Raw genomic sequence first — 57,671 nt, forward strand, 5'->3', positions numbered from 1 at the left:
GGTGGTGGGCAGGTCCGAGGCGGTGGGGTGGACCGTGGCGCTCCAGTCGATGAGGAAGGGCACGAGGCCGGAGGGGTGTGCGTCGTCGCCGTCGGTGAGCCGCCATTCCAGCAGGGTGCCGTCGGGTCTGCGGCGGCTCATCGACTGCGCCGGGCCAGGATCGTAGCCCCGGCCCCGGGCGGCGGCGATGGCGGCGTCCAGGTCGGGCGGGCTGATCGCCCAGGTGACCGTGCGCGGGGCGGTGAGACCGTCGACCTCGAAGGGGCGGGGCCCGCCGGGCGCGGACTGCTCGGGGTCCGGCCCGATGATCTCCAGGTAGCTCGTGCCGCCCAGCGACACCAGGTAGTTGCGGGTGCCGAGCCCGACGTGCACGCCGCCCGGGGCGGGGGTCACGCCGGTGCGGCGGGCGAAGTCGGCGACCGTGGCGGACAGGTCGGGCGTCGCGAGGACGAGATGGTCAAGGAGCGCGGGAATGGCGTTCATCGCAGCCGAGGCTACGCAGAGCGGCGCGCGATAAGGAACACCTGTGCGCCAGGCGGAGGGCGAGGGTCACCGGTCATGGATGACCGTGCCGTCCTCCAGCAGGGTCGGATGGATCTTCATGGGGCCGTACTCGTCCACGTCCGACGGGCGCGGGGGCTCCGGTCCGTCGGGGCCCGTCCGGAGCGTGCGCGCGGCTCGCCGGGAATGAAGTGGCCCGTCAACCCTGGCTGTTGGGCCGCTACGCTCGACCGTATGTCCGTGCGACTGCTCGTCCACACCCGCACCACCGCCTACCGGCACGCGTCCATCCCGGCCGGCGTCGAGGCCGTACGCACTATCGGTGACTTCGAAGTCGACCACACGGAGGACCCCACGGCCTTCGAGCAATCCCTGGACGATTACGCAGCGGTCGTCTTCCTCTCCACCAGCGGCGAGGTGCTCACCCCCGCCGGCCGTGAGCGGCTCGCCGCATACGTCGATGCGGGCGGTGGCTTCGTCGGAGTGCACGCGGCGGCCTGCACCGAGTACGACTGGCCGTACTACGGCGAGCTGTTGGGCGCCCGGTTCGACCGGCACCCCGAGTACCAGCCGGGCAAGGTGGTCGTCGAGGACCCCGAGCACCCGGCCACCCGGCACCTGCCCGCCGTATGGGACTTCGTCGACGAGTGGTACGACTTCCGCACCAACCCCCGAGGCACGGTACGGGTGTTGGCCCGCGCCGACGAGTCGTCGTACGACGGAGGCGGCATGGGCGGGGACCACCCCCTGGTGTGGTGCCGTGAGCAGGGAGCCGGGCGCGTCTTCTACACGGCGCTCGGGCACGCCGCCGAGGCCTACGACGATCCCGGCTTCCGAGCCCATCTCCTCGGCGGGATCGACTGGGCGGCGAGGCCGGGCCGTGCGGGTCGTGCGGAGGGACGGTAGTCGGACGGCGGCGCGGGCCGACGGGCTCCGGCGCGTTCGTCTCGCGCCGGCGCCCGCTGTGCGCGGCCGCCGTTGACGGCGTCAGGAGGCCGGGAGCCGCCTGCTGAGTGCGTGGAACTGGGGGCCGTAGGTGCCGGGGACGTAGGGGTTGCGGGTCTCCATCAGTTCCACGGCGGGCCCCTCCAGGCCGCGCATGGCGTGGATGGCCGCGCCCAGGGTGCGGTGGCCGCCGCCGGCCCAGGCCGCGTCGAGGGTGTCCAGCACGGTGCTGTAGGTGGCGTCGAACCGGTGCAGGAGCCCGCGGACCTGGGCCGGCGGGTTGGGCCAGCCGCCGACCGGGATCGGGGCCATGGGGCGTACGTCGGGGAAGGGCACGGGCGGCCCGACGTACTGCCAGCCCTCGTCCGTCCGGCGCAGCTCCCGGCCGTGGTAGATCTCGCCGAAGGCGTAGTAGTGCGCGGGGTGGTCGTCCTCGAAGGAGGCGGACGGTGAACTGGTGGTGCCCTCGCCCTGCTCCATGATGATCCGGATGGCCTGCTCGACGTGGTCGAGGTTCTCGACCGGGGACAGGTCGTCGGAGAAGACGTACTGGGACAGCTGACCCCGCACCGACAGTTGCGGCCGCTCGGTCCGGAACGCGTTCAGCAGCCCTTCGTAGAACTCGCCGACGGTGGGTGAGGTCTGCACGCTCCGGACGAGAGATTCCTCGGGGGCCTCGATCGCCATCATCACATCGCGCACGAAGGCCTTGGTGAGGCCCGACAGGTAGACGTTCACTCCGGCACGGACACCGCCGGGCAGCGGGCCCGGGTAGACGGGCGCGGCGGCCTTGATCTGCGGTCTTCCGCCCACGGCCACGAGCAGGTTGCAGGTGATGCCGAGGTGGTACATCTCGTCGCCGACGATGCGCTGGATCAGCCGCGCGACCTCACTGCGGCGGTCCTTCACGGACCACAAGCCGCAGAAGTAGGGCGGGATGGTGGCGAGTTCCAGTTCGACGGCGACCTGAAGGGCCGACCTGATCCAGTCGACTCCGCGGCCTTCCCGGGGAACGGCCAGCAGCCGCGCCACGGACCCGAGGGCGGGCGCCGCGAGCGCACCGCCTGCCGGTAGTGCGGCACCCTGCGCGGGTCCGGCGACCGCGACCGCGGCCGGGGTGCCGCTCGCCAGCGCGGCCGACGCCAGGAAACTCCTGCGCCTGAACGGGGCAACTGTCTGCCGGTCCGACTCTTCGCTCATACCCGTCACTCTCGACCCTCGCCTCAGCTCATCGCCATGGCCCCACCTCGGCTCGATGCCCTCGGGACCCTCGGACAGCTCGCGAAGCTAGCAACGATCAACGTCACCACCAGGGCGGACGGGCCGAGCGGCGCATCAACCACCCTGTCGGTCCAACACGGCATAGCGGTGATCGGGCGGCTCTGGAACAGCCACAGCCGCCCGTCGGCGTCGAACCCGTCAAGGTCGGCACGGCACCGGAGCACCGTTCAGTGCATGTGGGCGTCGACGGTCCTGTCGCCTGCCTCGCGCACCGCGATGCGGGCGAGTTTCGTCAGCATCATGCCGTTGCGGATCCTTACGAGGTAGTCGACGGGGAGCCCGTGCATGCGCACGCCGGGGCCCCGCAGGGCATGCCAGTCGAGGATGAAGAGGGTGTTCTCGCCCCACGGGATCAACTGCATGGCGATGCGGGCCGCGCCGAAGGGGTCGGCCTTCGCCTCCAGCTCCAGACGGCGTTCCGGTTCGCAGATCCGCACGACGCACGTGTCGTCCAGGACCGCGGGGCCCACGCCGACCCGGACCTGCAGACGGGCGCCCACGGCGGGCCAGTGCGGGTCGGCGGCGCGGACCTGCTGGGTTCCCGACACCCACTCCCCGTAGCGACGGCCGTCGGACAGCAGGCTCCAGACCCTCGACGGGGAGCTCAGGATCAGACGGCGGTTCCGGGCCACACCGACCACGCTCCTTCTGGAAGATCCTGGGCTGCTCGACCTGCCCTTCGACGCTAGCGGCCCCGGGCACCCCCAGCACCCGTAGTGGGGGCCCGCTCCGGCCAACCAGGTGAAGCACTCAGCGGGACAGCCCGCGCGGCCCCGCCGAGCTCGCCCGCTCCACCAGCCGGGTCGACAACTCCGTCCGTGTGCTCTCCGGCCGCTCCCCGTCCATCATCCGCACCAGCAGGTGCAATGCCGTCGCCGCCATCTCCGACAGCGGCTGCCGAATCGTGGTGAGGGCCGGGGCGATCCAGCGGGCCTCCGGCAGATCGTCGAAGCCGACGACGCTCATGCCGTCGGGCACGCTCAACCCGCGTTCCGCCAGCGCCTCGTACACACCGAGGGTCATCCGGTCCGAGCAGACGAAGACGGCCGTCGGCGGCTCGGGCAGGTCGAGGAGCTCCAGCATCCGGCGGCGGGCGAGACTCTCGTCGAAGCCCGCGTGCCGGACGTACTCGGGACGGTGCCGCACCCCGGCCGAAGCGAGCGCCGAGCGGTAGCCGGCCACCCGGGCGGTGCTGCACATCTTGCGCTGGTGACCGGCGATCACGGCGATCCGCTCATGGCCCAGCGCCAGCAGATGCTCGGTGGCGAGGACGCCGCCGTGCCAGTTCGCCGCGCCCACCGACACCACGCCCGGCGGTGGATCCAGCACCGGGTCGATCATCACGAACGGGACGCGGTGCTGCTCCAGCCAGGCGTACTGCGACGCCGTCAGCTCGGCCAGGTTGAACAGCACCCCGGACGAGCCGCGCGCGATGAGCTTGTCCAGCCAGCCGCGCTCCGGACGGCCGCCCCGCGTCCGGGTCAGCCCGGCCGAGACCACCACCTCCAGGCCCGCGTCGTGGGCCGCCGCCTCCACCCCGTGCAGCACCGCGCCCGACCAGGAGCTGTCCAGGGAGTGCACGACGAGGTCGACCAGCCCGGGCGTCTTCGCCGCGTCGAAGCGTGGTCTGCGGACATAGCCGAGCCGGTCCAGCGCCTCGGTGACCCGGCGGCGGGTCTCGGGGGCCACGTCCTCCCTGCCGTTGACCACCTTGGACGCGGTCGGCACGGACACCCCGGCCTCACGGGCCACGACCGCCAGGGTAGGACCGGCCGCCACGCTCGCACTGCCCGTACGGACCATCGGGAACCACCTCTCCGGCCCGCCCGAGGGCCCTGAAAAGTTTCGACCAGCGCGGAAACAGTAAGCGCTTCCTACCCTAGGTTCGCCGCGATGAGTCCGGAAGAGGCCGGAGTTCCCAGGACTGCACGGACCGCGGCTTTCGAAACTTCGAACGCGTCCGGCGTCACCCAAGCAGGTGAGACGGAATCCCGTGAAGTCGGCCGTGTACGCCGAGTCGACGAGATCCACCGCCTGCGGGCCCAACGCCGGGCATGTTTCAGGTGGGTGGGCACTCGCCCAACGCCGGACAAGCGCCCACCCACCTCACCGGGCCGACGACACCGGCTGAGGCGCCCCGTAGGCGACCGAGCCAGACATTCGGCACTTCAGCTGCAGGGCCAAGGCGCCGCAGCGCCCCACTCTCAAGCCACCCGCCCCAAATCACCCTCCCGAACTTCATGCACCAGCCCCCCGCCCCCCACCACGCGCTCCAACTCCTCCACCACGATTCGCCCGAGCCGCTCCAGCTCGTTCCCGAGCGACCCGGCGATATGAGGGGTCAGGAAGACATTGGGCAGGTGGTACAGCGGCGACCCGGCAGGCAACGGCTCCGGTTCGGTCACGTCGAGCACCGCGTGCAGCCGCCCGGAGACAAGCTCGTCCGTGAGCGCCGCGGGATCGACCAACGCCCCCCGCGAGGTGTTGATCAGTACGCCCCCGTCCCGGATCAGCCCCAGCCGCTCCCCGTCGAGCATCCGGTACGTCTCGGGGATGTCCGGCGCATGCAGGCTGACGATGTCGCTGCGCCGCAGGAGGTCGTCCAGCGACAGCAGTTCGGCGCCCAGGTCGGCGGCCTCGGCGGCGCTGACGTACGGATCGTGCAGCAGCACCGTGAAGTCGAACGGCCGCAGCAGCTCCAGCAGGCGCCTGCCGACGCGCGACGCCCCGATGACGCCGACCCTGCGGCCGACGTTGCCGGTCGCGGCGGTCTCGCGATGCGTCGGGTAGGCATGGGTGCTGCGAAAACGTTCCCGGTGGCCGAAGGTGTCCTTCCCGGCGAGCAGGATCATCGCCAGCGTGTACTCCGCGACCGGCAGCGCGTTGCCGGTCACCGCGCTGGAGACGGTGACACCGGCCTTCCACAGCGCGTCGCCGACCAGCGAGCGGACCGAGCCGGCGGCGTGCAATACCGTGCGCAGTTCGGGCGCGGCGGTGAGGACGTCGGTGTCGAGGTGGGGGCAGCCCCAGCCGGTGATGAGCACCTCGGTCCGGGCGAGGACCCCGGCCGCGGCCGGGTCGGTGAAGTCCCGTACGACGAGCGTGGGGTCGAGCTCGGCCGCCTGCCGCAGTCGGGCCATGAGCGGTGGCGGGAACAGCAGGGGGAGGTACACCGGATCCATCGCGAAAACGGCCCTCAAGGGGTGCGGGCTGGGCATGACTCTCCTGAGGCGCCGAGTTGGGCAATGAGTCGAGACACTGGCGACCCTGAACGGAAAACGTTCAGAAAGCGCCTTCTACCGTAGATCTGGTCGTTGGACCGGTCAATCGGTGAGATGAGGAGCGAAGCTCTCCGCCCTGGGCCGGCAACCGGCGCCAGGGACGGCCCGTTCTGCGAGAACGTAACCCTCGATCCCCTGGGCTGCCTTGCTGATGGCCAAGTCACTGTCGCCCTTCGACCGAGTTCGACGAGGTGGGCCTCACCCACAGCTGATCCCCCTCACGGATCGGAGATGCACGATGTGCTTCTCGGTCGCCCTCGAGGGCGGCGGCGGTGACTACGGCTCCGACAGCGGCGGCTTCGACCAGCTCGGCATCGGCACGCTGATGTATGCCAAGTAGCCGTGTAAGCCGAATAGCCCTCACAACCGCTCGTGCGCCGGAATATCGGGCCACAATGAGGTGCTCTGATCTTCACGGTGCACGAGCGCGGGGAGGAGGCTGGTGGACGTATGACGGCAGTCCGGGCAGACCCCGTGGTGAGCACGCCCTACGGTGCCGTGCGGGGCCGATACGAAGAAGGCGTCGCGGTGTTCCGGGGCATTCCCTACGCGGCGCCGCCGTTCGGCCCGCACCGGTTTCGGCCGCCCGTGCCGCCCGAGCCCTGGGACGGGGTGCGCGAGGCCGCGGACTTCGGGCCGACGCCGCCCAAACCGCCTTACTCCGAGGCGTTCGCGCAGTACCTCTCCGACCCCGTCGTGCCCGGCGACGACTGTCTCAATCTCAACGTCTGGACCCCCGAGCCTGGCCCGGCCGCCCGGCTCCCCGTCATGGTGTGGCTGCACGGCGGCGCCCTGACCCGCGGCTCCTCGGGCGTGCCCGTGTACGACGGCCGGCCCTTCGCCCGTGACGGCGTCGTCCTCGTGTCCGTCAACTACCGACTGGGCGTCGAGGGCTACGGCTACTTCCCGGACGCCCCCGCCAACCCCGGCCTGCGCGACCAGCTGGCCGCCCTGGAGTGGGTGCACGCCTCGATCGAGGCGTTCGGCGGCGACCCCGGCCGCATCACCCTGTTCGGCCAGTCCGCCGGCGCGATCAGCATCGGCGCGCTGCTCGCCGCCCCGCAGGGCCAGGGCCTGGTCCGGCGGGCGATCCTGCAGAGCGGGCCGCCGGAGGCAGCCGAGCGGGACAAGGTACGGCGGATGGTGCGCCGCATGGCCACCCGGCTGAAGATCCCGGCCACCGCCGCGGCCTTCGCCGACGTCGACCGAGAGCTGCTCCTGCGCACCCAGGCCGACGTGAGCCGGCTCAGCAGCCCCGTCTTGGGCGGGCCCGCCTTCGGGATCGTCGTCGACGGCGACATCGTCCCCCGGGATCCCCTGGAGGCGCTCACGGAGGGTGACGCCGCCTCAGGCGTCGACCTGATGATGGGCTGGACCCGCGACGAGTACCGGCTGTGGCTGGTGCCCGGCGGGCTCCTTGAACGCGTCGATCGGCTAGGTGCCGTCGCCCTGGCCGGCGCCATGGCCCGGTGCCGCGTCGGCGCCGACGTGCCCCGCGGGTACCGTGCCCTGCACCCCGAGGCCGGCACCGCCGAGATAGTCGGTCAGATGGTCACCGACCACCTGCTGCGCGGGCCCCTGCAGCGCCTGGCCGACGCCCGCCCCGGATCGTCGTACGTGTACGAGTTCGCCTGGCCCTCCACCCTCCCCGCCCTCGGCTCCTGCCACGCCCTGGAGCTCGGCTTCGTCTTCGACACCGGGGACGTTCCCGAGTCCCGCAAGCTGGCCGGCGAAGGAGCGCCGCAGGAGCTGGCCGACGAGATGCACCGGGCGTGGGTGCGGTTCGCGGTGGAGGGCGATCCGGGGTGGCAGGCCTGGGACGACACGCACCCGGTGCGGATCTTCGGCGACGGCGAGACCCGCACCGCGCTCGGCCCCCGCGACCCCGAGCTCGCCCTGTGGGCCACGGCCGCCCCACCCGAGGTTGTGCCCACGTCGCCCCTTGTCGACGGTGCGCCGCCGCCGCGCGGCACGGAGATGCGATCGGTCGTACGCCGGCTTCGTCTGCCCGGCGCGGTCCGCCGCCACTGACCCGACGGCCACGCCGCCCGGCGCCGCCTTCCTCCTGCCAGCCACTCCTTCGGGGCATACGGCGTCGGGCGTTGGGGTGTCCTGCGTCAGGGCGTTGGCGTCCCCCTGTCGCCCCCCTGTCGGGCGGCGGTGCTCGGGCGCGTCGGTCGTCGGGCCGTGGGGCGTCAGGCGTCGGGCGTGCCGCGTCGGGGCTTCGGGGTGTGGCGCGTCAGGCGTCGGCGTCCCCGCCTCAAGCGTCGGGCCGTGCGTAGACGATCCGTACCCGTCGGTCGGCGCGCTTCCCCCCGACCGTGGCTGCCGCCGCGCGGGCCCGGGTCGGGCGCGCGTTCCGCTACCGCGCCGCCGACAGGGTCCGGGCGATGGAGCCGATCGACTCCGGGCCGACCCGGCAGCAGCCGCCGATCAGCCGAGCCCCTGCCGCCCGCCAGGCCTCGACCTGCGCGGAGACGAAGCCGGCCTCGCCGGACCAGGCCCGGGCCTTCGCGTCCCAGGCCTCGCCGCTGTTCGGGTAGACCACCACCGGCCTGCCCGTGACGCGGGCGGCGATCTCGACGGCGCCCTCGACGTCCTGCGGCGCGCAGCAGTTCACGCCGACCGCGATCACCTCGTCGGCGTCGGCGGCCAGGGCGAAGGCCTCCTCCAGCGGCTGCCCCGCGCGGGTGCGGTCACCGGCGACGGAGTACGACAGCCAGGCCGGCACGCCGAGCCCACGCACCGCCCGCAGCAGCGCCTCCGCCTCGTCGGCGTCCGGGACCGTCTCCAGCGCCAGTACGTCGGGCCGCGCCCCGGCAAGCACCTCGAGGCGGGGCCGGTGGAAGCGCTCCAGTTCGTCGACGCCCAGCCCGTACCGCCCCCGGTACTCGGAGCCGTCCGCCAGCATCGCCCCGTACGGCCCGACCGACGCGGCCACCCACAGTGGCCGCGTGACACCCTTGCCCCGCGCCTGTCGGGCCGCTTCCCGGGCCAACTCCACGCTGAGGGCGAGCAGTTCAGTCGCCCGGTCCTTCGAGATCCCGCGCCTCGCGAACCCCTCGAAGGTCGCCTGGTAGCTCGACGTGATCGCCACGTCCGCCCCCGCCTCGAAGTAGGCGAGATGCGCCTCGGTGATCGCCTCCGGCCGTTCCGCGAGCAGTCGCGCCGACCACAGCTCGTCGCTCAGGTCGTGCCCGGCGGCCTCGAGCTGGTTGGACATCCCGCCGTCGAGCACGACGGTCCCGGCGGCGAGGGCTTCGGCGAGGGTGATGGTGCTGGTCATGGTGACGACGGTAGTCGAGGCGGGGCGCAGGACCAGCAAGCGGGACGTGCTCGGCGCCCCCGAGCGGCCGCACCCTACGCCGCGTGCCTCCCACCCCGCCGGCGGCGGCGTCCGCGCCCGAACCTCGTCGCAGGTACCGCCAGCCCGACGAGCAGACCCGCGGACAGGACGTACGGCCACCAGCCGAGGCCGCTGGCCGCGGTGCTCGTGGTGCGGGGGGCGGGGGAGGCGAGGGTGTCGGCGGCTGTGCGGGGGCGGTCGGAGGTGGGGGAAGGGCCCCCGGTGACGGCGGTGAGGACGACGTCGTTGCCGTCGCCGCCCCGGTGGCTGATCCGGTAGGTGGTGTCGTCCAGCTGGAGATTCTCGCCCTCTTTGAGGCCGGTGAAGGTGCCGGTCGTCTTCGCTCGCCCTCGGTGGTCGAGGACGGTGATCCTGCGAGGGGAAGCAGGTGCGGTGGCGGCGGTCGCGAGGTCCAGGTCGCCGGCCAGGCGGACCCCGCCCGTCACCTTCAACGGGCCGTCGCGCAGGACCAGTTCGCCCTGTGCCGACTGGGCGTAGTCGCCGGAGACGGTCAGCCCGCCCGCCACCACGCCGTCGTTCTGTCTCGCCGGACTCGTTGACCTCCTGGTAACACACCCTTACCTTTCAGTCGTTCGTAATGACAGATCCTGTTCGTTATCTCGAACGCCCGAACATTCCCCGAGAGGCGCCCCCCGCATGAGCCGCGATCACGATCTGCCCCAAGTGCCCCCCGCCCGCCAAGTCCCCAGCCGCAGACTTCTGTTGAAGGGCGCCGCAGCCGCCGGAGCCCTGACCGCAGCCTCTGCCCTGCCCGGGGTCGCCCACGCCGCACCCCCGAAGGCGGCCCCCTACGTGAACCCCCTCGTCCAGCAGCGCGCCGACCCCCACGTCAACCGCCACACCGACGGCTTCTACTACTTCACGGCCACCGCCCCCGAGTACGACCGCATCGTCCTGCGCCGCTCCCGCACCCTGAACGGCCTGTCCACGGCCGCCGAAACGGTCATCTGGCGGGCCCACCCCACCGGCGACATGGGCGCGCACATCTGGGCACCGGAACTGCACCGCATCGGCGGCAAGTGGTACGTCTACTTCGCCGCCGCGCCCGCCGAGGACGTGTGGCGGATCCGCATCTGGGTCCTGGAGAACTCCCATCCCAACCCCTTCAAGGGCACCTGGGTGGAGAAGGGCCAGGTCAAGACCGCCTGGGAGACCTTCTCCCTCGACGCCACCACCTTCACCCACCGCGGCTCCCGCTACCTCTGCTGGGCGCAGCACGAACCGGGGCTGGACAGCAACACGGGTCTCTTCCTGTCCGAGATGGCGAACCCGTGGACCCTGACCGGACCTCAAGTGCGGCTTTCCACACCCGAGTTGGACTGGGAGTGCATCGGCTTCAAGGTCAACGAGGGCCCGTACGCCCTCAAGCGCAACGGCCGGATCTTCCTGACCTACTCGGCCTCCGCGACCGACCACCACTACTGCGTCGGCATGCTGACCGCCGATGACGACGCCGACCTGATGGACCCGGCCGCCTGGTCGAAGTCCCCGACCCCGGTCTTCACCAGCAATGACACCACCAAGCAGTACGGCCCCGGCCACAACTGCTTCACCGTTGCCGAGGACGGCCGCAGCGACGTCCTCGTCTACCACGCCCGCCAGTACAAGGAGATCGTCGGCGACCCGCTGAACGACCCCAACCGCCACACCCGCGTCCAGAAGCTCGGCTGGAACCCGGACGGCACCCCGGACTTCGGCATACCCGTGGCGGACGTTGCCGTCGCGACCGGCACAACTGTCGAGGAGAGTGCGTGAGATGAGACGTGCCTACGCCGCTTTGCTGGCCCTCTGCCTGAGCCTCGCCGGCGCCCTGGTCACCGCAGGGCCCGCCCAGGCCGCACCCCAGACCATCACCAACGGCACCCAGTTCACCGACACCTCGGGCAACCCGGTGCACGCGCACGGCGGCGGTGTCATCAAGGCCGGCTCGTACTACTACTGGTTCGGCGAGAACCGCAACGCCGACAACACCTTCCGGTACGTGGACGCCTACCGCTCGACCGACCTGAAGAACTGGGAGTTCAGGAACCACGTCCTGACCGAGGCCTCCGACCCGGAGCTCGCCACCGCCAACATCGAGCGCCCCAAGGTCATGTACAACGCCGCCACCGGCAAGTTCGTCATGTGGATGCACAAGGAGAACGGCGTCGACTACAGCGAGGCCCGCGCCGCCGTCGCCGTGTCCGACACGGTCGACGGCAACTACACCTGGCAGGGCAGCTTCCGCCCGCTCGGCCGGCACATGTCCCGCGACATCACGGTGTTCGTGGACACCGACGGCGCCGGATACATGATCTCCGCCGCCCGCGAGAACTACGACCTGCAGATCTACCGCCTGACCGCCGACTACACCGGCATCGCGAACCTCGTCGCCGACCCCTGGCACGGCGGCCACCGCGAGGCGCCCGCCCTGTTCAAGCGAAACGGCGTCTACTTCATGCTGACCTCGGGCGCGACCGGCTGGAGCCCGAACCAGCAGCAGTACGCCACGGCCACCAGCATCGCCGGTCCCTGGACCGCGATGACGAACGTCGGCGACTCCACGACGTACGGCTCACAGACCGCGTACGTCCTGCCCGTACAGGGCGGTTCGACCACCTCCTACCTCTACCTCGGGGACCGTTGGGGCAACTCCTTCGGCGGCACCGTCAACGACTCCCGCTACGTCTGGCTGCCGCTGACCTTCCCCTCCTCGACCTCGATGTCCATGTCCTGGTTTCCGGAGGTCACCATCGACACGGCCACCGGATCGGCCAGCGGGACGAGCGCCACGTACAACACGCTGATCGCACGGCACTCCTCCAAGTGCGCCGACGTCACCAGCCAGTCGCTGTGGCAGGGCGCCCAGATCAAGCAGTACGACTGCAACGGCGGCAACAACCAGAAGTACTGGTTCAGGTCGGCGGGCAGCGGCTACTACCAGCTGATGGCCAGGAACAGTTCCCTGTGCGTCCAGGAGAACGCGAACACGGTCACCCAGGAGAACTGCAACGCCTCCTCGGCCGGCCAGCAGTGGTCGGTCACCACCACCGGCTCCTACGTGATCGTCAAGTCCCGCGCGACCGGGGAGTGCCTGGACGTGAACGGCGCGTCCACCGCCAACTCGGCCGCGGTCATCACGTACACGTGCAACGGGGCGACGAACCAGCAGTGGACGCGCGGAACCTGAGGTGACGTCAGGCGAGCAGGTCGATCGCGTCGATCGCCGTGCCCGCGCTGAGAAAGCCGGTCGACCCCGAACCGCTCACCACGTTGATCTTCAGCACGTTGTACTGGCCGGTGTCCGTGAGCCAGGCACTCGCCGGGACGCTGTAGGTGAACGTGTGGTTGTTGCCCCGGTAGGACCCGTTGGTCAGGGACCGGGTGCCCGGCTGCGTGGGCGGGGAGGGGATCGCCGAGGTCCAGTCGTTGACGCCGATCTGCGGCCGGCCGTTGGCGTAGGCCGTCGTCACGCCGATGCGCAGGGTGTGCGCCGCGGCAGCCTGGGCCGCGGTCAGCCTGAAGTACACGAGCAGACCGCTGTTGACGTCCTTCCAGAGGTAGCAGGGGAAGGACGCCGTCTCGTTGCTGCCGATCACCACGTTGCCGGTCCAGGCGGCGGCCCGGACGTCGGACGGGTGCGCGTACGTCATCAGGTCGGCGTTCTTGAACCCGCTCGGCGTGCCGTTCCAGTCACCGATCCGCCAGATCGCGGTGGCGTTGCCCGGGTCGTTCGAGGACGGTATGGCGATCGTGTTCAGGGTGGTCGTGGCACCGGCCGTGACGGTCACCGACCCCGTGTACACGGCGAGTTCGCCCTTGAAGACGGTCAGCGTGTACGTCCCCGGCAGCACACCCCCGATCGAGAACCAGCCGTCCGACGCCCGAGCCGAACCCCAGTACTGCGCCGCCGGGTTGGCGAGCCCGACCGTGTACGGGAACGCCGTGTTGCGCCCCGTGATCCCGACCCCGGCCACCTTGCCGCGCCCGCTCGCGCCGACGTACCCGGACATGCCGAGCGAGTCAGCCCACGACGTGGTGAGCGTGCCCGGGAACAGCGACGAGGAGGGCGCGCCGCCGTCCGTGAGAGCGATGACGTACGGGCCCTGGAGGCCGAAGCGCTGGGCCTCGGTCTGGTTCTGGCCGTAGTACAGGATCTCGTACAGGCCGCCGCCGTCCGCGCTCTGGTGGCGCAGCAGCGAGCGGTAGAACGGGCCGCCGGACGCCTTCTCGTGGTTGCTGCGCACGATCCACAGGCCGACGCCGCCGGCCGACCAGCCGACGTAGTCGTAGTCCGTCACCCGGCGCTTCGCGTAGTGCTTCGAGCGGGTCTGTCCGTCGGACTTCACGAAGACGTCCGAGGCCTCGATGGCGGTGGGCGCGTAGGTGTAGGAGTCCGGCTCGTCGTTGCGGAACAGGCCCTTCCGCACGCGCAGGATGTAGCGGGTCGCGGAGACCGACGTGTCGGCCTTGTCGGTCCACAGGTAGATGTTGTTCTCGCCGCTGCGGGCGGCGTAGTAGTGCCGCAGCGTGCCGTACGCGACCGAGATCAGGATCGTCGAACCCGACTGCCTGATGGACACGGTGGATGAGCCGAGACCGGACTCGATGTGCGAGTTCATGCCGCCGTAGCCCTGGTACTCGGTGCCACGGTAGACCAGCGAGGTCAGGTCGCCATTGCTCTTGCTGACCTTGAAGACGAGGTTGGCGCCGGTGTCGACGACGTAGTTCGAGCCGTCGTCGCTCCAGCCGAAGGCCGCGGCGCGCGCTGTCCCGGCCAGGGCCGCGGTGCCGGCGGCGGCCGTGGCGCCGAGGACGAAGGTGCGGCGGCGAACGGATCTGCCGGAGGATCCGGACATGGGGGGTGCCTCCTTCGGAGTGTGGGGTGCGGGGGTGTTGTGCAGGGTGACAGTTGAATCGATTTCGCGAAAGGGCTTGCGCATGCTTGGACTGGGCATGACTTCGAATTCTCATCGGCATCTAGAAAGCGCTTGTCGAAACGGGTACGGTCCAGGCGCACGCCGGGTCCAATCCGAGCGAGGGGTCGCGCATGAGACGTTTCAGCTCCGTCGTACTGGTCGCCGCCTTGGGTGCCGTGCCCGTGCTGACGGCGGTACCGGCCCGTGCCGCCGACGCCAACTGCACCGCCACCGCCTGCCACTTCGACGTCCCGCCCGGAACGTACGACGTGAAGGTCCTCCTCGGCGGCGAGGCCGCGTCGAGCACGAGTATCACCGGGGAGACCCGCCGCTCCCTGCTCCCCGAGACGGCCACCGAGGCAGGCGAGCGCGTCGCCCGCAGCTTCACCGTGAACGTCCGCACCCCCGAGGGCGAGCCCACCGGCCCCGCCGGAACGCCCGGCCTTGACCTGCAACTCGGCGGCCCGGCCCCCGCCCTGGCCGACATCAAGGTCACTCCGGCCCGGCACGCCCGCCGGATCTTCCTCGTCGGCGACTCCACGGTCTGCGACCAGCCCGGTGACCCGTACTCCGGGTGGGGCCAGCAGCTGCCGCAGTACCTGCGCAAGGGCCTGTCGGTCGCCAACTACGCCGACTCCGGCGAGAGTACGGTCAGCTACCTCGCCGACGCGCGCCTGTGGGCCACCGTCCGGTCGCAGATCCGGCGCGGCGACCTGGTCCTGATCCAACTCGCCCACAACGACAAGACGACCGACGAGGCGACGTACCGGGCGAATCTGGAGACCCTGGTGGCGGGCGCGCGGGACAAGGGCGGGGAGCCGGTCCTGGTGACGCCCGTCGTGCGCCGATGGTTCAACTCCGACGGCACGTTGAACAACGGCACGGCCCTGCTCGTGAACGGCCTGGGCGTGGACCATCCCGCCGTCGTCCGCTCCGTCGCCGCCGCACATGACGTCCCCCTGATCGACCTGACGGCGAAGACGAAGGCGCTGGTGGAGTCCCTCGGCGTCGAGGCGTCCAAGGCGCTTTACCTCTACAACGAGAAGCGGGACAACACCCACACCTCCGAGCACGGCGCCACGACGTACGCGGGCCTGGTCCGCGACGAACTCGTCGCCCGGCATCTGGTGCCGGAGCGCCTGATGCGGATGGGATGAACCCCTGGGGCGCTCCGACCGGAACCGGGGCGTCCCAGGTCCGGAACGAGCCGGCGAGAAAGAGACCCGATGCACCTGCCTCCCGAAGACCGCACCCGCAGCCCGCGTACCGGCTACACCCGCGCCCACTGGGAGGCGGCCGCTGGCGCCCTGCTCGCCGCGGTGGAGCCGTACGCCACCGAGGACCGCGCCCTCTACCACCTGCCCGGCGACCACGAGAGCTGGTCGGGCCGCCTCTCCGACGGCCTGGAGGGCTACGCCCGGACGCTGCTCCTGGCGGCGTTCCGCAGGGACGAGACGGTGCTGGAGCGCTATGCCGACGGCCTCGCGGCCGGCGTGCGCGGCGTCTGGCCCCGCGTCGAGGACCGCAGCCAGCCCCTCGTCGAGGCGGCCTCGATCGCGCTCGCGCTGCGGCTGACGCGCCCGCTGCTGTGGGACCGGCTGGACGACCCGGTGCGGCAGCGGGCGGCGGCCTGGCTCGGCGACGCGCTGACCGCCGAGGCCTGGCCCTGCAACTGGGAGCTGTTCCCGGTGACGGTGGGCGGCTTCCTCCAGGAGATCGGACACGAGGCCGAGGAGTCCCGCAAGGCGATCGACCGGGGGCTGGAGCGCATCGAGAAGTGGTATGTCGGCGGCGGCTGGTACACCGACGGTGACGGCCGCAAGTTCGACTACTACAACGGCTGGGCCATGCACCTGTACCCCGTGCTGCACGCCTGGCTCGCGCAGGACGAACGCCTCCTCGAACTGTACGGCGGCCGGCTCGCCCGGCATCTGGAGGACTATGCCCGCCTGTTCGGCGGCGACGGAGGCCCCCTGCACCAGGGCCGCTCCCTGACCTACCGTTTCGCCACGGCCGCCCCCCTGTGGCTGGGCGCCCTCACGGGCCGCACCCCGCTCTCGGCAGGGGAGACCCGGAGGATCTCCTCCGGCGCGCTCAAGTACTTCCTGGAGCGGGGCGCCGTGGACGCGAACGGGCTGCTGACTCTCGGCTGGCACGGCCCCGACGAGGCGATCCTGCAGGGCTATTCGGGTCCGGCGTCCCCGTACTGGGCGAGCAAGGGCTTCCTCGGCCTGCTCCTGCCGGCGGACCACGCCGTGTGGACGGCGCCGGAGGACCCCGCCCCCGTCGAGCGCGAGGACGCGGTCACCGCCGTCGCTGCCCCCAACTGGCTTGTGCAGTCGACGCGTTCGGACGGAGTGGTGCGCGTCCACAACCACGGCAGCGAGGACGTCCGCTACGACCCGTACTACACGCGGCTCGCCTACTCGACGGTGACGACGCCCGCACCGTCGTACGACAACAGCGTGATCGTCGGCGACGATCCGAGCCGTACGGACATCGTGCCGCTGGGCGTGGGGGAGGGATGGGCGGCCTCACGGCACTCGGGCGGTGGCGGAACGCGGGTGACGAGCGTGGTGCTCGCGCGGGGGGCCGTGGAGGTGCGGGCCCACCTGGTGGCAGGTGCGGCGCCGGGGACGCCGGTTCGGATCACGGGCTGGGCCGCGCGGGACGGGGTCCGCGCCGAACTCCGCCCCGCCGCCCGGCTCGACGACGACCTCACCGGCGTCACCGACGCCGGGCCCACCCTTTTCGTAGCCTTCGCCCGGCTCACGGCCGAACCGGAACCCGCCCCGCTTCACGAGCTGGTGACCGTGCGCGTGGACGACGACGGCGAGCTCCAGGTCCGCTGGAACGACGAGCGTGCGGTCCGCGTCCGGTTGGCGGACGGCGAAGGTGTCCAGGTGCGGGTCAGCGCCTGACCTCCTGGGTCGTGATGCCCGCCCGGTCGAGTGCTCTGGCTACGGCGGGCGGGTCCACCGGGTCACCGTCGGGGTGGGCGCGCACGTGCTCCAGCAGCAACCGTGCGTCCAGCCGGTATGCCTCGGCGTCCGCCAGGAGGCTGTCCGCGCCCGGACCGGCGGTCGTGACGTCGAAGTGGAGCTCCAGCTCCCGCAGCAGGCTGCCGCGGTCGACGAAGTCGCTCATGCCGCAGTCCAGGCCGTCGTCCTTGAGGCTGTCGGGGTAGGGTGCCCGGCTCCAGGCGCCGTTCTCGTACCAGTAGACGCAGCCGATTTCGTACCCTTCCAGCCGGTCGCGCAGCTCCTCGTAGGGCAGCCAGTCGGGGCCGCCCGCCAGCATGTCGATGGGCGGCTTGTGCCACTTGACGCCGCTCGACTCGTCCTCGCCGTAGAGCACGAACCGGCCCTCGCCCATCCTGGACATGATCCACCAGGTGCAGCCGCAGTCGTCCCAGTGCACGCCCACCTCGTCGATCCAGTGCCCGATCCGGTGCACGCTCGGGCACGCTTCCTGCTCGGTGGTCGCCTTGACGGCGGCGAGCAGTGCCCACCGTGCCCACAGCACCTCGCCCGGCGGAAGATCCTCCGGAAGTCCCGGTCGGTGAACGGTCATGCGTGCCCCCGTGTGCTCTTGTTGCGATGGCGATCGCCGCAACATTACGACGACGGGCCGGCCCTCCGTCCGCGTGCGTCTCATCATGGGACGACATCATCGTGTCACTTCGGCCGGCACCGAAACGACCGGCGCCTAGCGTTCGGGGCATGACCGAAACCGCCCGGCTCACCCCCGCCGACGCCGTCACCGCCATGGTCGACCACGACCTCACCCTCGCCGCGACCTGGCCGAACTGGGACGGCACGCTCGCCCAGGTCGACGACCGCGTCTACACCCCGCACAAGGCGATCCGCCGCGTCGCCGACCACCTGATCGACCACCTGGCCGAGGTGGAGGCCCGGCTGGCGGGCGAGGAGCCCCGGCCCGACCACTGGCACGCCTCCACCATCACCACCGAGGCGGACCTCGCGCCCTTCACGCCGCACGACCTCGACGAGGCCCGCAGCCGGCTGTCCCGGCTCGCCCGTATCTGGGCCAACCTGCTGGACGCCTTGAGCGACGACCAGCTCGACGACTCGCCAGGCGAAGGCTGGAGCTTCCGCGAAATCGCCCGCCACCTGGAGGGATCGACGTACTACGCCGATGCCGTCGGAGACCTGTCCTGACCGCCCGACCACGGGGAGGCCCCCTCATGACCGCGTTCGCCGAACTCCACCACCGCGACGAGCCCCTGCTGCTCCCGAACGCCTGGGACCACGCCTCGGCGCGAGCACTGGCAGAGCAGGGATTCCGCGCGATCGGCACGACGAGCCTCGGTGTCGCAGCGGCCGCAGGTCTGCCCGACGGGGCGTCGGAGACCCGTGACGAGACCCTGCGGCTCGCCCTGACCCTCGGCTCGGATCCGTACCTTCTCTCCGTCGACGCGGAGGACGGTTACAGCGAGGATCCCGACGAGGTGGGGGAGTTCGCGCGGCACCTCACGGCCGTCGGAGCCGTCGGCATCAACCTGGAGGACCGTCTCGGCGCCACCGCGCTGCACGCCGCGAAGATCGCCGCGGTGAAGTCGGCGGCACCGGGCCTCTTCGTCAACGCCCGCACCGACACGTACTGGACGGGAGACGGCCAGGGGACGATCGACCGGATCGACGCCTATCAAGAGGCGGGCGCCGACTGCGTGTTCGTGCCGGGGCTCAGCGAACCCAGAGAGATCGCCGCCCTGGTGCGGCACGTCGACGTTCCCCTCAACATCCTCTACACACCGACCGGCCCCACCGTCCCCCACCTGGCCGACCTCGGCGTTCGCCGCGTCAGCCTCGGCTCGCTGCTCTACCGGCAGGCACTGGGCGCGGCGTTGGAAGCGGCCGAGGCCATCAGGCAGGGCCGGGCACCGGGCGGGGCGGCCCCCTCCTACGGTGCCGTGGACGCCCTCGCCCGCGGGGGGTGGTCGAGCCCGTCGGGGCGATCTGACTCACAGCGACGGTGAGTGCGTCCCTGTTAGGCTTGACTCTTTCCCGGGTATCAGACCCTTTGGACTCATCACCGGCGAGGGACCGAGGAACCATGACCATGGACATCCCCGGCGACAGGCGACTGGCGGCCGCCGTCGTGATGGACGACAAGCAGCGCGTGCTTGTGGTGCGCCGCAGCGAGAGGGAACGATTCCTGCCCCGGGTGTGGGGTGTCCCCTGCGGGAAGCTGGAGCCCGGCGAGAGTCCCGAGGACGGGGCCCTGCGTGAGCTGAAGGAAGAGACCGGACTGCTCGGCGAGATCGTCCGCAAGGTCGGCGAGTCCTCGTTCCTCAGCGACTACCGGGGTCACGAGATCAAGAACTGGCAGGAGAACTTCCTGGTCAGGCCCTTGTCCACCGCGGTCACCCTGCCCGAGCCCGACCAGGCGGCCGCCTGGCTCGACCGGGCCGAGCTGACGTCGGTCGAGATCGACGAGTACAACCTCGACATCGTGCGGCAGGCGTTCACAGGGCCCTGAGGGCTTCCGCCAGTTCCCGCAGCGCGTCCAGATAGTCCCCGACCGGCAATGGCACCTTCGCCACCGCGCCCGGATGCGGTCCCGCCGCCGTGAACACATCGGTGTGGTCCCGCCGTTCGGCGCCCGTCTCCAGGAAGAGCGTCACCGTGGGCACGTCCGTGTCGCACCAGGCCCGGTGCAGGGTGTGCGCGGGCAGGGCGTACGAGCTGCCCGCCGCGTACTGTCCCACGTGCGTCAGCCGCAGCCGCGCCGGACCGGCCGGCCTCAGCACCCAGTCCGCCGAGCGCTCCGCCAGCGACTCCTCGTAGCGGGCCGCCGCCAGGTCGCCGACGCCGTCGCCGACCTCGTACAGCTCCATGGCCAGTCGGCCCCGTACGACACAGGAGGCCAGCGGCGAGCGGTGGTTGTGGATGTCCTCCTCGCCGATCGCGCCGGCGCCGGGATGCCACACGTGCGCGCGGAGCATCTGGCGCGGGCCGCCGTCGATCAGCAGCAGCTTGTCGAAGCCGAGGACATGGCGGTACGACAGCCGTGCGCAGCCCTCCGGGTCGCCCTCGCCGGAGGCGAGTTCGGCGATCAGCTCCAACAGGCGGTCGGGGGAGCCGAGTTCGGTGACGACGCGCAGCGCCGCGGCCACCCGCTCGTGCTCGGGCAGTTCACCGTCCAGCGATTCGGCCAGCAGCCTCCGTGCCCCCAGGACCTGCCGACCGCCCACGCGCTCATCCTCCAACGCCCGCTCGCTCCAACCCCGCTCGTCACATCCGGGTTCAGCCATCCGGCTGGTACATCCATACGGCATGCGCGCGCAGCGCCGAAAGGCCTTGATAGGTCATCCACATGGGCCGCCGCAGCTCGGTGCTGCCTCCGCGGCCCCAGGACCAGATGCCGTCCGTCTGCCCCGCCCACACCGCGGCGACGGCCCCGTCCAGCCGCACCCGCCACTCGTCCTCCAGTCCGTCGGCGCGCGCGATCTCCAGTGCGCCAGGCGACAGCAGGGCGCGAACCAGCCAGGAGGCGGTGAAGTGCCGTACGTTCAGCACCTCGTGGCGGGACGGGTCGTCCGTACGCGGCCGGCGTACCTCCTCGTGCAGGTTCTCCAGGTCCGGGCAGGTGTCGTGCGGTGCGTCCGGACAGGACAACAGCCAGCGGACGCCGTCCTCGCGGGCGGTCCGGGCCCGGGCGGCACGCGCGTCCGTGTCCTCGCCCAGGACCCGGGCCGCCCGGTCCAGGGCGACGACGGCCTGCGCGGTGTGCAGCGGGGACGGTCTGCCGTACGGCGGCTGCAACCGGTAGCCCCAGCAGCGCAGGTGGTCGCGGCGGGAGTCGCTGATCGCGCCGTCCGCGAGCACCTCGCGCAGCGCGGGAAGGACCTCGGAGCGGGGCGCGGCGCGCAGCAGCCCGCGCAGCACGGTGGTCACGACATGCGTCGACTCCAGTCCGGCGCGGTCGAGTCGGCGGGTGAAGGCGCCGGTGCAGCGGTCCACCTCGGCAGCCAGCCGGTCGGCGGACGTACCGGCCCGGGCCAGTGCTCCCAGCACCAGGGCGGTGACCTCCGGGCGGGCCTCGGAGCCCTGCGACCGCGCCGACCAGCCGCCGTCCGGGAGCCGCAGCCGCCACAGGGTGTCCACCAGGTCGCCGGTACTGAGCCCTCCGTCGGGCACGCCCAGGTCGAGCATGATGTGCAGGCCGTACGCCGTCCCGACGGGCGTCGGCCGGGAGGGTGTGTTCTCGCCGAGGGAGTGCGGCCAGCCGGTGAGCCGCCCGCGCTCCGGGTCCGCCACGACCGACACCTGGTCGACGAGGGTGCCGTAGGCGGAGGCGAAGACCTTCGGGAGCGGGCCGGGTGCCCCCGGTGCCATGGCGGCAGGCCCTATGGCGGGCGCCCGCCCGGGATCGGCGGCCGCCGCCGCTGCCGCCCGGGCCCGCAGCAGCGCCGCCGCCAGCCAGGCCGCGACGAAGGTGGCGAGCCCGCTGACCCCGGAGATCACATAGCGCGCGGCCGAACCGTCGAGGGAGTCGGGCAGCACACTGAACAGGAACTGGAACACGCCGTACCCGGCGGCCGCCGCACCGAGGCCGCCGAGCCACCCGACGAAGCGCGCCGGGGGCGAGGTGTCCGAGGGGTCCTCGTCGGGTGCGGGAGGGTCGGGACGGGGCTGACGGGGCCTCAAGGGGCCGCGTCCGAGCTGCTGTTGGGACAAGACGCACCCTCCCCCGTGGTGGCGGCGTGGGACCTCCGCGAAGCTTCCAGTCTAAGTGGTCAGCGTGGCGCCTGGGGTGGCTGCCCGCCGTGCTCGTTCCGCGGCCAGTTCGCGAGCGCCACGTGCAGGGCGTCGACGGCACGCTCCCAGGACTCCCGTACGTCGCGGGGAGCGCCGAAGGCGCCGGTGGACTCCAGGGCGCAGTAGCCGTGGAAGGTACTGCGCAGCAGGCGGACGGCGTCCGTGAGGTCGGGTTCCTGCAGGCCGTACGCGCGGAGCATCCCGTAGGTGATCTCGGCGGTGCGGCGCATGGCGGGGGAGTCGGCGACGAGGGCCTGGTCGACGCGGATCTGGGTCGCCGCGTACCGGCCCGGGTGCTGCAGGGCGTACCCCCGGTACGCGTCCGCGAACGCGGCCAGCGCGTCCTTGCCGGCCCGCCCGGCGACGGCGGCGGCGATGCGGTCGACCATCTCGCCGCCCGCCAGCAGGGCGACCCGGGTCCGCAGGTCCTGCAGATTCTTGACGTGCGAGTACAGACTCGCGTCCTTCACCCCGAAGTGCCGGGCCAAAGCGGACAGGCTGACGTTCTCGAACCCGACCTCGTCGGCGAGTTCGGCGGCGGCCGCGGCGAGCCGGTCGGTGGTGAGTCCAGCGCGGGCCATGGGGTGGGTGACCTCCGGAAATGAGACTGGCCTAGGGCCCCTAGCGGGCATCCTAGTGAGTGCCGGGCCGGACCAGCCCCGTCTCATACGCAAGGACGACGGCCTGGGCGCGGTCCCGCAGGTACAGCTTGGCGAGGATGCGGGCCACGTGGGACTTCACCGTGGCCTCGCTCAGCGTGAGGTAGGCGGCGAGCTCCGTGTGGACAGGCCTCGGCCCAGGAGCGTCAGGACCTCCAACTCGCGGGGCGTCAGGGAGGCCAGGTCGGCGTGGACGGCGGGGGCGTGAGCGGCGGGGGTGGAGGCGAAGCGCTCGACCAGCCGGCGGGTGATGGTGGGGGCCGGCAGGGCGTCACCCGTGCCGACCAGTCGGGTGAAGACAGCAGGGGAGAGGCCGTCGTACGGCTCGATGGCGTGCGCAAGGAGTACGCCGTGATGGGGCCCTCGGGGTGCGGGAAGTCCACGTTCCTCAACATGATCGCCGGGCTGGACCGGCCGACGGGCGGCACGGTCGTCGTACACGGGGAGAACGTGGGGGAGCTGAGCGAGAAGGGGCTCGCGCTGTACCGGCGGCGCCGGATCGGCATGATCTTCCAGTTCCTCAACCTGATCGACGACCTGTCGGCCCTCGACAACGTGGCGCTGGCGGCCCAGTTGACCGGCACCCCGGCCCGGCAGGCCCGCCGGCGTGCCCTGGAACTGTTCGACGAACTCGGCATCGCCGACCGGCGCAACGCCTACCCCGCGGTGCTCAGCGGCGGCGAGCGCCAACGCATAGCCGTCGCCAGGGCTGGACGCCGTCGACATCACCCTGCCCACGTACATGACGGACGTCTGGCGGGCGCCGGCCCTGGCCGGACTGGCCCTCGCGGGCATGGTGATCGCGTGCTGGGAGCGTTCGGCCCGGCGCGCAGGGCGGGGATGCTGACGATCGCGGAGGCGCTGCGGAGCGAGTGAGGCCGGCCGGGCGGGCCGCTCGGACCCCAAGGCACGGCGCAGCGCTCTCATGACTCGTCAGGCACCCGGCGGGACATGAAGAGCGCCTGTTCACCGGCCGACTCCGTGTCGTCGTAGAGCGAGATGTCCAGCCCGCAGAAGGTGAAGCCCATGCGGAGGTAGGCGCGAATCGCGGGAGCGTTGATGTTGCTGACCTCGAGCCAGACATGGCCCGCACCGCACTCCCTCGCGAAGCCGAAGGCGTGGTTCATCAGGGTCCGCCCGATCCCCTTGCCCCGCCACGCCGGAGCGACCTCGATGTCGCGGATGGTCAGGCGGGCGTTCCAGGGGGCGAAGGAGGTCTCCACCACTCCGCACAACTGGTCCCCGTCGAAGGCGACCACCGTCCGGTCCAGCGCGGAAGTGCCGTCGTCGTCCTCGCTGCCGTCCTCGGCGGGGAAGACCTTGCGCAGGGGAGGTCGCACGGGAGCCTGACGGATGCTGAATCCGTCGTCGGTCGCGGCCACCTCGAACACGGAGTCCGTCGTGAAGGACCCGTCGAGTTCCGCGAGGGCCGGCCCGTCCTCGGGCCGCGCCGGCCGGTAGACGACGGTCCCCGCCGCGCCGAGCACCGTCTGGTCGTCCCCAGTGGTCTCCATGCCACGACCGTACGGCGGACGTGGAGCTCCCGCCCGGACGGGGTGCACAAGACCGTCCGGGCGGAGGCGTCCCTGCGGGCGGGGTCAGCCGATCGGGGCGTACAGCACACCGAGTTTGTCGATCTCGTCCCCCGACCGGCCCGTGAACCCGACGATCTGCCAACCGGACGGCGCCGTGAAGGTCTTGGTTGCCGAGGTCGCCGTACCGGCGGAAAGGGTGCGGCCCTTGTCCGTGGTGAAGGCTGCCGAGAAGATCCGCGTACGGCCGTCCTTCTGGCCCTGCGTCAGCTTTACGGCGGTGAGGTGCTCGCCACCGGCCAGGGTCAGGGACGTCGCCGTGCCACCCGTGCCGCCGTGGGGGAGGGCGGTGCCGCCGTCGTGCGTGAGGGAGACCGCGTCCAGGCGGGTGCCGCCGCGCAGGGTGAGGGTGCGCGGGGACACGGACGCCGGGAGGTTGTCCGCGTCGTTGAAGGCGGTGCCGTGCGGGCCGCCGAAGAAGTCGCTCGCCTTCAGGGACGAGTTGAGGGTGTAGGAGAAGTCGACCGTGTGCGGGAAGTGGTCGGAGAGGTGCTCGCCGTCCGAGCGGAGGAACTTCGCCCAGTCGTTGTTGTAGCGGGTGGCGTTCAGGCTCAGCAGCTTGCTGCCGCGGTAGAGGACCTTGTCGACGACCTCGCAGTCGTTGGTCGGGGCCGCCGCGTCGCACAGCAGGGCGTCGCCGCCCGCCGCCGGAGGTGTGCCGCCCTTGACCAGCTGCACCCAGGCGTCGGTCAGGCCGTTCTCGGCGACCAGCGTGCGGATGTTGTCGCCGGCGCGCGTGTAGCGGGTGTTGGTGTCGCCCATGACGACGACGGCGTTGCCGGACGAGTTGGCCTGGATGAAGTCCGACAGCTGCTCGACGTTGGCGCGCCGGGCGGCGAGGGCGGCGTCGTCGGAGTCGGCGTTGGTGTGGACGTTGTAGAGGTCCACGAACACGCCCTCGGCGAGGCGCACCCGGGCCAGCGTGAAGCCCTTCGGGGTCAGGCAGTTGGTGCCGGTGCAGTCGTTCCACTTCACCCGCTCGAAGTCCTCGAAGGACTGATCCGAGAGGGTGTTGAGGCCGTCGCCGATGCCCGCGCCACCGCTGGTCGCCGTGCGGTAAGGGTGGGTGTCGTTGGCGTACAGCGAGGCGTGGTAGTTGAAGTCCTCCTGGACGTTGACGACGTCGTACGGGGCCAGCCGCTGCCCGATGAGCGGGGTGTTCGTCTCGGGGTCGCTGTCGCCGAGGCCGAGCGGGAGGCCCGCGACGTTGTACGTCAGGACGTTGAAGGTGCCGGAGTCGGCGGCCGTCGCGGGCGTGGCCGCGGTGGTGGCGAGGCCGGTGAGGGCCAGTGCGGCGGCCGCGAGGGTGCCGATGAGTCTTCTCATGGTGGGGGAGTCTCCGGGGGTGACGGGGGTCAAGAAGATGAGCGCTGCTCAGGTTCCGTGTCAACGAGGGTGACGTACAAGGGCCGTTGGGGAAACAGTGAGGGACGTGGCGTTCCGCCGCGTCCGGGGCACCCGGCCGCCACTCGCCGCTCGTTCAACGTTCATGTTTCGCCTTGATCCTCCACACACGGCGCAGCAGCGCCGCCGAAGGCAGCGGCATCCAGGAGGCCTTTCATGGGACACGGGCACGCGCACGGTCATCACCATCACGGACACCACCATGACCACGACCACTCGCACGACGCGGCGGCATCCGCCCTGCCCGCCGCCTTCGACACCGCCGTGCCCGACGAGGCCCTGACCCCCGAGCAGCAGTCGCGCCGCACGCTGCTGCGCCGGGCGGGCCTGCTGGGCGCCGGGCTGGCCGCCGGCAGCGTCGTCGCCCCGGCCACGGCCGCCGCCGCCACGCCCGCCGCCTCCGCGGCCTCGGGCGGCCGTAGAACGAACGGCTTCCTGTGGCTGGCCGGTGACCACCACATCCACACCCAGTACAGCAGCGACGGCAAGTACCGCGTCGTCGACCAGGTCCGCCAGGGCGCCAAGCACGGCATGGACTGGCTGGTCATCACCGACCACGGCAGCACGACCCACGCCAAGATCGGCGTCGAGAAGGTCAACCCGGACATCCGGGCGGCCCGGTCGGCGTACGAGGACACGCTCGTCTTCCAGGGCCTGGAGTGGAACATCCCGGCCGCCGAACACGGCACCGTCTTCGTGCATCCCGGCAAGAACGAGGTCGCCGTCCTCAAGCAGTTCGAGAACGACTACGACGGCAGCGTCAAGAACGCAGGCGACTCGACGCCCGCCAATGAGGCGCTCGCCATCGCCGGGCTCAACTTCCTCGCCGAGCAGGTGGAACGGCGCAAGGTCAAGGACGCGCTGATGCTCGCCAACCACCCGGCGCGGCGCGGTGTCGACTCCCCGCACGAGATCCGTGGCTGGCGGGACGCGGGCCGTACCCGGCAGATCGCCATCGGCTTCGAGGGTGCCCCGGGCCACCAGGCGGCCGGGCTGCCCGCACCCCTCGGCATGGCCCGCGCCCGCGGTATCTACGACAACAACCCCAGCGCCAACTCCTTCGCCGGCTACCCCCTGGAGAGCTACCGCACCTGGGGCGGCTTCGACTGGATGACGGCGACCGTCGGCGGCCTGTGGGACAGCCTCCTCGCCGAGGGCAAGCCGTGGTGGATCACCGCCAACTCCGACTCCCACCAGGTGTACGGCGACACGGCCGCGCGCGGGGGCGGTGACTTCAACGCCAACGGGCGCTACGACGACCCGGTCTACGCCGGCCAGATCGACATCACCCAGGGCGACTACTGGCCGGGCCAGTACAGCCGTACGCACGTCGGCGCCGACGGCTTCTCCTACGCCGCCGTCATGGACGGCATCCGCGCGGGCCGCATCTGGGTCGACCACGGCCAACTGCTCAGCGGCCTCGACGTCCGCGTGATGGGCGGCCGCCGCTGGGCCACGCTCGGCGGCGCCCTGCACGTCAGGAAGGGCACGAGCGTCACCCTGACGGTCGACGTGGCGATGGCGGGCGGCCCCAACTGGGCCGGATTCGTACCCAAGTTGGCTCGCGTGGACGTCATCAAGGGCGATGTGACCGGCCCGGTCGCGGACAAGGACACCTTCACCGCGCCGACGGCGAAGGTGGTCAAGTCGTACGAGGTGAACAAGTCGACCGGCGTCGTCAGCCTCACGTACGACCTCGGCAAGGTCGACCGCCCCGTCTACGTCCGCCTGCGCGGCACCGACGGCAACCGCGGCGCCGTCGGCGCGATGGGCGCGGCCGTCGACCCGGCCGGCCCGGCCATCGACGTCGTCGGCGACGCCGACCCGTGGCGCGACCTGTGGTTCTACACCAACCCGGTGTGGGTCCTGCCCTCGTGACTCCGTACGTCCTGACTGTGGACGCGGGCGTCAGGGACCTCCGCAGCGCCGACCACCTGCTCCACTCCCTGGCCGCCGAACTCGCCCTCCCCGAGGGCGCGTTCGGCTGCACCCACCTGGTGCGGGGGGAGCGTCCACGCGTGGCGCTCTCCCTCACCCTCCCGTCCGAGCCGCTCCTGCGTACCGCCCAGGAGCGGCTCGCGGCCGGGGGACACCAGGTGACACCAGGGGCGCCCGACGCGGTGGGCCGGGCGGTCCTCTACCCGGGCGTCACGGCACTGACCGGCACACTGACGATCGCGGACGTGCTGTCCCGCTCGGCCATCGACCGGGTGACGGTCCTGGGCACACCGGGGCGACCGGCGCCTGACACCCTCCTGATGACGGGCGACCACATGCGCCCGACCTGGCAGGACACCGAACTCGTCCTGACCGCCATGCCCGCCGTGGGCGGGATGCTCGTACCGTTCGAGGTCCCGGATCCCACGCCGTGCTGCGCTGACCACTGAGGCGTTGTTCCTCGGTTGCCGCCGCCCCCCGCAGGATTGCCGTTCGATTAATGTCCGAGGCTTCGAATCCACGGGGGGCGGATGACGCACGAGGGGAGCCGACGACCCACGCCAACCTCGTGCTTCATATCGTCGGAACGGTTACCCCGCAGGGTGGAACCCTGCGGCCCAGTAAGCCGATTCACTGGCCAGCCGCCCCAGGGCGCCGTCTCCACAACCGGACTCTGGCGCCATGTCCATCATTGATTCCCTACGGGGATCCTCACGTGCCCTGGCCGCCCTGGTCATGGCGCTGGCGTTCGTCGTCGCCGTACCGAACGACGCGTTCGCCGCACCCGGTGACCTGGACACCACGTTCGGCACCGGGGGCCGGGTCAGCATCGCCACCGCCGGCTACGCCGAGGGCGAGGACGTGGCCGTCCAGCCCGACGGAAAGATCGTCTCCGTCGGGGCGGAGCAGGACCCGGAGTACCTCGACGAGGAATTCGCCCTGACGCGGCACAACTCCGACGGCAGCGTCGACACGTCCTTCGGCGGTGGCGACGGCGAGGTGCTGACCGACTTCGAGAACGGCAACGACGTGGCCCAGGGGGTGGCGGTCCAGCCCGACGGGAAGATCGTCGTGGTCGGCCGCCACCAGGAGACCGACGACGAGTTCGCGGGCTGCTGCTGGTTCACGGTGGCCCGCTACCACGCCGACGGCAGCGTCGACACCTCCTTCGGCGGCGGCGACGGCTGGGTCAGCCCCGGCCTGGCCGGCGGCGCGGAACAAGCCGTCGGAGTCGCGGTGCAGCCCGACGGGAGGATCGTCGCCGGAGCGTTCGCCGGCGGCTGGTTCGCGGTCCTGCGGTACCTGCCGGACGGGAGCCCGGACGGCACCTTCGGCGGCGGTGACGGAGTGACCATGACCGCGTTCTCCGACACGGGCGGCGGCGGTGCGACCGCGCGGGACCTGGCCCTCCAGCCCAACGGGAAGATCGTCATGGCCGGATACGCCGGCCAGAGCTTCTTCGACTTCGCCGTGGCGCGCTACAACCCCGACGGCAGCCCGGACACCTCCTTCAGCGGCGACGGCAAGGTCACCACGGACCTCGGCGGATACAACTGGGGCGAGAGCGTGGCCGTGCAGTCGACCGGCAGGATCATCGTCGGCGGACAGAGCGCGGACCGCTTCGCACTAGTGCGCTACAACGTCGACGGCAGCCGCGACACCACCTTCGGCACCGGCGGTGTCGCGACCACGGACTTCGGCGGCACAGCCGGCGTGACCGACCTCGTGGTCCAGCCCGACGACCGGATCGTCGCCGGCGGCAGTGGGTCGGCCGGCGACTTCCTGCTCGCCCGCTTCAACGGCGACGGCACCCTCGACACCGGCTTCGGCACGGGCGGCCGCACCACCACCGACTTCGGCTCCGGCGAGCGGGTGAACGCCCTCGCCCTCCAGTCCGACGGCAAGGTCGTCGCCTTCGGCAACAGCGGGAGCGACCTGCGCGTCATGGCCCGCTACCTCGGCGGTGTCGGCACCCCGCCGCCTCCGCCGCCCGCCGGAGTCGACCTGTCGGTCACCAAGACCGGCACCGGCGCGGTCAGCATCGGCGACCGTGCCACCTTCACCGTGACGGTCGCCAACAACAGCACCACCACCTCGGCGACCGGCGTCACCCTCACCGACACGGTCACCGGACCCGCCGCCACCGTCATCTCGGCCACCCCGGGCCAGGGCACCTGCACCACCTCGGCCGGCGGCGCGACCTGCGCCCTCGGCACCCTCGCCGCCGGCGCCCGCACCACCGTGACGGTCGTCGTCGAACCCAGGGCCACGGGAACCCTCACCGACCGGGCCACCGTCAGCGCGGCCCAGTCCGACCCGGACACCGCCAACAACACGGCCACGGCCCCCACCACGGTCAACAACTCCCGCGGCTGCACCCGCATCGGCACCAGCGGCAACGACACCATGACCGGCACCAGCGGCACCGACGTCATGTGCGGCCTCGGCGGCGACGACACGATCAACGCCGGCTCCGGCACCGACACCGTGTACGGCAACTTCGGCAACGACCGCGCCGACGGCGGCCTGAACAACGACACCCTCACCGGCGGCCCGGGCAACGACACCCTGCTCGGCGACTCCGGCAACGACCGCCTCGACACCATCGACAACGTCCCCGCCAACGACACCGCCAACGGCGGCCTGGGCCTGGACATCTGCACGACGGACACCGGGGACGCGCGCATCAGCTGCCCGTAGGCACCCCGGTCCGGCCGGCACCCCTGGGGCTGCCGGCCGGCTCCGTCATCCGTTCACCCCCGTGTAGTGCCCGAGCGCCCACCGCCACAGCCCCCGTGCTCCCAGATACGCCACCAGCCCCAGCAGCGGCGACGACGCGGCCAGCCAGTACGGAACGGCTGTGTCGTGGCCAGTGAGGACCGCCGCCGGGAAGTACGCGACGAACGCGAGGGGGAGGGCGAAGGTGAGGAAGCCGCCGACCGCCTTGGGGAGGACGTTCAGGGGGTAGCTGCCGAAGGTGCCGAGGAGTTCCTCCAGCCAGCGGCCCCAGTAGTCGGCGGCGGGATAGCGCAGGCATGCCGAGGCCACGACTGTGAACAGGGCGGCCTCCAGGAGCATGCCGCCGATGACCGCGGCCATCAGGTACGAGACGCGGCCCGCCGTCCAGTCCAGGTCGCTGCGGCTGAGCGCGCCCACCATCAGGCCCGCCGCGACCGTCAGGTCGCCGATCGCGTTGGTCGGGAAGTAGTCCAGCTGGACCTGGCGGTGCACCGGCATCGGGCGCAGCAGGTAGATGTCGATCCGTCCCTCCTGGACCTGCCGGCCGATGAAGTGCACACGGCCCAGGAGCAGGACGAACAGCCCGTGCGCGAGCATCCGGATCGCCGGGATCAGCAGGACGTCGGAGCTGTCCCAGCCGCCCATCCCCGTGAACCGGGCCAGCAGCACCGTCGCGAACACGATCACCGACATCTGCCAGATCGCGCCGATCGCGATGTTCAGCAGGAACTCGGTTCGGTACTCCATCGCGGCCCGGATGTTGAGCAGCGAGATGCGCCACACGAGGCGCACGGACTTCACGGCCTTCGACGCCATCTCAGCCTCCCTGCGAGATCACGCGCCGGGCGGCCCGTCGCCACACCCACCGGGTGACCAGCGCCAGTGCCACGACCCAGGCGGCCTGAATCGCCAACTGGACCCCCATGTCCGACAGCCCGATCCGGCCGACGTAGATCGACAGCGGCACGCTCAGCGTCGCCTGGAAGGGAAGGAAGCCGCTCAGCGTGATGAACCAGTCCGGGAAGAACCACAGCGGCGCGTACACACCGGACAGCAGGTTCTGCGCGAAGATCAGGATCAGCATCGCGGAGTTGTTGCGGATGGTGAAGAAGCAGAGCTGGTCGAGCAGGAGCATGACGTAGTACAGGACCCACTGGCCCAGCAGCATGCTCAGCATGAACGCCCCTGCCGTCGCTGCGGACTTCGGGGGCTCCACGACCCCCGCTGCCAGGCACAGCGCGTATCCGCCCAGCGCCCACGCCAGCCCGTACAGCTGCTCGCCGAGGGCTCGCAGGGCGTAGTACCGCTGGGGCGGCAGCGGGCGCAGGTACCAGTAGACGATCGTGCCGAAGTGCATGTGCTGCAGGACGGTGTCGCGGCCCGCGTACTGGTCCAACTCCCGCAGCCGGGACGCGAGTACCGCCAGGACGGCGTACGTGACGGCCTGGTCCCGGGTCAGTCCGGCGGTCGTTCCGGTGTGCGCGTACAGGCCGCGCCACAGCGACGCCACCAGGACCACCTGGACGGTCAGCCGCAGCAGGACGGCGGTCATCCTCGGCGGCGTGTGCAGCTCACCGAGCGGCGTGACGCGCGCGGCGCGCCAGCCGTGCAGTACGGAGGCCATCTCAGGCTCCTCCCGCCGCGGGCCCGGCATGCACGTACGCGGCCCGCATCACGTCCTCCAGGTCCGCCTCGTCGAGGGCGAGATCCGTCACCTCGTACCGCTCGATGACCTGTTTCAGCGCCTGATGCACGGTCGGCGCGGCGGGGCCGTCCGGGCCGAAGACCGCCTGCGGACCCTCGCGGCGCAGCAGTGCGATGCCCGGCAGGGAGCCGACCTCGGTGTGCGGGTCGGCGAGCGTCACCCGGACCTGCCAGGTCGAGCCGAACTTGCGGCGGATCTCGTCGAGGGTGCCGTCCAGGACGAGCCGCCCGTGGTTGATCAGGACGACCCGCTCGGCGAGCCGCTCCACCTCGGTCATGTCGTGGGTGGTGAGCAGGACCGTACGGCCGCGCTCCGCCACCTGGTGCCGCAGGAACTCCCGCACCTGCTCCTTCACCACCACGTCCATGCCGATCGTCGGTTCGTCGAGGAAGACGACCGGCGGGTCGTGCAGCAGCGCGGCGGCCAGGTCGGAGCGGACCCGCTGGCCGAGGGAGAGGTGGCGGACCCGGGTGTCCCAGAAGGAGGAGAGGTCGAGGAGGTCGTCGAACTCGGCCAGTCTGGCGGTGTGTTCGGGCTTCGGCACCTCGTAGATGTCCCGCAGGATCGCGAACGACTCGCGCACCGGGAGGTCCCACCACAGCTGGGTGCGCTGCCCGAACACCGTGCCGATGTTACGGGCGTTGCGCTCGCGCTCCTCGTACGGCACGACGCCCGCGACGCGGGCCTCGCCGGCGGTGGGCGTGAGGATGCCGGTGAGCATCTTGATGGTGGTGGACTTGCCGGCGCCGTTCGGGCCGAGCAGGGCGAGGAGTTCGCCGGGGGCGACGGAGAAGGTCACGTCACTGACGGCGTGCTTGGCGACCTTCTGCGGGTCGACCAGGGACCGCAGCGCGCCGGTGAAACCGGGGCGGCGGACGGTGGTGTGGAAGGTTCGGGAGAGACCGCGAACCTCGATGCCGGCACTCAATGGACATCAACTCCCTTGGATGAAAAATGGGTTGGACGCAAACTCACGGCCGGTCGGCGCCACGCCGACCGGCCGCTGGCGGACGTCTGCCACTCGGCGGACGTCAGTCACTCAGTGGTCGAGAACACGAACGAGAACTCCGTGGGCTCAGCCTTCAGGAAGTACTGCGGCAGCGGACCCGGACCGCAGGACTGCGAGCCGATGCCGTGCTGGCCGTGATCGAGGTTGATCCAGAGCGTGTCGCCCGGCGTGAGGTCGGTCAGGTGCCGGGCCGCGTCCAACTGCTCGTTGGTCCAGCGGCGGGCGCTGAACCAGAACTCCGGGTCGCCCTCGATCCGCAGTCCGCCGAGTTCGGCCCAGCGGACGTCGGCGCGGGCGCCGTTCTCCTGGGGCCGTACGTACGGGGTGTGCAGGGCGTCGACGCTCGGCAACCACTGACCGAGCCGCGAGGCGGCACGGGTGTCGGGGTACGCCTCGCCGCCGCCACCGAAGTACAGGACTTCCTCAGCGGCGTCGGCCGGCAGGCCGAAACGGACGCCGAGGCGGGGCAGCGGGACCGTCCAGTGGCCCTCGGGAGTCACGGACACCGTCAGCTTCAGCAGGGCGCCGTCCGACGTCCAGCGATACATCGTGCGCAGGCCCAGGTCGGCGGCGGCGGGCGCCACCCGGGTGCGGACGGTCAACGCGTCGTCGGCCAACTCCACGGCGTCCAGCCGGTGCTGCATGCGGTGCAGGCCGAGCTTGCGCCACAGCACGCCGTAGCGCGTGTCGTCCTGCCAGGACGCGCCGTCGTCGTTGTCCGTCGTCGCCCGCCACACATCCAGGCGCAGCCCGGTCACGTCGAGGCCGCAGATCGTCGTCGGCCGACCCGAGCGGGCGTCGAACGTCGCCGGGCCGAGTGTGATCAGCCGCTCGCCGGGCACGGGCCGCTGCGAGGCGGCGACGGTGACGGCCGTGCGCGGGGAGACGGTCTCCTGGCCCCACGCCACCTCGTGGCCCTTGGACCCCCACGGCGTGTCCTCGGCGAGCAGCGCGCGGACCGTCCACTGGACGTCGTCGCCGTTGCCGTCGGGGGCGGCTGCCGGCAGCTTGACCTCCGCCGACTCACCCGGCGCCAGCGGCGGCACGGTGAGCGTGCGAGCGCCCGTGGGGAGTCCGTCCACCTGGTAGGAGAACTCGAACTCCAGGTGCGAGAGATCGGCGAAGTCGTACGCGTTCGTCACCCGTACGGTGCCGTCGGCGCCGTCGCCCTCGATGCGGACCGGCTCGATGACCTTCTTGTACTCGACAAGCCCGGGGGACGGGGTCCGGTCCGGGAAGATCAGGCCGTCGCAGACGAAGTTGCCGTCGTGCAGCTCCTCGCCGAAGTCGCCGCCGTAGGCGTAGCCCAGCTCGGGGTGCTCGATGCCGTGGTCGATCCACTCCCAGATGAAGCCGCCCTGGAGCCGGTCGTGCGCCTCGAAGATCCGCTGGTAGTCGGCGATGCCTCCCGGGCCGTTGCCCATCGCGTGCCCGTACTCGCACTGGATGAAGGGGAGTTCACGCCTCTTCCCCGCACCCCCGTCCAGGCCCCGCCCGATCCGCTCGACCTCCTCGTGGGAGGCGTACATCCGCGAGTACACGTCCGTGTCCCGGCAGTTCCAGTCGCCCTCGTAGTGCACGAGCCGCGAGGCGTCCCGGCCGTGGATCCACTCGGCCATCGCGGTGAGGCCGCGGCCGGTGCCGGCCTCGTTGCCGAGGGACCAGAAGACGACGGACGGGTGGTTCTTGTCGCGCTCGACCATGCGCGCCGCGCGGTCCAGGAGGGCCGGGGTCCAGCGGTCGTCGTCGACGGGGTTGTCGCGCCAGCCCTGCTCGGTGAATCCGTGGGTCTCCAGGTCGCACTCGTCGATGACCCACAGGCCGTACTCGTCGCACAGGTCGAGGAAGGCCGGGTGCGGCGGGTAGTGCGAGGTGCGCACGGCGTTGAGGTTGTGCCGCTTCATCAGCAGCACGTCCTCGCGCATGGTCTCCACGTCGAGGGCGCGGCCCCGCTCGGGGTGCCACTCGTGCCGGTTGACGCCCTTGAAGAGGATCGCCTTCCCGTTGACCTTGATCAGGCCGTCCTCGAGGGCGACCGTACGGAAGCCGATGCGCAGCGGCACGCGCTCGCCGGCCGTGACCAGCTCGCCGTCGTACAGCTTGGGCGTCTCCGCCGACCACGGCTGGACCGGGACCGTCACGTGCTCGCCGGTCGCGACATCGATGTCGAGGCCGGGCACGGACACCCGCCCGTCGACGTCGGAGTCGACGCGCAGGGTGCCCTCGCCCGTGGTGTGGTCGTAGGAGGCGTGCACGAAGAAGTCGCCCGCCGCGCCCGCCGGGCGGTGCAGCAGGGTGACGTCACGGAAGATGCCGGGCAGCCACCACTGGTCCTGGTCCTCCAGATACGAGCCGGCCGACCACTGGTGCACACGGACGGCCAGCACGTTGCCGGCCGGCTTCAACAGTTGACCGACCGCGAACTCGTGCGGCAGGCGGGAGCCCTTGAACTCGCCGAGCTCCGTGCCGTTGAGCCAGACCCGGGCGCAGGACTCGACGCCGTCGAAGCGCAGCACGACGCCGCCGTCGTCCGGAGCGGGCCAGTCGTCCGGCAGGTCGAAGACGCGAAGGTGGTCGCCGGTCGGGTTCTCCGTCGGCACGTGCGGCGGGTCCACGGGGAACGGGTAGAGGTGGTTGGTGTAGATCGGCGAGCCGAAGGCGCCGTCGCCCTGCAGGACCCAGTGGCCGGGGACCGTGACCTCGGCCCAGCCCCCGGCGTCGTATCCCTCCCCGGCGAACGAGTCGTCCTCGGCATCGGCGGTCGCCGACAGGCGGAAGCGCCAACTGCCGTTCAGAGACAGGGACTTCGCGTCCGAGGAGGCGTACCAGGCGCGGGGCGGGAGGGCCCCGCGGCCCGGGGAGACGTCCTCGACGTAGTCGACGGATGCGGTCGTGCGGAAAGACATCGGTCTCCTTGCTCAGCCCTTGATACCGGTCTGTGCGATCCCCTGTACCAGCCAGCGCTGAAGGAAGAGGAACACGAACAACAAGGGCAGGATAGAAATCGCGGTCGCCATGAAGATCTGGTGGAACACGACGGTCTGGCCGGTCGTGTACGAGGAGAGCGCGACCTGGACGGTCCACGCGCTGGGGTCCTGGCCGATGACCAGCGGCCACAGGAAGGAGTTCCAGCCGTTGATGAAGGTGATGGTGGCGATGGCCGCGAAGAAGTTCAGCGAGTTCGGTACGACGACGCGCCAGTAGGCGCCCCAGTACCCGAGCCCGTCCACGCGCGCCGCCTCCTCCAGTTCCTTCGGGAACCCCAGGAAGTACTGCCGGAACAGGAAGCAGGTGAAACCACTGAAGAGGCCCGGGATGATGAGACCCCGGTAACTGTCGACCCAGCCGAGCGACGACACCAGCACGAAGCTGGGCACGAAGGTGACGGCGGTCGGGACCATCAGGGTGCCCAGGACGACGTAGAAGATCTTGTTGGCGTGCTTGTACGGGATGCGCGCCAGGCCGTAGCCCGCGAGGGAGCACACCAGCAGGACGCCGACGGTGTGCAGGACGGCGACGACCGTGGAGTTCCACATCGACCTGGCGAACGGCACCTGTGAGGAGTCGAACGGTGAGGTGATGTTGCCCCACTGGATGTCCGTGGGGAAGAACGTCCAGTTCTCTCCGGTGATCTGGGCGTCGGTGGAGAGCGCGTTGCGGACCAGGATGTAGAAGGGGACCAGGAACAGCAGGGCGGCGATACCGGTGGCGATGTAGAGGCCGGTGCTGCCCATCACGCCGCCCCCGCGCCGGGCGCGGCGGGGCCTGCCTGTGGGAGCGGTCTTGCGGATGTCGGGCGTGGTGGTGGTCACTTGGACTCCTCCCCCCTTCCGAAGCCCATGAGCTTGCCCTGGAACAGGGTCACGACAAGGATCAGCACGGTGAGGATGACGGCACCCGCGCTGCCGGCGCCGTAGTCCTGGTTCTCTCCCAGGGCCTTGAAGTACAGCTCCATGAGCGGCGGGCGGCCCCAGGTCGTCTTGTCCAGCAGGTTGTAGAACTCGTCGAAGGCCTGGTAGGCGGCGATGAGCAGCAGCAGGACGACCGCGGTCGAGGTGGCCCGCAGCTGGGGCAGCGTGATGTGCCGGAAGGTCTGCCAGCCCGGCTTGGCGCCGTCGATGGCGGCGGCCTCGTACATCTCGGCCGGGATGTTCTGGAGCGCCGCGATGAACAGGATCATGTAGAAGCCGGACTGGAGCCACAGGCGGGCCGTGACGATGACCAGCCAGTACCAGGGCGGGTTGGGGTCGGCGAGCCAGGCGATGTTCTCGATCCCGAACCAGCCGAGGAGCGTGTTCATCAGGCCGAAGCGGACGCCGCTGAAGATGGACATCTTCCAGATCAGGGCGGCGGCGACATAGCTCACCGCGGTGGGCAGGAAGAACACCGACCGGAAGAACGCCCGCATGAAGCGCAGCCGGTTCACCAGCAGGGCGAGGCCCAGCGACAGGGCCCAGGTGGTGGGCACGATGAACGCTGCGAAGACGGTGAAGGTGCCGAGCGAGCCGACGAAGTCGTCGTTCGTCAGCATGTGCGCGTAGTTGTCGAAGCCGATGAACTTCTCCGGCGTCACGGTGAACCGCGCTTCGAAGAAGCTGAGGTAGACGCTCCAGCCGATCGGGACGTAGATGAAGATCGCCAGCCCGATGAGGAACGGGCCGGTGAAGAGCCAGAAGTTGAAGGTGCTGTTGCCCCGCAGACCCCGCCGCGACTTGGCCGGGGAGGCCTTCGCCGGGGCGGGGCTCGCGAGGTCGAGCTCGGTGGTCGTCGACATGTCGTGGTCCGTCCGCCGGCCTATCCGAAGAGCTTCTTGAGCTCGCGGTTCACCGCCGCGTCCGCCTTGTCGAGCGACGCCTCCGGGTCACCGTCCTTGCGGACGGAGTCGGCGAAGACGTCCTCCAGCGCGGTGATCATGGCCTGGGTCCAGCCGATGTTGTCGAAGTGGCCGAACTCGTTGAAGAGCTTGACGCCCTCGGCCGGCAGGCCCGACTTGAGCTTGTCGGCGCTCTCGGCGATCGACGTGCGCGGCGGGATGTGGAAGCCGTAGGAGGTGGCCCAGTCCTCCTGGTACTCCTTCTGGTCGATCCACAGCCACTTCACGTACTCCTTGGCCGCGTCGACGTTCTTGCCCTTGGCGTTGACGAACATCGACCAGCCGCCGTTGTAGACCGACTGCTTGCCGTTGTCCGTGACCTTCGGGAAGGGGAAGACCCCGATGTCGTCGCCGAGGGTCTGCTGGAACTGCGGCATCGCCCACATGCCGCAGAACTGCATGGCGCACAGGCCCTGGTTGAGCGCGGAGGGGTCCCAGTAGTCCGTCGGGGCGCCGAGCAGGAGGTCGCCGCTGGTGAACAGCTTGCGCATCTTCTTCAGGCCCTCGACGACGCCGTCCGTGTGGTAGGCGATCTGGTTCTTGTCGTCCAGGGTGTCGGCGCCGGCGGACCAGATCATCGGGTTGATGACCGCGTGCAGGTCGTTGCCAAGGTACAGGCCCTTGACCTTGCCGGTGGTGAGCTTGGCGGCCGCCTCGATCAGCTCGTCGAGGGTCTGCGGGACCTCGACGCCGGCCTTCTCGAAGAGCGACGGCCGGTAGAAGAAGAACTGCGGGTCGTCGATCATGCGGACGCCGTATATCTTCCCGTCCACCGTGTGCGAGGCGATGTCGGCCGGATTGAAGTCGTCCTTGACCGGCTCGATGATGTCGGTCAGATCGGCCACCTGCCCGCTCTTCACCATCTGGATCTGCGGGTGGAACTCGAACAGGTCGGGCGCGTTCTTGGTGAGCAGCGTCGCGAACAGCTTGTTCTCGAAGTCCGCGGCGGTGATCCACTGCGTGGTCACGTTCGCGTCCTCGTACGCCTTCGCGTACCTCTTGACGGCCTGCTCGGTGCCGGCCTCGCCGTACGCGTGGAAGTACTGGTTCAGATCGACGCCCGAACCGGAACCACCGGAACGCCCGGTGTTGCTGCCGCACGCGGCAAGCCCGCCCGCGGCGGCCAGACCCATCGCGGCCCGCAGAACGGTTCGGCGGTCCCAGTTGCTGTTGCTCGATGCCGACATGCTGACGTCCTTGTCTCGAGTACGGCTCGGCCCTGTGCCTGGCTGGAGCGGCTCAGCGCCAGATGGCTCAAAGGAGGTTGCGGTGCCGGACGTTAACCTTCGGCTAAGCCTTCGGCAAGGGGTTGGACGAAGTCTGTGCGAAGCGTTGCGCAGCGTTCGGAATGCCGGACGTGACGGGCACATGACGGACCGTCAGGGCGCCCCTCGATACGGCCCTGAGCGGTCACGCAGGCGGTGCGGTACGGCTCCTCGCGGGCGTGGCGCGCTTTGCGGGCGTCCTCTGGCCCACCGACTGCAGGGCGCCTTCGAGCGCGAACGTCGCCGCGCCCAGGCACACCGGATCGGTGGGGATGGGGGAGAGGACGATCTCGGTGGCCGCCATCGGACGCGGAAGCGCGTGCCGGGCGACGGCCTCGCGGACCTCGTCGACCAGGGGCTCACCGAGGGCGGCCGCGACCCAGCTGCTGAGCACGACCACCTCGGGGTTGAACAGGTTCACCAGGTCGGCGATGCCTGCCCCGAGGTAACGCACGGTGTCGCGAACCACCTTGAGCGCCACCGGGTCGCCTCCCCGCAGCCCCCGGGCCAGCGCGTCGATGGTGGCCGTCTGGTCCTCCGCGTGCAGCAGCGGGTTGTCGCCGCTCAACTCCCGCAGGGTCAGCATGATTCCGGACGCGCCGACATACGCCTCCACGCAGCCGTGCTTGCCGCACCGGCACAGCCTGCCGTCCAGCACGATCGTGGTGTGACCCCACTCGCCGGCGCTGTTGCTTACGCCCCGGTGCAGCCCGCCGCCCAGGACCAGCCCGGCGCCGACGCCGGTGCCGAGGTTGACCACCACGGCGTCCCCGCGCCCCCGTGCGGCCCCGAACCACAGCTCGGCCACGGCGGAGGCGCGCAGCGGGTTGTCCAGGTACAGCGGGTAGGCGATGTGCTCGGTGAGCAGGTCGAGCAGCGGCACGTCGTGCCAGTCCCAGTTGGGCGCGTACTCCGAGAAGCCGGTCGCACGGTCCACCTGCCCCGGCACGCTCACGCCGACGCCGAGCACGCGCGCGCCCTCCACCCCGGCCTGCGTGACGACCGAGCCGACGGCGGCGGCGACATGGGCGACCACCTGCTCGGGGAGACTCTCGCCGGGGCGGACGTCCTCCTCGGCGCGGGCCAGCACGTTCAGCGCGAGGTCGAACAGCTCGACGTGGACGTAGGTCTCCGCGATGTCGACGCCGATCAGGGCGCCGCCGGACGCGTTGACGGCGACGAGTCCCCGGGGGCGGCCGCCGGCCGAGTCCTCGAACCCGACCTCCGTGATCATGCGAAGGTCCAGCAGCTCGCCCACGAGCGTGGCGACCGTGGCGAGACTGAGCCCGGTGGCGGCCGCCAGCTCCTGCCGGGAGGTGGGCGACGCGGCGATGATCTGGCGCAGCACCTCGTAGCGGTTCGCCGTGCGGATGTCACGTGATGTGCGCTTCACCGGTGGTGCCCCCCGTCCTTTCACGGCACGCCGGTTCGTGGTCGGCACCGGCGCGGCGCAAGGCTATGGCGTGCGGGAATATTCGACAAGGGGTTAGGAAAGGGGGTTTACGAAGTCCCCCAGGAGTTCAGTCACCCAGTATGTCCTGCACGAAGGCGTTGGTGAACTTCCGACCGGGGTCCAGCTCCCGCGCCAGCGCCCGGAAGTCGGCCAGCCGCGGATAGCGCCCGCGCAGCACGGCCGCCGGCGTCGTGAACACCTTCCCCCAGTGCGGCCGCGGCTCGAAGGCCTCCAGTGCCTCCTCCAGCCGCCGCACCACGGGCAGCACGGCCGGGGTGTCCTCGACCCACGTGAAGTGCAGCGCCACCGTGTCCCGCCCGTAGGAGGGGCTGAGCCACTGGTCGTCGGCGGCGACCGTACGCACCTCGCAGGTCTGCAGTACGGGGGCGACCGTCGCCCGGATCGCGTCGATCGCGTGCAGCGCGTCCATGGCGTACCGGCGCGGCAGCAGATACTCCGACTGCAGCTCGGCGCCGCTGCTCGGCGTGAACTCCGCCCGGAAGTGCGGCAGCCGCTGATGCCACGGCCCCGGCACCCCGAACTGCTCCGTGCAGTTGACCGCCGGCATCCCCGGCACCGGGTGCATCTTCTCGACGGCGGGCGCGGCCCACGGGAAGACGGGCAGTGGCTGGTCGGTGCGCCGCTTGAGCCACACCTGCCGGAAGCCGGGCTCGCGCCAGTCGGTGAACAGGCTCACGCTGTACGCCGACGCCATCACCACCTCGAACGCCGCCGAGTCCAACCCGGCCGGCGGCAGTTCGGTGAAGACGTGCTGCTCGACGTCGAAGGACGGCTCCAGGTCGAGGGTGAGTGCCGTGACGACACCGAGGGCACCCAGTGAGGTGACGGCACCGCCGAACCGCTCGTCACCCCGTCCGACGGTCAGCACCGACCCGTCCGCCGTGACCAGCTCCACCTCCCGCACGGACGTGGCCAGCGAACCGTTGCCGACTCCCGACCCGTGCGTGCCGGTGGCGACCGAGCCGGCCACCGAGATGTGCGGCAGGGACGCCATGTTCGGCAGCGCGAGCCCCTCCGCGTACACCGCCCGGGCGAGCTCGGCGTACCGTACGCCGCCGGAGACCCGGACGGTACGGGCCGTGCGGTCCACGTCGATCACCGGAGGCAGACCGGCGATCGACAGCAGGGCGCCCTCGGGGCCCGGCTCGGCGATCTCGTTGAAGGAGTGCCCGCTGCCCAGCACCCGCACCCTCGCGCTCCCGGCCACCAGGGCGCCGATCGCGTCGAGCGAGAACGGCCGGTGCAGCTCCTTGGCGGCGTAGGTGATGTTGCCCGCCCAGTTGGTCACGGTTTCGGCCATGTGATCGCCCCTCCCGAGGACAACGTCAACCAGGAATTCCCAGGTGGAAACTACCCCGACGGGCAACATGAGGCCCCCCGCCCCCACCCGCGACCGCACGGGGGCATAACGTGAGGAGTCGTACGCCTGAGCCGGGAGGAGACACGGATGGGCAGCCGCACCGCACTGGTCGAGGATCTGATGGAGCGATTCCCGCATGTTCCGCGGGAAGCCGTCTTCAAGGAGGATCTGCTCCGCGGCGGGGTGGCCTTCGACCCCTCTGCCCTCAGCGACAACGAGGACGGCGAGGTCAAGCCGAAGTCGTACTTCATCTTCTCCTTCGACCACGGCACCCTGCCGGAGCTGGGCGAGGCCGCGCTGCGCCGTCCGCCGGAGGAGATCATTCTCACCGGCGGCCCGTACGACCTGCGGCGGACCGTCGTCTCCGTGCGCGTGAACCCGTCATCGCCGTACCGGGTTGCCGCCGACGAGGAGGGCGTGCTCGGCCTCTACCTCGACGGCAAGCGCATCGCCGACGTCGGTGTGCCGCCGATGCCGGAGTACTACCGGCACACCCTCGCCAACGGGAAGTCCGTGATGGAGGTCGCCCCGACCATCCAGTGGGGCTACCTGATCTACCTCACCGTCTTCCGGGTCTGCCAGTACTTCGGCGCCAAGGAGGAGTGCCAGTACTGCGACATCAACCACAACTGGCGCCAGCACAAGGCGGCGGGCCGGCCGTACACGGGCGTGAAGGACGTCGAGGAGGTCCTCGAGGCCCTGGAGATCATCGACCGGTACGACACGGCCAAGGCGTCCACCGCCTACACGCTCACCGGCGGCGCGATCACCAAGACCGTCTCCGGCCGTGACGAGGCCGACTTCTACGGCCACTACGCCAAGGCCATCGAGGAGCGCTTCCCCGGCCGCTGGATCGGCAAGGTGGTGGCCCAGGCGCTGCCCCGCGACGACGTGCAGCGGTTCAAGGACTACGGCGTGCAGATCTACCACCCCAACTACGAGGTGTGGGACGAGTACCTGTTCAAGATGTACTGCCCGGGCAAGGAGCGCTACGTCGGCCGCGACGAGTGGCACAAGCGGATCCTCGACTCGGCGGACGTCTTCGGTGCCCGCAACGTCATCCCCAATTTCGTGGCCGGCGTGGAGATGGCGGAGCCGTTCGGCTTCACGACGGTGGACGAGGCGATCGCCTCGACGACCGAGGGCCTGCGCTTCTTCATGTCGAACGGCATCACGCCCCGCTTCACCACCTGGTGCCCCGAGCCGACGACCCCCCTCGGCAAGGCCAACCCGCAGGGCGCGCCGCTGGAGTACCACATCCGCCTGCTGGAGGCGTACCGCGCGACCATGGAGGACTTCGGCCTGTCGTCCCCGCCCGGCTACGGCCCGCCCGGCCCCGGCAACGCGGTGTTCTCGGTGAGCTCTTTCATGGACAGCCTGCCCGCGGAGAACTCCGCCACGGTGTAGTTGAGACGGATGAGGCCCGCGCCCGTACAAGTGGCTGCAGTTGTGGGGGCGCGACGGTCTGTCATGACATGTGAACACGGCGCTTGTCAGTTGTGTTGAATACGTGAAAGGCTCTGGCCCTGCCGCGAGGTTCCCCCCAACTCCACAGCCAATATGGCGAGTTGACCTCGCATGTGGATGCAGGAGACCCATGCCCGACCTGCCGACTCCCCAGGACGCCACCGAGGCCGCGCTGTTCTCCGAGTGCTGGGACGCCGTGCTGTCGTACGCCGACCTGTGCACGGCCGGTTCCGACGCGGCCAACCAACTGGCCGCCGAGGCGTTCTCGACCGGTATACGCGAGGCCCGCGACGTTGAGGCCGGGAACCTCAGGAGCGCGGGCCGCCGCCCGGCCCGACTGCCTCGCATCCCCCTGCTGCTGACCGCCGTACGCACCACGGCGGCCGCCTGGGAGGAGCGTGGGCAGGGCCACAGGCTCGACCCCGACCTGCGCCTGTGGCTCAACTCCGACAAGGCCGCCCGCTACACCGGCCCCCCGCTGCAGCGCCCGCTCGCGCTGCGCGGACTGCGCGACATGCAGGAACCGGACGCGGTCCTGCTGTGGCTGGCCGAGGTGGAGGCGCTGCCGCTGCAGGTGGTCGCGCGCCGGCTCGGACTCGACCCGGCGACCGTGTCCGACGAACTCTCCCAGGTCCGGGGCCTGTTCAGGGACCGCTGCCAGCGCAACCACCTCGACACGCCGATGGCCGCGCAGTGCCGCAGCTACGCCCGCCTCCTCGACGCCGTCACCCGCTCGACCGGCGCCGACACCCCGGGCGACCTCTCCCGCCACCTCGCCACCTGCGTGGAGTGCGCCGAGGCCGCCGCCTGTCTGCGGCTGCACGGCGGCGGACTGCCCGGTGCCCTCGCGGGCGGGGTGATCGGCTGGGGCGGCCTCGCTTACCTGGAGCGCCGCCGCCGGGCCGCCGAGGCACGCCTCAGTGGGCGGCCGGACCCGGCCGACGCGGACGGTGGCCCGACCGACCCCGGCGCGCACAAGGCGCGGGTCGTGCGCAGCGGCCTCCTCGTCGCCGCCGTCCTCGTCTCCGCGCTCGCCCTCGCGGTGTCGATGATGCCGGGCGGCTCCACCGGCGACGGCGCCACGGCGGGCGGCGACCCGTCCGACCGGCAGCCGGTCGCCGACCCCGGCTTCACCTTGCCGGTCACGGCGGCCACGCGGCCCTCCTCGGACTCCCCGGACCCCTCCGAGAGCGCCACCAGCGGCGGCGGCGACTCGCCCGAGCCGTCCGGGCGGAAGAACCCCCGCCCCGGCCCGCAGGGCACGACCTCGGCCACGGCCGGCGAGGACGACCCGGACCCGGCCACGAGCGAACCGGTGACCTGCAGCGTCGACTACCACCTGGTCAACGAATGGCCCGACGGCTTCCAGGCGACCATCACCGTCACCACCGAACGCGCCCTGGACAACTGGCGCGTCGCCTGGTCCTTCCGGGACGGCCAGGAGGTCGGCCAGATGTGGGACGCGAACTTCGGCCAGGACGGCTCCCGCGTCACCGCCACCGCCGCGGACTACAACAGGACCGTCCCCGAGGGCGGCAAACTCGCCTTCGGCTTCCTCGCCTCCTGGGAGGGCGAGAACTCCCCGGCGCACGACTTCACACTGAACGGGCGCGACTGCGCGTAAAACCGGTTGACGGACCTTCGTGGGGCCGGGCTAGAGTGACGGAAGATCAGGGCGGTGGCCGGTGGCCGCCGCCGTCGAGCGGACATGAGTGAGGAGGTGTCGACCGATGGCTGTCTTTGCGACGAGCGCTGCCCGCATCCAGTTCATCAAGTCCACCTCCGTGGCCGCCGGCTGATCTCACTCCTCTCCGCGTCCGATGCACGCGGCTGCCGGGGCCCCCTTGTGAAGGGTCACCCGTTGACTTCCACCTCTGTTTTCCCCGCGTTGGCTCCCTACGGCTGGGACTCGGCCTGGGCCGACGCGTTCACCCCGTACGACGCGGAAGGGCTGCTGCCCGGGCGCGTCCTGCGGGTCGACCGCGGGCAGTGCGACGTCGTCACCGCCGACGGTGTCGTACGGGCCGACACGGCGTTCGTCACCCCGCACGATCCGATGCGGGTCGTGTGCACGGGCGACTGGGTCGCTGTCGAACCCGCGGGCAATCCGCGTTACGTACGGACGTATCTGCCACGCCGTACCGCCTTCGTACGCTCCACCTCCTCCAAGCGGTCCGAGGGGCAGATCCTCGCGGCCAACGTCGACCACGCCATCGTCGCCGTGTCCCTGGCCGTCGAGCTCGACCTCGGCCGCATCGAGCGGTTCCTCGCGCTGGCGTGGGAGTCGGGCGCACAGCCGCTCGTGGTGCTCACCAAGGCCGACCTCGTGCCGGACGCGGTGACGCTCTCGCATCTGGTCCAGGACGTGGAGACGACCGCGCCGGGCGTGCCGGTGCTGCCGGTCAGCGCGGTGGACGGGGACGGACTCGACGTCCTCGTAGCGGTTGTCTCCGGCGGTACGTCCGTGTTGCTCGGGCAGTCCGGCGCGGGCAAGTCGACGCTCGCGAACGCGCTGCTCGGCGAGGACGTGATGGAGGTCCAGGCCGCGCGCGACGTCGACGGCAAGGGCCGCCACACGACCACCACGCGCAACCTGCTCGCCCTGCCGGGCGGCGGGGTCCTCATCGACACCCCCGGGCTGCGGGGCGTCGGGCTGTGGGACGCCGAGACCGGGGTCGGCCAGGTCTTCTCGGAGATCGAGGAACTGGCCGGGCAGTGCCGCTTCCAGGACTGTGCGCACGAGAGCGAGCCGGGGTGCGCGGTGCGCTCCGCTCTTGAGGCCGGTGAGCTGTCCGAGCGGCGGTTGGAGAGCTACCGGAAGCTGATGCGGGAGAACCGGTGGATCGTGGCCAAGACCGATGCACGCCTCAGGGCCGAGATCAAGAAGGACTGGAAGCGGAAGGGGGCGGAGGGGCGCGCGGCGATGGAGGCCAAGCGGGGTGGTCGTTGGCGGTGACGGTGCGGGTGTCCTCGTGGCCGTGGCTGGGGGCTGCCGCCCCCAGACCCCCGCTGTCGGCCTGAACTGCCTCGTCCTCAAACGCCGGACGGGCTGGATTGCTGGACCGGCGATGAGAGGGCGGCGGTGAGGCTCGTGTCCGATTTCCGCTAGCACCGGCACCTGTCACGGCGGAGACTGGACACCGTGATGGACGAAGACACCAGGTACGAGGCGGTGCGCAGCCGGGACGCCCGGTTCGACGGCGAGTTCTTCTTCGCTGTCGAGACGACCGGGATCTACTGCCGCCCCAGCTGCCCCGCAGTCACGCCGAAGCGGCGCAACGTGCGGTTCTTCGCGACGGCCGCCGCCGCGCAGGGCTCGGGTTTCCGGGCCTGCCGGCGGTGCCGGCCGGATGCCGTGCCGGGGTCCGCCGAGTGGAATGTGCGGGCCGACGTCGTCGGGCGGGCGATGCGGCTGATCGGCGACGGGATCGTCGACCGGGAAGGTGTCGCCGGGCTCGCCGCGCGGCTCGGCTACAGCGCCCGGCAGGTGCAGCGGCAGCTCACCACCGAGCTGGGCGCCGGGCCGGTCGCGCTGGCCCGGGCGCAGCGGGCGCACACCGCGCGTGTGCTCCTGCAGACCACCGAGCTGGCGATCACGGAGATCGGCTTCGCCGCCGGGTTCGCCAGCGTGCGGCAGTTCAACGACACGATCCGGGAGGTGTACGCGTCGACCCCGAGCGAGCTGCGGGCCGCCGCCGCACCGAAGGGCGGCCGCGGCGACCGGCGTACGGGCACCCCGTCGGCCGGGATCCCGCTGCGGCTCGCGTACCGGGGGCCGTACCAGGCGGGCCTGGTCTTCGACCTGCTGGAGCGCGAGGCCGTGCCCGGCGTCGAGGACGTCAGCGGGCCGGTCGGGCGCCGGACGTACCGCCGCACCCTGCGGCTGCCGCACGGCACCGGCATCGTGGCGGTGCAGGAGCGGATGGCCGGCGTGCGGAAGCGGGCGCCCTCGGGCGCCCAAGCCGCACCCGGCCCGGACGCGCCGGGACCTCTGGCTGCCCCCGCTTCCCGCCTGCGCGCCACACCTGCCTCGGCGACCCACCCAGGCGGCTGGCTCGACGCCCGTCTGCACCTCACCGACCCGCGCGACCTGACCACCGCCGTGCAGCGGCTTCGGCGGCTGTTCGACCTCGACGCCGATCCGTACGCCGTCGACGAGCGGCTCGGCGACGATTCCCGGCTCGGTCCCATGGTCGCCGCGCGGCCGGGGCTGCGGTCGCCCGGGGCCGCCGACGCGGAGGAACTGGCCGTGCGGGCGGTCGTCGGGTCGGTGGAGGCCGAGCGGCTGGTGCGGCGGTACGGCAAGGCTCTGGACGCGCCCTGCGGCAGCCTCACCCATCTGTTTCCCGAGGCGGCCGTTCTCGCCGGGGCCGAGCCCCACGGGCCGCTGGGCGCGCTCACCGCCGCCCTCGCCGACGGAGCCCTACGGCTGGACCCGGGTGCCGACCGGGACGAGGCACACCGCGCGCTGCTCGACCTGCCCGGCCTGGATGCCCGGACCGTCGCCGTCATCCGTACCCGTGCCCTCGGCGACCCGGACGTCGCCCCGCCCGGCACCGACACCCCCGACAGCTGGCGCCCCTGGCGCTCCTATGCCTTGCAACACCTGCGTGCAGCAGGGGAGTTGGAGTAATCATGACCACCCCGAACCCGGCCCTGACCACTGTCCCCGCCCCGACCGCCTCCCGGACCCGCTGGACCGAGCTCGACAGCCCCGTCGGCCCCCTCCTCCTCACCGCCGACCCGGCCACCGGCGCCCTGGCCTCTCTCTCCGTGCCGGGCCAGAAGGGCGGCCGTACCGTCCAGGACGGCTGGCGGCGCGACCCCGCGCTCTTCCGTGCGGCCGAGGAACAGCTTGCCGCCTACTTCGCCGGTGAACTCAAGGAGTTCCGGCTGGAGTTGCGGACAGCCGGCAGTGAGTTCCGGGAGAGGGTCTGGGCGGCTCTCGACTCCGTTCCCTACGGCGCCACGACGACGTACGGGGAGATCGCCGCGCGGATCGGTGCCTCCCGTGCCGCCGTCCGGGCCGTCGGCGGCGCGATCGGCGCCAACCCGCTGCTGATCGTCCGGCCCTGCCACCGGGTGATCGGGGCCGACGGGTCGCTGACCGGGTACGCGGGCGGCCTCGAGCGCAAGATGCGGCTGCTCACGCTGGAGGGCAGGCTCTAGCCCGCCCGCACCGGCCCACTACGCGGGAAGCCCCCAGCGCGGGGCCTCCTCGTTCGGCCGCACCGGCGCGATCGTCAGGTCCGGCCGGTCGCCGCGCGCCGTGATCAGCGCCGAGTCGCCCTTCCGCAGGGCGATGCGGATCGCGCCCTCGTCGGCGGCTGCCCGCCGCAGCGGGCGGCCCCGTCCGTCCCGTACCTCGACCGGCCCGGTGATGCCGTGCCGTACGACGCACGGTGCGCCCGCCTCGCTGACCAGCCGCACCCAGCGGGTGGCCCCGCCCTCGCGTACCGCCGACAGCAGGAACGCGCCCTGCGTGCGGAACCCGTGCACGGTCAGGTCGGCCCAGGCGTCCGGCAGCGCGGGGAAGACCCGGATCACGCCGCCCCAGGACTGGCAGATCATGTCGTGCAGGGACTGCGCCGCCGACAGCGGTGTTTCGATGACCGGGCCCGACTCCTTGTACATCGTGTTCGGCTGGACGAAGCGGGACATCAGCTCGCCCAGGTACGTCAGCGCGTCCTCGCCTTTGCCGAGCAGCGCGGACATCGACGCTGCGCCGGTGAAGGTGTAGCCCTGCAGGGCGCCCTCGAAGCCGACCCAGTGCGCCAACGACCGCTCGATCAGGGCCCGTTCGTCGGCCGTGCTGCCGGTCAGCTCGTCCAACGGGTACACCGCGAGCAGATGCGAGTAGTGGCGGTGGGACTTCGCGAAGGGGATGTCCGCGCCGATCATGAAGCCGTTCGCGTCGGTCGGGTACGGCGCCCGCCGGGCCAGCACGTCCCGCCAGCGCGGTGCCGACTCGTCCTCGACGCCGAGGAGTTCGGCCGCGTCGAGCAGGGTGCGGCAGCCCCAGGTCAGCAGCATCAGGTCGTAGTTGCAGTCCCGTGAGTTGCCGCCGTACTCCGGGGAGAACGTGGCCGGCAGGTGCAGTCTGCCGTCCGGGCCCGGCTCCAGGAAGTGCAGGTAGTAGTTGATCGCCTTGCGGAGCAGGGGATACAGGACGTCCTTGAGGATCGACTCGTCCATCGTGTGGCGGTAGCTGAGCCACACGTTGTGCAGGGCCCAGGTGAGGTTGCCGACCTCGGGGGTCGGCGGCTCCCGGCCGGGGATGCCGACGCCGTAGCCGGTGAGGGGGCCGTCGGCGCCGTTGATCAGGTGGGGGTCCGTGGTGCGCGGGATGCCCAGGGAGTCGGCGCGGTAGGGGGCCGCCGTCTCCTTGGCCAGGTTGTCCCGGAACTCGCTCAGCGACCGGGTGATCGCGTCGAGTTCGAGGTGGTTGGAGCCGTGGATCAGCCAGTACTCCAGCTGGGCGTTCAGGTTCCACCAGGTGTTGGGCCACGGAGTGGGCTCCAGCCAGGGGCCGCTGGTCGCCATCACGGGGGCGTCGCGGCGGGCGGCGGAGGCGGTCTTGTAGAGCTGGATCCAGTAGAAGCGCTGCATCCGCGCGTCGGGGAGGGAGAGGAAGCTCTTGCGGTAGAAGGCGTGCCACCAGGCCCGGTGCGTCAGCGCCAGCGCGGAGTAGGGCAAAGCGCTCGTGCGGCGTACGGCCCTCAGCGCCCGGCCCAGCGCCGTCGTCCCGGGGTGGGAGTGCGCGACATGGACGTACAGCGTCCGTGCCCTGCCCGCGCTCCGCTCCCGCCACGCCGTCACATGCTGCCCGCCCGCCAGGAGGGGCTGTACGGCCGCCCACACGCCGTCGTGCTCGGCGACCTCGGCGGGCGGATTGCCCCGGTAGCCCTCGGGAAGCGGTTTGAAGGCCGCCCGGGGGCTGATCGCGTCCGCCGGGTGGAACACCCACCGGAAGGCGCGCTCGCCCGCGCTCGGGGTGACCTCGACGGCCAGCACCGAGCGGTCGGTGTGTACGAGGGCCCGCAGGGTGAGCGTGCCCTTGTCCGTGGTGAGCGTGCCGGTCAGCTCGGCGTCGCGCAGGCCGAGGCGCCAGTCCAGGCCGGTGATCGTGCCCACCGGCTCCAGCGTGAAGTGGCCGATCGGGAGGCGGGCCAGCCCGAACAGCGAGCCGAACTCGGGGCGGTGGTCCTGCACCTCGGAGTGCTGGACGTTGAAGCGCACGGCGCGGGTACCGCCGTCCGCCCCGGCGCCCGGCTCGGCGTAGATGCCGGAGCCGAGGAAGCCGTTGCCGAGGAAGGGGCCCTCGTACCAGGCCGTCGGCATCCGCTGCCAGACGAGGTCGGCGTCGTCGAGGACGGTGCGCCAGGGGTCGGAGGTGGCCGCACCGCCGACTGCGCTCGCCTGTGCGGGCAGGCCGCCTGCGAGGAGGGTCCCGCCGAGGGCGGATCCGGTGGCGAGCACGGTACGTCTGGACGGGCTGGGCATTGCGCCTCCATCTGTACGGCGATTCATCGGAGCCCCGATTCATCGGAGCTCTTCTGCGACGCAACGTAGAGAAGGGGTGCCGAGTCGTCAATATGGTGGGAGAGACCCGATGTATCAGCCCCAGATCACCGCGCCCAGCCATGCCCCCGCGATCAGCTGGCACGTGAACAGCTCCGCCAGCACGCTCGAACCGCCCGCCCGCATCGCCGTCCGCAGCGCGGCCCTCGCCTCGCCGTGGCGGCCGAGCCGGAGCCGTTCCCCGAGGTAGATGCCGGCCATGAAGCCGGGGATCGAACCGAGCACGGGGATCAGGAGGAAGCCCAGGAACGATCCCGCTCCGGCGTAGAACACGATGCGAGGGCCGGCCCAGTTCGGGCGCAGTCTGCGGGGTGGGAGCGCCCAGCGCACCACCTGGGAGAGGAGCAGTGCGACGGTGGCCGCGACGAGCACCCACCATGCGACCGGCTGGGGGTCCTTCAGCGCCCACCACAAGACCGCGGCCCACACCAGCCACGACCCCGGCACGCCGGGTACCAGCACTCCGCAGAGGCCCAGCAGGAGGACCAGGCCGACCAGCACAAGGTCCCACACTCCCATCTGACCAGACTGCCGGAGCCCGGGAGAAAGCGCAGATCAGCCTGGCCGGCGTGGGTACCACCGTCAGCCCTGCCCGTACCCGGGCGCGCCCGTCACCCCTGCACGTACCTGGGTGCCGGTCACCCCTGCACGTACCTGGGTGCCGGTCACCCCTGCCGCTCCCGCGCGACCCACCCCCGCTCGTACGCGTGCCACCCCAGCTGCAGTCGCGTCGTCACCCCGGTCAGCTCCATCAGCCGCTTCACCCGGCGCTGCACGGTCCGCAGCCCCAGGTCCAGCTGCTTGGCCACGCTCGCGTCGGTCAGGCCGGCCAGCAGCAGGGAGAGCACCTCGAGGTCGGTGTCGTCGGGGCCCTCCGGCTGCTGCTCGGTGACGCCGGAGGTACCGAGGCGTACCGGCAGCGCCTCCCGCCACACCGACTCGAACAGCCCGGAGAGCAGCTCCAGCAGCCCGCTCGCGTGGACGACCAGTGCGGCCGGCTCCGCGGTGTGCGAGGTCAGCGGCACCAGGGCGAGCGTGCGGTCGGCGATCACCAGCTTGGTCGGCACCTGCTCCACGACCCGCACCTGCTCCTCGCGGCCGAGGGCGGCGGACAGCTCGGTGATGCCGTGCGGCTGGTCGAGGACCGAGCGCTCCAGGACCACCCGGTAGCGGACGCCGCGATGGGCGGCCTGCTCCTCCGCCTCGTTCTCGATGCCGGTGACGGCGACGGGGTCGCCGGTGACCAGCGCGCACACCTCCTCGCTCGCCCCGAGCTGGAGCTGCAGGAAGCGCTGCGACACAGCGGCCGCGCCGATCACCACCTCGACCAGGTCGTGCACGGCCGGTTCGGCGACCCCCGCCCGGTACTCCTCGGCCAGTAACGCGGCCGCCAGCTCCGCCTTCTCCAGCTCGTGCCGCTGCTGGGTGAGCAGCGCGCCCAGCGCCACCCCGGGCGGTGCGGCGACCCAGCGGCCGGGCCGGGCCGAGGACTGCGCCGCGAGACCGTATCGCTCCAGGCGGCGCAGGGCGCGCTCGGTGTCGTGCTCCCCGAGCGTCAGCCGGCGCGCGAGATCGGGTACGTCGGCGGCGCCCACGGACACCAGGGCGCGGTACGCCGACTCGTGTGCCTCGTCGAGACCTATCGCTCCCAGCATCGGGCCGCGCCCTCCCCGAAAGAACATCCGCACATCCGCAAACAGAACACCGGCGTTCGGGCCGTGGCGGAAAACGGCCACGGCGCAAAACCGCCTTCGCACATCATCGCCGTAGCACCCGCCACTCTGCCAAGGTGACGCCACCGCAGCATCAACCACCGCCCGCTTTGCCCGACTTGGGCCTTCCTGGCCTGCGCTTTCGCGCCCGTCGGCAGGCGGCAGCAAGGGAAGAGGGCGATCTTGGGGAGAGCGATATCGCGTACGGCCACGGGTGCGGCGACCGCCGCGATCCTGGCCGTGACGACAGCCGTACCCACGCATGCGGCCACCGCCGTAACCGCGCACCCGGCGAACGACGGCCCGAGGCAGCTGACCGGCGACCGGGCCAACCCCGGCTCCGGCTCCGTCGTCACCCTCGTCACCGGCGACCGCGTCCTCGTCACCCGCGACGGGGCCGTCGCGCTGCCCGGCGAGGACGGCACCACGCCCTTCACGCAGACCCGCCGCTCCGCCGACGATCTGTACGTCTACCCCGCGGGCGCGGTCGAGGCGATCGCCGCCGGCCGCGTCGACGAGGAGCTCTTCAACGTCACCGGCCTGATCCGCCAGGGCTATGACGACGCCCACCGCAAGACGCTCCCGCTGATCGCCACGTACGACCGCTCCGTCGCCCGAGCCGTCCCGCCCGCCCCGCGCGGAGCCGAACGCGGTCTCGTCCTCGACCCGATCGACGGCGTGGCCCTGGAGGCCGACAAGAAGAAGGCCGCCGACTTCTGGGCGGACGTCACCGGTCCCCGCTCCCGCGCGGCCGGCGACCTGAAGAAGCTGTGGCTCGACGCCAAGGTCCGGGCCACCCTGGACCGTTCGACCCGCCAGGTGCACGCCCCCGAGGCCTGGGCCGCCGGTTACGACGGCAAGGGCACCAAGGTCGCCGTCCTGGACACCGGTGCCGATGCGGAACACCCCGACCTCAAGGGCCGTGTCACCGCCTCGAAGAACTTCACCGACTCCCCGGACGCCGACGACCACGACGGCCACGGCACCCACACCACCTCCACCGTCGGCGGCACCGGCGCCGCGAGCGACGGCAGGAAGAAGGGCGTCGCGCCCGGTGCCGACCTCCTCCACGGCAAGGTCCTCAACGACTACGGCCAGGGCGAGACCTCGTGGATCATCGCCGGCATGCAGTGGGCCGTCGACCAGGGCGCCGACGTCGTCTCGATGAGCCTCGGCAACCCGGCCCGCACCGACTGCACCGACCCGATGGCCCAGGCGACGGAGGAGCTCGCCCGGTCGAGCGAGGACACCCTGTTCGTCATCGCCGCGGGCAACACCGGGCCCGGCAACAACACGGTCTCGTCCCCGGGTTGCGCCCCGAGCGTCCTCACCGTCGGCGCCGTCGACCGCGACGACTCCACGGCCTCGTTCTCCAGCCGCGGCCCGGTGTACGGCTCGCACACCCTCAAGCCGGAGATCGCCGCACCGGGCGTCGGCATCTCCGCCGCGCAGGCCGGCGGGCGTGGCGTGTACGCCTACCAGTCCATGAGCGGTACGTCGATGGCGACCCCGCACGTCGCGGGCGCGGCGGCCATCGTCAGGCAACGCCACCCCGACTGGAGCGCGCGGCAGATCAAGGCGGCGCTCGTCTCCTCCGCCGACACGGACATCCCCGGCGACGCCCGTGCGACGGGCGGGGGACGCCTCGACGTCCGCGCCGCGATCGGGCAGCAGGTGCTGGGCGCACCCGCGCTCCAGGCCGGCACCTTCAACTGGCCCCAGGACGCCAGCGACCGTACGAAGGTCGCCGTGCCCTACACCAACACCACGGACAGGGCGGTGGAGCTGAAGCTGTCGGTGCCCGCCGTAACCGGCAACGACGGCTCCACCGTCCGCTCGTCGATCGTCCGCCTCGACGCCCGCTCGGTCACCGTTCCGGCGGGCGGGACGGTTGAGGTCCCGCTGCGGATCGACCCGACGGCGACGCTCGAGCGGTCCCAGTACGGCGACGTCACGGGCCGCGTCCTCGCCACGGCCAAGGACGGCCGCACGGTCTCGACCCCCTTCGCGTTCCACGTCCAGCCGGAGACCGTCACCCTGCGCGTGAAGCTGATCGACCGCCTCGGCAGGCCCGCCGACGGCGCCTCCTCCGTCGACCTGATCGGCACCGACGACGCGGCCGGCGAGCGCCGCTTCAACGAGGGTGCCGCGGACCAGACGTACCGGATCCGTCCGGGCGCCTACTTCCTCTCCAGCTTCGTCACGACCCCCGAGACCGAGGGCACGCTCCTCGACTCGCTCACCTACCTCGGCCGTCCGCAGCTGGAGATCCGCGACGACACGACCGTCGTCCTCGACGCCCGCAAGGCCCACGGGCTGAACATCGGGACGGACCGGCCGGCCGAACTCCGCGGCGCCACCCTCGGGTTCGCGCGCAGCTGGGACGACACCTGGCTGCACGCGGGCACGGCGGCCGGTGGGCGCGAACTGCGCGGCTACTACGCCGCCGTCACGGGCAGGGCGACCGACGGGGACTTCGAGTTCGACAGCTTCTGGCGGGCGGCGGCCCCGCAGATCGGCGAACTCGCCGTCGTGGGCGGCCGGCCGCTGCATCCGACGACCGCGTCCTTCAACTCGGCCAACCTCGACGGCACGGGCCGGGCGCCACTGTTCGACGCCAAGTCCGGTACGGAGGAGGAGCTTTCGGGAGCGGCGGGAAAGATCGCGCTCGTCGGGATCCCGGACGGCGGGAGCGCCCACGAGATCGCGAGGCGCGCGAAGGAGGCCGGTGCCGTCGCGATCCTCGTCCACCGTGACGCCCCCGGCCGCTGGTACCCCTCGGCCGGCTTCACCGGCGGCCCGCTGCCGGTCCTCGCCGTCCCGGCCGAGGAGGCCAAGGCGCTGCTCGCGGCCGGGGACGTCACCCTGCGCTGGAAGGCCACCGCCAAGAGCCCGTACGTCTACAACCTCGCCTTCCCGGAGCGGGGCCCGATCGGCGGCGATCGCACCTACCGCGTCCGGGACCGGGACCTGGCGGCGACGACGGCGACGTACAACTCGATGGCGTCGGCCGCCACCGACCACATCGATCTGACGGCCATGACCCGCCCGAACGGACTGAGCGGCTACTTCGGCGCGTTGGAGACGGTCCCCGCACCCTTCACCCGCACCGAGTACCACTCGCCGGGCACGACCGGCTGGGAGCACGAGGTGTCCAGCAGCTTCCCGTGGGGCGAGTTCATGATCGACCCCATGCGGACGTACGAGAAGGGGGAGCGGCGGACCGAGGAGTGGTACGGCGGTGTCCTCGCCCCCGCCACCCCGCTCGACGACAGCGGCCGGCCCGCCCTCGCCGCCGAACGGCAGGGCGACCTGCTCGGCGTGGCGCCCGGCTTCTGGGGCGACGGCCATCACCAGGGCGTACAGGGGAGCTTCGGCGACATCGGCGGCATGACGCTGCGGCGCGGCGGTGAGACGATCGGTGAAAGTCCTTACCCGTTCGGGGTGTTCACCGTCCCCTCCGACGAGTCCACGTACGAACTCACCCTGAACACCGCGAAGATCGGACCTCCGGCCGGGGCGTGGAAGCGCTCCACGGGCACGACGACGACCTGGACCTTCCGATCGGCACTGGACGAGAACGCGTACTCGCAGGGCATACCGATGCTCTTCCCGCGGTACACGCTGCCGGAGGACGGTCTGAAGACGCTCCCCGCCGAGGACGGACAGGAGATCAGACTCACGGCGACCGGCCACGCGGGCTACCGGCCGGGCGAGCTGACACACGCCCAACTCGCCTACTCCTACGACGAAGGCGGTACCTGGACCGAGGCGCGGACGGCGCAGCAGGACGACGGCACCTGGACCGCGAAGGTGAAACACAGCGGAGCGACAGGAAAGCAGGTCACACTCAAAACCGTCCTGACCGACACGAACGGCACCTCGGTCACCCAGATCGTGACCCGGGCCTACGACGTGCGCTGAGGCGCGCGAAGGGGATCCGGGCCCGGGTCACCCGACAGTCGCCGGGCGGTCCTCCCGTGGGGGGTGGGGCCGCCCGGCGACCTGTTTCACGTCCCGTTCCGTCACTTGCCTCGCACGACTGTTCAACACCTCACTCGACCACGGCCTTTCGAGGCGGTTCACCGGGTCGGTTTTTCCGGATGCCCCGTTTTCATACGGGCCGTGCGGTGGACAATTGGGGGCATGAGCCAGCAGGGGGGAAAGGCCACCGGTCACGAGGACGACTGGTGGGGGCAGCTGTACGGTGACTTCACCGATGACACGGGCCCGACCAAGGCGCCCGACACACTGGACGACCGCTTCGCCTCGGCGGCGGGGGTGTCGGGGACCGGTGCTCCGGTCCCGGCTCCGCGGGCCGGGACGGATGCCGTGGCGGGTCCCAGTCCGGGTCCGTCGACCTTCCCCGCGGGCCTGCCGAAACCGCCGGGATTCACCGTGGAGGAGCCCCGGGAGCGGGCGGCGCCGACGACCGACGACGAGCCCCGCACAGCGACCCAGGTGGACCTCCCCACCCACCCCCCGGCCCCCCTCGACTACGTGGGCGACGGCCCTCCCACCTACGCCCCCGAACCCACCGCACTCCCACCCGCGGACCCCGACGACCTCGACGACCTGGTCGCCGACACCGTCCTCGACGGCGCCCGCTACGGGGCCTCCACCCTGCGGGCCGTGTCCTTGCGCGGCGACTCCGCCCGCTACCGGGGCGAACCCCGCCGCGACTCCCTCCTCACCGCTCGCTTCGGCACGGGAGAGAACGCCCTGATCCTGGTGGCGATGGCCACCGGCGCCCGAGCCACCCCGGGCGCGCACCGCGCCGCCGCCGAGGCATGCCACTGGATCGGCCGGGCCGTCGGCCGAAGTCACGGGCGGCTC

46 protein-coding genes and 2 pseudogenes (2 of these 48 only partly in view) are annotated in these 57,671 nt (G+C 71.4%); 20 read left to right on the top strand and 28 right to left on the bottom strand.

Going from position 1 to position 57,671, the window contains the following annotated elements:
* Positions 1–483: the 5' portion of a VOC family protein gene (locus tag AB5J55_RS33310; RefSeq protein ID WP_369274153.1), read on the bottom strand. It extends 150 nt beyond the left edge of the window; only the first 483 of its 633 coding nucleotides appear in the window; its start codon is at positions 481–483; its stop codon lies beyond the left edge, outside the window.
* Between the two features lie 66 nt (positions 484–549).
* A pseudogene (locus AB5J55_RS33315) lies at positions 550–711 on the bottom strand (DUF5954 family protein); the annotation flags it as partial.
* A gap of 24 nt (positions 712–735) precedes the next feature.
* Here AB5J55_RS33315 and AB5J55_RS33320 point away from each other — a divergent pair.
* Positions 736–1,407 (top strand): ThuA domain-containing protein, encoded by a 672-nt coding sequence (locus tag AB5J55_RS33320; protein WP_369274154.1) that lies wholly within the window; start codon positions 736–738, stop codon positions 1,405–1,407.
* 81 nt (positions 1,408–1,488) lie between these two features.
* On the opposite strand, the gene AB5J55_RS33325 is transcribed toward AB5J55_RS33320, so the two are convergent.
* The 4 genes from AB5J55_RS33325 to AB5J55_RS33340 all read right to left on the bottom strand — a co-directional run bounded on the left by AB5J55_RS33325 (position 1,489) and on the right by AB5J55_RS33340 (position 5,945).
* A complete protein-coding gene (locus tag AB5J55_RS33325; protein ID WP_369274155.1) occupies positions 1,489–2,646 on the bottom strand; it encodes a ferritin-like protein in 1,158 nt (385 codons plus the stop codon).
* 248 nt (positions 2,647–2,894) lie between these two features.
* Positions 2,895–3,359: an SRPBCC family protein gene (locus AB5J55_RS33330; protein WP_369274156.1), complete on the bottom strand. Its 465-nt coding sequence runs from the start codon at positions 3,357–3,359 to the stop codon at positions 2,895–2,897.
* 118 nt (positions 3,360–3,477) lie between these two features.
* Positions 3,478–4,530, bottom strand: coding sequence for a LacI family DNA-binding transcriptional regulator (locus AB5J55_RS33335; protein WP_369274157.1), 1,053 nt, complete (start codon positions 4,528–4,530; stop codon positions 3,478–3,480).
* A 401-nt stretch (positions 4,531–4,931) separates the two neighbouring features.
* The gene (locus AB5J55_RS33340) at positions 4,932–5,945 is read right to left on the bottom strand and encodes a hydroxyacid dehydrogenase (RefSeq protein ID WP_369274158.1); all 1,014 of its coding nucleotides are present in this window, start codon (positions 5,943–5,945) and stop codon (positions 4,932–4,934) included.
* Positions 5,946–6,458: 513 nt separating this feature from the next.
* Here AB5J55_RS33340 and AB5J55_RS33345 point away from each other — a divergent pair.
* Positions 6,459–8,039: a carboxylesterase/lipase family protein gene (locus AB5J55_RS33345; RefSeq protein WP_369274159.1), complete on the top strand. Its 1,581-nt coding sequence runs from the start codon at positions 6,459–6,461 to the stop codon at positions 8,037–8,039.
* Positions 8,040–8,370: 331 nt separating this feature from the next.
* Here the strand turns inward: AB5J55_RS33345 and mmuM are convergent, their stop codons facing one another.
* Both mmuM and AB5J55_RS33355 read right to left on the bottom strand, forming a co-directional pair.
* Positions 8,371–9,294 (bottom strand): homocysteine S-methyltransferase, encoded by a 924-nt coding sequence (mmuM, locus tag AB5J55_RS33350; RefSeq protein ID WP_369274160.1) that lies wholly within the window; start codon positions 9,292–9,294, stop codon positions 8,371–8,373.
* 74 nt (positions 9,295–9,368) lie between these two features.
* Complete coding sequence (locus AB5J55_RS33355; RefSeq protein WP_369274161.1) at positions 9,369–9,881, bottom strand: hypothetical protein; 513 nt, start codon at positions 9,879–9,881, stop codon at positions 9,369–9,371.
* A 130-nt stretch (positions 9,882–10,011) separates the two neighbouring features.
* Here AB5J55_RS33355 and AB5J55_RS33360 point away from each other — a divergent pair, with 130 nt between their 5' ends.
* Positions 10,012–11,130, top strand: a complete 1,119-nt coding sequence (locus AB5J55_RS33360) for a family 43 glycosylhydrolase (protein ID WP_369274162.1) — start codon at positions 10,012–10,014, stop codon at positions 11,128–11,130.
* Position 11,131: 1 nt separating this feature from the next.
* On the top strand, positions 11,132–12,544 hold the full coding sequence (locus AB5J55_RS33365; RefSeq protein WP_369274163.1) for an RICIN domain-containing protein: 1,413 nt from the start codon (positions 11,132–11,134) through the stop codon (positions 12,542–12,544).
* A 7-nt stretch (positions 12,545–12,551) separates the two neighbouring features.
* Here AB5J55_RS33365 and AB5J55_RS33370 read toward each other — a convergent pair whose 3' ends face one another.
* Positions 12,552–14,213, bottom strand: a complete 1,662-nt coding sequence (locus AB5J55_RS33370; protein WP_369274164.1) for a rhamnogalacturonan lyase B N-terminal domain-containing protein — start codon at positions 14,211–14,213, stop codon at positions 12,552–12,554.
* Positions 14,214–14,404: 191 nt separating this feature from the next.
* Between AB5J55_RS33370 and AB5J55_RS33375 the strand changes: the two genes are divergently transcribed.
* Both AB5J55_RS33375 and AB5J55_RS33380 read left to right on the top strand, forming a co-directional pair.
* Positions 14,405–15,430 (top strand): rhamnogalacturonan acetylesterase, encoded by a 1,026-nt coding sequence (locus tag AB5J55_RS33375; RefSeq protein ID WP_369274165.1) that lies wholly within the window; start codon positions 14,405–14,407, stop codon positions 15,428–15,430.
* A gap of 69 nt (positions 15,431–15,499) precedes the next feature.
* Positions 15,500–17,194 carry a DUF2264 domain-containing protein gene (locus AB5J55_RS33380; RefSeq protein WP_369274166.1) on the top strand — a complete coding sequence of 565 codons (1,695 nt, stop codon included), beginning with the start codon at positions 15,500–15,502 and terminating at the stop codon, positions 17,192–17,194.
* Here AB5J55_RS33380 and AB5J55_RS33385 read toward each other — a convergent pair.
* The gene (locus AB5J55_RS33385) at positions 17,184–17,846 is read right to left on the bottom strand and encodes a hypothetical protein (protein WP_369274167.1); all 663 of its coding nucleotides are present in this window, start codon (positions 17,844–17,846) and stop codon (positions 17,184–17,186) included. The genes AB5J55_RS33380 and AB5J55_RS33385 overlap by 11 nt on opposite strands.
* 149 nt (positions 17,847–17,995) lie before the next feature.
* On the opposite strand from AB5J55_RS33385, the gene AB5J55_RS33390 reads away from it, so the two are divergent.
* The 3 genes from AB5J55_RS33390 to AB5J55_RS33400 all read left to right on the top strand — a co-directional run bounded on the left by AB5J55_RS33390 (position 17,996) and on the right by AB5J55_RS33400 (position 19,775).
* Positions 17,996–18,454: a hypothetical protein gene (locus AB5J55_RS33390; RefSeq protein WP_369274168.1), complete on the top strand. Its 459-nt coding sequence runs from the start codon at positions 17,996–17,998 to the stop codon at positions 18,452–18,454.
* 26 nt (positions 18,455–18,480) lie between these two features.
* Entirely contained in the window at positions 18,481–19,272 is a 792-nt protein-coding gene (locus AB5J55_RS33395; RefSeq protein ID WP_369274169.1) for an isocitrate lyase/phosphoenolpyruvate mutase family protein, read from the top strand.
* 83 nt (positions 19,273–19,355) lie between these two features.
* Positions 19,356–19,775, top strand: a complete 420-nt coding sequence (locus tag AB5J55_RS33400; protein ID WP_369276365.1) for an NUDIX hydrolase — start codon at positions 19,356–19,358, stop codon at positions 19,773–19,775.
* Here the strand turns inward: AB5J55_RS33400 and AB5J55_RS33405 are convergent.
* From AB5J55_RS33405 to AB5J55_RS33420, 4 genes and pseudogenes are all read right to left on the bottom strand, one after another.
* Positions 19,762–20,490: a hypothetical protein gene (locus AB5J55_RS33405; RefSeq protein ID WP_369274170.1), complete on the bottom strand. Its 729-nt coding sequence runs from the start codon at positions 20,488–20,490 to the stop codon at positions 19,762–19,764. The two genes, AB5J55_RS33400 and AB5J55_RS33405, sit on opposite strands and share 14 nt — an antisense overlap.
* A gap of 52 nt (positions 20,491–20,542) precedes the next feature.
* On the bottom strand, positions 20,543–21,976 hold the full coding sequence (locus AB5J55_RS33410; RefSeq protein ID WP_369274171.1) for a hypothetical protein: 1,434 nt from the start codon (positions 21,974–21,976) through the stop codon (positions 20,543–20,545).
* A gap of 59 nt (positions 21,977–22,035) precedes the next feature.
* Positions 22,036–22,638: a TetR-like C-terminal domain-containing protein gene (locus AB5J55_RS33415; RefSeq protein ID WP_369274172.1), complete on the bottom strand. Its 603-nt coding sequence runs from the start codon at positions 22,636–22,638 to the stop codon at positions 22,036–22,038.
* A 52-nt stretch (positions 22,639–22,690) separates the two neighbouring features.
* Positions 22,691–23,019: pseudogene (locus tag AB5J55_RS33420) on the bottom strand (response regulator transcription factor); the annotation flags it as partial.
* Positions 23,020–23,049: 30 nt separating this feature from the next.
* Here AB5J55_RS33420 and AB5J55_RS33425 point away from each other — a divergent pair.
* The gene (locus AB5J55_RS33425) at positions 23,050–23,592 is read left to right on the top strand and encodes an ABC transporter ATP-binding protein (protein ID WP_369274173.1); all 543 of its coding nucleotides are present in this window, start codon (positions 23,050–23,052) and stop codon (positions 23,590–23,592) included.
* 47 nt (positions 23,593–23,639) lie between these two features.
* On the opposite strand, the gene AB5J55_RS33430 is transcribed toward AB5J55_RS33425, so the two are convergent.
* Both AB5J55_RS33430 and AB5J55_RS33435 read right to left on the bottom strand, forming a co-directional pair.
* Positions 23,640–24,230, bottom strand: a complete 591-nt coding sequence (locus AB5J55_RS33430; protein WP_369274174.1) for a GNAT family N-acetyltransferase — start codon at positions 24,228–24,230, stop codon at positions 23,640–23,642.
* A gap of 84 nt (positions 24,231–24,314) precedes the next feature.
* On the bottom strand, positions 24,315–25,634 hold the full coding sequence (locus tag AB5J55_RS33435) for a jacalin-like lectin (protein ID WP_369274175.1): 1,320 nt from the start codon (positions 25,632–25,634) through the stop codon (positions 24,315–24,317).
* Between the two features lie 234 nt (positions 25,635–25,868).
* Here AB5J55_RS33435 and AB5J55_RS33440 point away from each other — a divergent pair, with 234 nt between their 5' ends.
* The 3 genes from AB5J55_RS33440 (at position 25,869) to AB5J55_RS33450 (ending at position 30,350) form a co-directional block, all read left to right on the top strand.
* Positions 25,869–27,590, top strand: a complete 1,722-nt coding sequence (locus AB5J55_RS33440) for a PHP domain-containing protein (protein ID WP_369274176.1) — start codon at positions 25,869–25,871, stop codon at positions 27,588–27,590.
* On the top strand, positions 27,587–28,099 hold the full coding sequence (locus AB5J55_RS33445) for a hypothetical protein (protein ID WP_369274177.1): 513 nt from the start codon (positions 27,587–27,589) through the stop codon (positions 28,097–28,099). Before AB5J55_RS33440 ends, AB5J55_RS33445 begins: the two co-directional genes overlap by 4 nt.
* Before the next feature lie 232 nt (positions 28,100–28,331).
* A complete protein-coding gene (locus tag AB5J55_RS33450) occupies positions 28,332–30,350 on the top strand; it encodes a calcium-binding protein (protein WP_369274178.1) in 2,019 nt (672 codons plus the stop codon).
* A gap of 45 nt (positions 30,351–30,395) precedes the next feature.
* Here AB5J55_RS33450 and AB5J55_RS33455 read toward each other — a convergent pair whose 3' ends face one another.
* From AB5J55_RS33455 to AB5J55_RS33495, 9 genes are all read right to left on the bottom strand, one after another.
* Entirely contained in the window at positions 30,396–31,205 is an 810-nt protein-coding gene (locus AB5J55_RS33455) for an ABC transporter permease (protein WP_369274179.1), read from the bottom strand.
* Position 31,206: 1 nt separating this feature from the next.
* Complete coding sequence (locus AB5J55_RS33460) at positions 31,207–32,013, bottom strand: ABC-2 family transporter protein (RefSeq protein ID WP_369274180.1); 807 nt, start codon at positions 32,011–32,013, stop codon at positions 31,207–31,209.
* Position 32,014: 1 nt separating this feature from the next.
* Positions 32,015–33,022, bottom strand: a complete 1,008-nt coding sequence (locus tag AB5J55_RS33465; RefSeq protein ID WP_369274181.1) for an ATP-binding cassette domain-containing protein — start codon at positions 33,020–33,022, stop codon at positions 32,015–32,017.
* Positions 33,023–33,129: 107 nt separating this feature from the next.
* Positions 33,130–36,009 carry a glycoside hydrolase family 2 TIM barrel-domain containing protein gene (locus AB5J55_RS33470; protein ID WP_369274182.1) on the bottom strand — a complete coding sequence of 960 codons (2,880 nt, stop codon included), beginning with the start codon at positions 36,007–36,009 and terminating at the stop codon, positions 33,130–33,132.
* 12 nt (positions 36,010–36,021) lie between these two features.
* Positions 36,022–36,915, bottom strand: coding sequence for a carbohydrate ABC transporter permease (locus AB5J55_RS33475; protein WP_369274183.1), 894 nt, complete (start codon positions 36,913–36,915; stop codon positions 36,022–36,024).
* On the bottom strand, positions 36,912–37,877 hold the full coding sequence (locus AB5J55_RS33480) for a carbohydrate ABC transporter permease (RefSeq protein WP_369274184.1): 966 nt from the start codon (positions 37,875–37,877) through the stop codon (positions 36,912–36,914). Before AB5J55_RS33480 ends, AB5J55_RS33475 begins: the two co-directional genes overlap by 4 nt.
* 20 nt (positions 37,878–37,897) lie before the next feature.
* Entirely contained in the window at positions 37,898–39,163 is a 1,266-nt protein-coding gene (locus AB5J55_RS33485) for an ABC transporter substrate-binding protein (RefSeq protein ID WP_369274185.1), read from the bottom strand.
* 223 nt (positions 39,164–39,386) lie between these two features.
* Complete coding sequence (locus AB5J55_RS33490; protein WP_369274186.1) at positions 39,387–40,634, bottom strand: ROK family transcriptional regulator; 1,248 nt, start codon at positions 40,632–40,634, stop codon at positions 39,387–39,389.
* Positions 40,635–40,761: 127 nt separating this feature from the next.
* A complete protein-coding gene (locus tag AB5J55_RS33495; RefSeq protein WP_369274187.1) occupies positions 40,762–42,015 on the bottom strand; it encodes a D-arabinono-1,4-lactone oxidase in 1,254 nt (417 codons plus the stop codon).
* A 147-nt stretch (positions 42,016–42,162) separates the two neighbouring features.
* Between AB5J55_RS33495 and AB5J55_RS33500 the strand changes: the two genes are divergently transcribed.
* From AB5J55_RS33500 to AB5J55_RS33520, 5 genes are all read left to right on the top strand, one after another.
* On the top strand, positions 42,163–43,482 hold the full coding sequence (locus AB5J55_RS33500) for a radical SAM protein (RefSeq protein ID WP_369274188.1): 1,320 nt from the start codon (positions 42,163–42,165) through the stop codon (positions 43,480–43,482).
* A 190-nt stretch (positions 43,483–43,672) separates the two neighbouring features.
* Entirely contained in the window at positions 43,673–45,166 is a 1,494-nt protein-coding gene (locus tag AB5J55_RS33505; RefSeq protein ID WP_369274189.1) for a cellulose binding domain-containing protein, read from the top strand.
* Positions 45,167–45,403: 237 nt separating this feature from the next.
* Entirely contained in the window at positions 45,404–46,498 is a 1,095-nt protein-coding gene (gene rsgA / locus AB5J55_RS33510; RefSeq protein WP_369274190.1) for a ribosome small subunit-dependent GTPase A, read from the top strand.
* 189 nt (positions 46,499–46,687) lie between these two features.
* Positions 46,688–48,175, top strand: a complete 1,488-nt coding sequence (locus AB5J55_RS33515) for a DNA-3-methyladenine glycosylase 2 family protein (protein WP_369276366.1) — start codon at positions 46,688–46,690, stop codon at positions 48,173–48,175.
* A gap of 2 nt (positions 48,176–48,177) precedes the next feature.
* Complete coding sequence (locus tag AB5J55_RS33520; RefSeq protein ID WP_369274191.1) at positions 48,178–48,711, top strand: methylated-DNA--[protein]-cysteine S-methyltransferase; 534 nt, start codon at positions 48,178–48,180, stop codon at positions 48,709–48,711.
* Between the two features lie 18 nt (positions 48,712–48,729).
* On the opposite strand, the gene AB5J55_RS33525 is transcribed toward AB5J55_RS33520, so the two are convergent.
* The 3 genes from AB5J55_RS33525 to AB5J55_RS33535 form a co-directional block, all read right to left on the bottom strand.
* Positions 48,730–51,045 carry a glycoside hydrolase family 95-like protein gene (locus AB5J55_RS33525; RefSeq protein ID WP_369274192.1) on the bottom strand — a complete coding sequence of 772 codons (2,316 nt, stop codon included), beginning with the start codon at positions 51,043–51,045 and terminating at the stop codon, positions 48,730–48,732.
* A 114-nt stretch (positions 51,046–51,159) separates the two neighbouring features.
* On the bottom strand, positions 51,160–51,642 hold the full coding sequence (locus AB5J55_RS33530) for a DUF456 domain-containing protein (protein ID WP_369274193.1): 483 nt from the start codon (positions 51,640–51,642) through the stop codon (positions 51,160–51,162).
* A gap of 146 nt (positions 51,643–51,788) precedes the next feature.
* Positions 51,789–52,778 (bottom strand): helix-turn-helix domain-containing protein, encoded by a 990-nt coding sequence (locus tag AB5J55_RS33535; protein ID WP_369274194.1) that lies wholly within the window; start codon positions 52,776–52,778, stop codon positions 51,789–51,791.
* A 240-nt stretch (positions 52,779–53,018) separates the two neighbouring features.
* Between AB5J55_RS33535 and AB5J55_RS33540 the strand changes: the two genes are divergently transcribed.
* Positions 53,019–56,759: a S8 family serine peptidase gene (locus AB5J55_RS33540; RefSeq protein ID WP_369274195.1), complete on the top strand. Its 3,741-nt coding sequence runs from the start codon at positions 53,019–53,021 to the stop codon at positions 56,757–56,759.
* A 222-nt stretch (positions 56,760–56,981) separates the two neighbouring features.
* A protein-coding gene (locus tag AB5J55_RS33545; RefSeq protein ID WP_369274196.1) for a PP2C family serine/threonine-protein phosphatase crosses the window boundary here: on the top strand, positions 56,982–57,671 show its 5' portion. It continues 615 nt past the right edge of the window; only the first 690 of its 1,305 coding nucleotides appear in the window; the start codon lies at positions 56,982–56,984; its stop codon lies beyond the right edge, outside the window.

The sequence above is a fragment of the Streptomyces sp. R11 genome (assembly GCF_041051905.1).
Lineage (GTDB): Bacteria > Actinomycetota > Actinomycetes > Streptomycetales > Streptomycetaceae > Streptomyces.

Bases quoted from the DNA above. Each gene is read 5' to 3' on its own strand.
- AB5J55_RS33455 (WP_369274179.1), bottom strand. From the start codon at position 31,205: ATGGCGTCGAAGGCCGTGAAGTCCGTGCGCCTCGTGTGGCGCATCTCG.
- AB5J55_RS33400 (WP_369276365.1), top strand. From the start codon at position 19,356: ATGGACATCCCCGGCGACAGGCGACTGGCGGCCGCCGTCGTGATGGAC.
- AB5J55_RS33520 (WP_369274191.1), top strand. From the start codon at position 48,178: ATGACCACCCCGAACCCGGCCCTGACCACTGTCCCCGCCCCGACCGCC.
- AB5J55_RS33365 (WP_369274163.1), top strand. From the start codon at position 11,132: ATGAGACGTGCCTACGCCGCTTTGCTGGCCCTCTGCCTGAGCCTCGCC.
- AB5J55_RS33450 (WP_369274178.1), top strand. From the start codon at position 28,332: ATGTCCATCATTGATTCCCTACGGGGATCCTCACGTGCCCTGGCCGCC.
- AB5J55_RS33460 (WP_369274180.1), bottom strand. From the start codon at position 32,013: ATGGCCTCCGTACTGCACGGCTGGCGCGCCGCGCGCGTCACGCCGCTC.
- AB5J55_RS33335 (WP_369274157.1), bottom strand. From the start codon at position 4,530: ATGGTCCGTACGGGCAGTGCGAGCGTGGCGGCCGGTCCTACCCTGGCG.
- AB5J55_RS33470 (WP_369274182.1), bottom strand. From the start codon at position 36,009: ATGTCTTTCCGCACGACCGCATCCGTCGACTACGTCGAGGACGTCTCC.
- AB5J55_RS33480 (WP_369274184.1), bottom strand. From the start codon at position 37,877: ATGTCGACGACCACCGAGCTCGACCTCGCGAGCCCCGCCCCGGCGAAG.
- AB5J55_RS33535 (WP_369274194.1), bottom strand. From the start codon at position 52,778: ATGCTGGGAGCGATAGGTCTCGACGAGGCACACGAGTCGGCGTACCGC.
- AB5J55_RS33380 (WP_369274166.1), top strand. From the start codon at position 15,500: ATGCACCTGCCTCCCGAAGACCGCACCCGCAGCCCGCGTACCGGCTAC.
- AB5J55_RS33370 (WP_369274164.1), bottom strand. From the start codon at position 14,213: ATGTCCGGATCCTCCGGCAGATCCGTTCGCCGCCGCACCTTCGTCCTC.
- AB5J55_RS33325 (WP_369274155.1), bottom strand. From the start codon at position 2,646: ATGAGCGAAGAGTCGGACCGGCAGACAGTTGCCCCGTTCAGGCGCAGG.
- AB5J55_RS33530 (WP_369274193.1), bottom strand. From the start codon at position 51,642: ATGGGAGTGTGGGACCTTGTGCTGGTCGGCCTGGTCCTCCTGCTGGGC.
- AB5J55_RS33500 (WP_369274188.1), top strand. From the start codon at position 42,163: ATGGGCAGCCGCACCGCACTGGTCGAGGATCTGATGGAGCGATTCCCG.
- AB5J55_RS33395 (WP_369274169.1), top strand. From the start codon at position 18,481: ATGACCGCGTTCGCCGAACTCCACCACCGCGACGAGCCCCTGCTGCTC.
- AB5J55_RS33375 (WP_369274165.1), top strand. From the start codon at position 14,405: ATGAGACGTTTCAGCTCCGTCGTACTGGTCGCCGCCTTGGGTGCCGTG.
- AB5J55_RS33390 (WP_369274168.1), top strand. From the start codon at position 17,996: ATGACCGAAACCGCCCGGCTCACCCCCGCCGACGCCGTCACCGCCATG.
- AB5J55_RS33430 (WP_369274174.1), bottom strand. From the start codon at position 24,230: ATGGAGACCACTGGGGACGACCAGACGGTGCTCGGCGCGGCGGGGACC.
- AB5J55_RS33320 (WP_369274154.1), top strand. From the start codon at position 736: ATGTCCGTGCGACTGCTCGTCCACACCCGCACCACCGCCTACCGGCAC.
- AB5J55_RS33495 (WP_369274187.1), bottom strand. From the start codon at position 42,015: ATGGCCGAAACCGTGACCAACTGGGCGGGCAACATCACCTACGCCGCC.
- AB5J55_RS33360 (WP_369274162.1), top strand. From the start codon at position 10,012: ATGAGCCGCGATCACGATCTGCCCCAAGTGCCCCCCGCCCGCCAAGTC.
- AB5J55_RS33505 (WP_369274189.1), top strand. From the start codon at position 43,673: ATGCCCGACCTGCCGACTCCCCAGGACGCCACCGAGGCCGCGCTGTTC.
- AB5J55_RS33440 (WP_369274176.1), top strand. From the start codon at position 25,869: ATGGGACACGGGCACGCGCACGGTCATCACCATCACGGACACCACCAT.
- AB5J55_RS33345 (WP_369274159.1), top strand. From the start codon at position 6,459: ATGACGGCAGTCCGGGCAGACCCCGTGGTGAGCACGCCCTACGGTGCC.
- AB5J55_RS33435 (WP_369274175.1), bottom strand. From the start codon at position 25,634: ATGAGAAGACTCATCGGCACCCTCGCGGCCGCCGCACTGGCCCTCACC.
- mmuM (WP_369274160.1), bottom strand. From the start codon at position 9,294: ATGACCAGCACCATCACCCTCGCCGAAGCCCTCGCCGCCGGGACCGTC.
- AB5J55_RS33515 (WP_369276366.1), top strand. From the start codon at position 46,688: ATGGACGAAGACACCAGGTACGAGGCGGTGCGCAGCCGGGACGCCCGG.
- AB5J55_RS33385 (WP_369274167.1), bottom strand. From the start codon at position 17,846: ATGACCGTTCACCGACCGGGACTTCCGGAGGATCTTCCGCCGGGCGAG.
- AB5J55_RS33525 (WP_369274192.1), bottom strand. From the start codon at position 51,045: ATGCCCAGCCCGTCCAGACGTACCGTGCTCGCCACCGGATCCGCCCTC.
- AB5J55_RS33340 (WP_369274158.1), bottom strand. From the start codon at position 5,945: ATGCCCAGCCCGCACCCCTTGAGGGCCGTTTTCGCGATGGATCCGGTG.
- AB5J55_RS33415 (WP_369274172.1), bottom strand. From the start codon at position 22,638: ATGGCCCGCGCTGGACTCACCACCGACCGGCTCGCCGCGGCCGCCGCC.
- AB5J55_RS33485 (WP_369274185.1), bottom strand. From the start codon at position 39,163: ATGTCGGCATCGAGCAACAGCAACTGGGACCGCCGAACCGTTCTGCGG.